The sequence below is a fragment of the Microcoleus sp. S13C4 genome (assembly GCF_036700865.1).
Taxonomy (GTDB): Bacteria; Cyanobacteriota; Cyanobacteriia; order Cyanobacteriales; family Microcoleaceae; genus Microcoleus.
Genome location: NZ_JAUBPS010000015.1, coordinates 57,672 through 104,191, shown reverse-complemented (window position 1 = coordinate 104,191; position 46,520 = coordinate 57,672). Strand labels below are relative to the sequence as shown.

Sequence of the window (46,520 nt, the reverse complement as noted above, 5' to 3'; positions counted from 1 at the left end):
GATCGCTGGCATTTATAATTATGAACTTTCTTTAAAGACTAAATTAGAGATCGCCTGAGACTTTCGCAAGAGGTCTAGTATGACAGTGCGAGCACTCTGTCGGAATTGGGCTTCTCGGATTTCAACCGCGCTTTGATAAAAATATCATTTATCAGGCTTGTTAGGCTGTATTTCACAAGCCTGATAAATGGTATAGCAAAACCATTTGATTTGTAAACAAGCGATTCAATCATCACAAGCGTTTCAGGTTGTTCTACATTCATGACTCAAATAGACTTGCTATAGCAATGAACCGATCGATAAATATAAAATTTACTCTCAAAAATTTGGTAAAAACGCAAAAACTGGCAAAAGCAGTTGAGCTTGGTCTGCGGGACAATACGCTCAGAGTTTCTCTAGAAATTAAAGCAAAAATCTGCCATCTTTTCTTTACTACTAAACCCACAGCAAAAGCAGTCGGTTTTGGGTGATCTCTCACTCGCGATATTATTGTCGAACAACACGGTGGCACTTTAAAGGTAGAAAGTGAAATGGGAGTTTATACGGAATTTGTCATTACTTTGCCCAAACTTTAATCCTCGTGAGCGGCCTTTGTATTGATCGAGCTTGAAATACCTTTACTTTAGCCAAAAATGTGATACCCTAAATATTTATCTCATCTAAAATTTTTACAGTTGTCAAAAATCGGGCAAAAAGTCTCCGCGCGTGCGGAAGCTATCCCGAACGCGCGTGCGAACCCATTGCGGTAGGGAATAGCCCTTGAGTTGAGCCAATTTAACCATAGCCTGCAACTACCTCAACTGTTTGACCTAAAACTAACCTTTGATGCGGTGAATTTTAATCAGTTAAAAAAATCCAATCCCTCGCAGGAAGTAACGAGAATGCAAGGACAAATTTCTCAAGTTTTGGCGGGTACAAAACCCTGTATACAATATAATTTAGGACAGATAAATCGAGAATAACGAAAACTCTACAAAAGGCGCTCATCTCTATTTAAATTTGTTTAAATATAGGCGAGCGCAACAGGATATGGGATCGCCAAACAAAGGAAACCATTGTTTGAGTTTGCGGTAATAATAAAAAGGTGACAATTGCAACCGAAGGCGAGCCAAAAAAAGGTCAAAATTAGTCAGGGACGCTCCTCTCGAACGCACAATGGAACCGGGTTTCTTGTTTCCACTTTCGGAGTTTGCCTGACTTAATTACGTTGACAAACCGGGTTTATGTGTAAGTTGTGTTACCATAACTATCAATTATTGACAATTTATTAAGTAGCAAATTATGCCACTTTTCCAGTAAATATACGGCAGCTAAGATGGTCGATTGACCTCCAAATAGCGAAAAAATACGGAAATGCAGTGTGAGTAGCTGCTAAGTGCTAGCAGAAGGAGGAAAATATGTTGTTTGCCTTTTTGAGTTACCAGGCTCAACTTGCAGATCACTATTGAGATGTCATCAACCTTGATAACAAACCCCAAAATAACTAAATAAAAAGCATTATGTTTCATGAATATCTGTATCACGAAGTAATCAACCTGCGCGACAAACTCGCTCACCTAGAAAGAGAAACGCAGTCTCAAACCTGGTTCAAAAAGCTGCAAGCGCTCATGGGAGTTATTAGCAAAATTCGTGAATCCCTAGACTTAGAAACAATATTCAAAATCACAGCCACCGAAGTTCGGCAACTCCTCAATGCCGATCGAGTCGTCGTCTACCGTTTCCTCCCCGAATCGGAATGGAACGAAGGCGAAGTAGTCTCCGAAGACGTACTTCCCCAATACAGCCCATCCTTGGGCGCAAAAGTCCACGATCGCTGCTTCGGCGAACAATTTGCAGCAAAGTACCAAAAAGGGTACGTTCAAGCTGTCAGCGACATCTATAAAGCCCGGTTGAGTCCTTGTCACCTCAACATCCTCAAGCGATTTCAAATCCGAGCCAACATAGTGGTACCGCTGCTGCAAGGGCAACATTTGTGGGGATTGCTGTGCGTTCACTCCTGCGGCCAACCCCGCGAGTGGCAGCAAGACGAAATCGAATTTGCCAGACAAGTAGGTGACCATTTAGCAATCGCAATTTATCAGGCCGAACTGCACTTGCAAACCCAGAGGCAGTTAGCAGAAATCGAATCCGCGCAGCAGAAACTCCGCGACAGCGAGCAAAAATATCACCAAATTCTCGATTCGATCGCCGATCTAGTATTAGTCAAAGGCCCTCAATCAAAAATCGTCTGGGCTAATAAAGCATTCCGCGATTATTACGGCATGACTCAAGAGGAACTTCAAGGAATCGTAGATGCACCTTTCTCCGCTCCCGACCATACTCTCCAGTACATTAAAGATGACGCCTTTGTATTTGAAACCGGACAGACTCTAGAAATTTCCGAAGAACCGATCACGCGGCACGATCGAGAAGTGCGGCTGTTCAGCACCGTCAAAACACCCATCCGCAACGAAGACGGCCAAATCGTCATGACAATCGCCGTCTCCCGCGACATGACCGAACGCAAAAAAACAGAAGAAGCCGTCAAAGCCAGTGAAACCAAATACCGCAGCCTGGTAGAAACATCCCAAGACATGATTTGGTCGGTGGATGCGATCGGGCGCTACACCTTCGTCAACCCAGCAGTTAAGTACATCTATGGTTACGAACCAGAAGAAATGCTCGGTCGGCCGTTCTCCGACTTTGCGACCCCAGAACAAAGCCAGAAAGATTTAGAAGTTTTCGCCCGCCTGTTTGCCGGAGAATCAGTTTTCCAGTACGAATGCACCCACATCGCCAAAGACGGCAGCATGAAACATTTGATGTTTAACGCGATCGCCGTGTTCGACGAAACTGGCAACTTCCTCGGCACCACCGGTACAGCCACCGACATTACCGATCGCAAGCGCGCAGAAGCAGCCTTACAACACGCCAACGCAGAACTAGAGCGCAGAGTAGAAGCACGCACGGCCGAACTGCGCCAGACTTTTGCCGCCCTCAGTGCCAGCGAAGCCAGGTTCCGGACGATCGCGGCCACCATCCCCGGAGCTCTGTTCCAATTTTGCAGCAGCCAGGGAGTGTGGAGAGTTGACTACATGAGCGATCGCATCTTCGATATTACCGGCGTCACAGCAGCAGAAATGATGCGAGACATTAGCTGCTTCATTTCCCGTATCCACCCCGAAGACTTGGAAAGCCACCTCGCTTCCGTCAACGAAGCCGTAGAAAATCTCTCTCCCTGGCACTACGAAGGGCGGTTAGTCAAGCCCGACGGTGAGATTCGCTGGTGGCAGGGCGACTCCATGCCCACCCGCAACGAGAGCGGCGAAATAATATTTTGCGGCGTTCTGCTCGACATTACCGATCGCAAAGTTGCCGAAACCGCCATCCGCAAAAGCCAGCGGCAGCTCAAAGAAGCCCAGAGACTCGCCCACGTCGGCAATTGGGAACTCGACGCAGCAACCGAAACCCTCACTTGGTCGGAAGAACTTTTCCGCATCTTCGGGCTCGAACCGGCAGCCTTTGCGCCCAACTTAGCCGAACAGGTCGCTCAGATTCATCCAGAAGATTTGGAATTGTGGCAAACTCAAGTGCAACAGGGACTCGCAACAGGCATCCCTTTTGATTTTGACTTTCGCCTGTACCGTCCCGACGGCACGCTGCGATACCTGAACGCCGTAGGCCGCGCTGAAACCGATGCCAGTGGCAAAGTGCTAAAATTGTTCGGTACGGCGATCGACATTACCGATCGCAAAGCCGCCGAAGCAGCACTACGGCAAGCAGCAGTCGAGTTAGAAGACAGAGTGAGCGATCGCACGGCCGAACTTTCCCAAGCAGTCGCCCAGTTAGAACAAGAAATTGGCGATCGGAAAGAAGCAGAAGCAGCGCTACAAGTTTCCGAACAAAACCTGCGAACCATATTTAACAATGTCTACGATGCTATCTTCATTCACGATGTAGAAGGCAACATTCTCGATGTCAATAATCGAATGTTAGAAATGTATGAAGTGAGCCAGGAACAAGCAACAAAATTATCAATTAAAAACGACTATTCAAGCGCCGACAATCCCCTGGAACAAACGGGAGAACTTTGGGAAAGAGTATTAGCCGGCGAAACACCCCGTGTGGAATGGAAAGCGAGGCGTCCCAACGACGGTTCAACCTTTGATGTAGAAATTGCCCTGTCCAGAATTCATCTCAACGGCAATCTCAGCATCATTGCCAACATCCGAGATATTAGCGATCGCAAACAGGCAGAAGCAGAACTGCAACAGGCTCAACATTTTATGGAATCAGTTCTCAAAACCATACCCGTCGCAGTAGTGGCCAAGGAGGCCCAAGAACTGCGGTTTGTACTGTGGAACCCGGCCGCCGAAGAGTTGCTTGGTTTCAGTGCAGCAGAAGTTATGGGCAAAAATGATTACGACTGTTTCCCAACAGAACAAGCTGATGTTTTCACCGCCAAAGACCGGGAAGTGCTCAACTGCGGGCAAATTGTAGACATCGCCGAAGAAGATATTGAAACTGGCCAAGGAGAATCGCGGATATTTCACACCAAGAAAACAGCAATACTCGATGCTGATGGCAAACCGCAATATCTATTAGCTGTCACCGAAGACATTACCGATCGCAAGCGGGGAGAAATTGCCTTGAGGCGATCGTCAGCGCAACTCAAGCAGCAGGCCGAGCGAGAAAAATTGCTCAACAACCTCACGGCTCAAATCCGCAATTCCCTCGACTTCGACAGCATCGTTACAGTCGCAGTTAAGGAAATTCGCGCTTTCCTGCAGATCGATCGTTGCAATTTTGCCTGGTATCGCGACGACGGAGAGGAGCCTTTCTGGGAAATTATTAAAGAATCTCGCCTTCGGGAACTTCCCGATTTAACAGGTAGCTATCAAGCTTCCGACTTCGGTCCTGTGGGAGAAAAAGTATTGCAGATGGAAATGCTGCGGGTGGATGATGTCGAAACAGTCGCAGATCCTGTTTGGAAACAAATCGTTCGATCGATGGGCTACCAATCTGTATTAATCATTCCCATGCAGGCACTTTCTGGAGTAATAAGTGCAGTTAGCTGCTCCTCCTGCTCTTCTGTACGACCCTGGAGCGACAGCGAAGTAGAATTGTTGCAAGCGATTACAGTTCAATTGGCGATCGCCCTCAACCAAGCCGATCTTTACGCCCAAACTCGCAATAAAGCTCTCGAATTAGAGCAAACGTTGCAGCAATTAACCAGCGCTCAATCGCAGTTAATTCAAAACGAAAAAATGTCATCTCTCGGTCAACTTGTAGCAGGAGTCGCCCACGAAATCAACAACCCAGTTAACTTTATTTACGGCAATCTCACCCACGCCAACGACTATACTCAAGACTTGCTGCACCTGATCGAACTTTACCAAAACCACTATCCCGATCCAGTCCTGGAAATTCAAGAGGAAGTAGAAGCTATTGAACTCGACTTTCTGATGGAGGACTTGCCGAAACTGCTTTCCTCAATGAAAGTCGGTGCAGACAGAATTCAGCAAATCGTGGCATCTCTCCGCACATTCTCCCGAATGGACGAAGCCGAAATGAAAGAAGTCAACATTCATGACGGCATAGATAGCACCCTGATGATTTTGCAGCACCGGATCAAAGCCAAACACAATCATCCAGAAATTGAGGTGATTAAAGAATACGGCAATTTGCCGTTAGTAGAATGTTATGCCGGACAGTTAAATCAAGTATTTATGAATATCTTGAGCAATGCTTTAGATGCTTTGGAAGAAAGAGACTCGCGGCTTTCTGCCGCTCAAATCTGCAAAAATCCTAGTATTATTTCCATCAAAACTGAAATGCTGGCTCCCGATCGAGTGAGCATTCGGATTGCTGACAACGGCCCGGGAATGACAAAGACTGTCTGCCATCGACTTTTTGACCCATTTTTTACCACTAAACCTGTGGGAAAAGGCACGGGGATGGGCTTGTCGATTAGCTATCAAATTGTTACAGACAGACACAAAGGTTCGCTGAAATGTACTTCTTCCCCGGGACAAGGTACAGAATTGGCGATCGAGATTCCGCTCAAAGCTAATTGAAAAGTTGTAATTTGTAATTGGTAATTTGTAATGGGCAATTGGAAATTGGGAAAGCGTTATGGTGCGTGAGTTGGGCAATTATCAATCATATCAAATCCGCGCTTCATCGTCATGATAAAATATAGTCAATAGTCAACAATCACGGAAGGTGCAACCGGAATTGCTCTAATTCATCGGCGTGAATCTGTGTTTATCTGCCCTCATCGGCGGTTTTAAAAACAGAGTTTCTTCACCCCAGATACCAATGGATTAACGCGGATTAACGCAGATGAAGAACATAGATATATGAATAATTCCGATCTAACAGATTTGATATCATCACCGAAAATCTAATTTTGATGTACCATTTATTCCCTGGTGCATCAGTTTTGAAATTGTGAGTTTGTAGCAAAAATGTCTTCACCGGGTGAGGCACCATTTACCAATCTATACCTCACTCAGTCCATAATTGCTCTATTACCGAGATTTATCAGCATTTCTGTCACTGCGGAACTGTCCAAAGGTTTAGAAAACCAATATCCCTGAGCTAATTCGCAATCTAGTTCTCGAAGCTGTGCTAACTGTTCGCCTGTCTCCACACCTTCGGCGATCGCATTCAATCCCAAATTGTGAGCCAAAGTTACGATCGCGCGCACAATCTGCAAAGGCTGACCCCCGTCGTCACCATTTTCGACAGCCCCCAACCGGCTCACAAAAGATCGATCAATCTTCAGTGTATCCAGCGGAAAACGGTGCAAGTAACTCAAAGACGAATAGCCAGTACCGAAATCGTCGATCGACAATCGAATATTTCTACTTTTTAATTGGGCTAGCACAATATTGGCTTTCTTCACATTTTCCACGAGCGCGCTTTCAGTAATCTCCAATTTTAAACAGCTTGGAGCGCAGCCTGTTTCTGCTAAAATGTCATCGATTTCCTCGATTAGATTCGGCATACCTAACTGTTTAGGAGAGAGATTGACGCTCATTGTTAATTGCGAAGGAGCAATAATTGGTAATTTAAAATTCGGAATTGGTACCTGGGAACTTGTACTGAACGTAGCCGAAGTATTGGTAATCGGGAATTGGGAATTGGTAATAGCGGAGTGGAAATCGGTAATCGGGAATTGGTAACTGGGAATTGGTAATTTTTGAGCGATTCTTTCTTCCCTGTGACCAATACTGGAGCTACGCTCAGTAAAAGTTCCGTGTTCCTCATTCCCTGTATCTGTTACATCAGTTAAATCCCCTACATTGCCCGTTGCCCTCTTCCCTGTTGTTACCCTGAGCGAAGTCGAAGCGCCTTCTTCCTTTTTGTTACCTTGAGCGACTTGCCCAGACTGAAGCCGAAGGGAGTCGAAGTGCCTTGTTCCGACTTCCATTGGACTTCTTCCATGTTCCTCGGTTAACATTTCTTGCCAAATCCGCAATTGCTGACAAGCTTCCCGCAGCACCCAGGCTCCCAGAGGCACGATCAAACCTGTTTCTTCAGCTACAGGAATAAAAGTAGACGGCGGAACTAGACCCCGAAGCGGGTGGTACCAGCGCACCAAAGCCTCAAAACCTTCGATCGCACCGCTGGCGATCGAAACAATCGGTTGGTAGTGCAACATAAAGTGCGAACATTGATCCTTGCTCTCTCCTAATTCCTCCTTGCCCAAAATAGCCAACCGCAGATCAGTTTCTAACTGCAACAGCGACATAGTGTGGTCGTGCATCGCCAAATTAAACACTTCGTGCCGGGCCTTACCCAAAGCTTTAGCGCGGTACATAGCAATGTCAGCATCGCGTAGGAATTCTTCCGGGTGAGTGTACGAATTCGAGTGGCCACTGTCGGCTCCTTCGCCTCTACTGAAAACAATGCCAATGCTAGCGGTGGTAAATACTTCGTGCGCTTCGATATGAAACGGCTTAGTCAGTTCTTTTTGTATTTTTTTAGCTGCTAGGATAGCGTCGCTGAGGCTGGGAATGTGGTCTAGCAGAATGGTGAATTCGTCTCCCCCCAGCCGGGCGACGGTATCAGAAACCCGGACGCAGGTTTGCAGTCGCTCCGCGAGGGCGATTAGCAGTTTGTCGCCTAAAACGTGTCCTAAAGAATCATTAACTACTTTGAAGCGGTCTAAATCTAGGAAAAGTAAACCAAATTTGTAATCGGGGGACTGATTGGCTCGGCGGATGGCTTGTCCTAGCCTGTCGATGAACAAAACGCGGTTGGGCAAACCCGTCAGCGCATCGTGAAAAGCCCCGTGCAGCAGTTGCTGTTCTACTCGCTTGCGCTCGGTGACATCTCGGATGATAATCTGGGCAGCCGTTGAGCCTTGATAAGTAGCCGGGATGCCGGCAACTTCAACGTCTATTATTTGTCCGTCGAGCCGCATCAGTTTTTGTTCGGCAAGGTCGAGCGGCTGATTTTCTTGCTCGACTAGCCGAATGCGCTCTCTGGCTGTTTCCACATAGTTTGGATGGACGAAATGCAATACCGGAAAGCCGATGAGCGCCTCGGGAGAGTTCGCACCGAGGAGTTTAGCGCCTGCAGCATTGATGTAGGCGATTTTCCCTTGACTGTGAACGGCGATTGCTTCGGGAGATAGTTCTACTAAACGGCGATAGCGTTCTTCACTTTCTTTGAGAGATACTATCAACTCGCATCGCTCTTTTTCAGCCTGCTGGCGTTCGACTTCCATTTTGTGAACCGCCAGAATTTTGCCAATGCTTTGAGCCATTAATTCTATAATTTCTATTTCCTCATACTTGAACTTTCTTTTTTTTATTTCTGGCGAACTAAAACTTAAAGTTCCGTAGGTTTTATTGTTAACAAATATCGGCGTTCCGATGTAAGATTCTGATTTGCAGCTTTGATAAGCTGGATGTTCGCGCATCTCTATGTCTGCTCCTATATGAGAATACGCAACTGTTTTGTTGAGCTTAATGACTGCGGCGCAGTAAGTATCGCTGAGGTTCAATTCTAAGCCTCGCACGAAGTATCCTAAATCTGTTTTCGCTGCTTGGACAATAAAAGTTTCGCTCTCAACTTCAGCCAAGATCCCTATAGAAAGTCCAAACATCAAACAGCCTGCTGTTAGATAATCGTCAACCAGTTCTTCAAAGTTTTGATAATGATAAGTTGTAATCCGGTGCAAATGTTTGAGATTAGCGCTAAAAGCTGCTAAAGCTTGAGAATTTAAAAATAATTCTTCTTCCGATCGCTGGCGGTCGGTAATGTCTGTTTGTACTCCAATAAAGTGGGTTAAGTGTCGCCGCGAGTTGTAAATCGGAGCGATCGATAGTTCGTGCCAAAAAGGCGTGCCGTCTTTCCGAAAGTTACGCAAGATAACTTGAGCTTCTCTGCCTTCTTCAATCGCAATTCGCAATTGTTTGGCAGCGGGAGTGTCAGTGTCTGTCCCCTGCAAAAATCGGCAATTTTTCCCCATTAACTCGTCTCTGCCATAACCAGTAATCCGCTCAAAACTGGGATTGACATAAATAATCGGATTATCTGCAACGGTCGCGTCGGTGATTGCAATGCCGTTGCTGCAACTTTCGATCGCCCGTTCCATCATTTGTAAGCGCTCTTGCGATATAATTCGCTCGATCGCCGCAGCTAACACGTTGGCGATCGCTTCTACAAAATAAACGTCATCTTGACTGAAAACCCGCCTTTGGCTGGTATGAACCCCCAAAATGCCCCAGGCCTGCGAGGAGGAACTGTTCGTTGGTTCTGCTTGTCCCCAGTTGCTCCCCAGTCCTCGATTGGCGGGAATGATCACAGTAACGCCGCTGACAGCCCGGTGGTTGTGCAGCAGTGGCAACTCGCTAAAGCGCGTTTCCACCCGCAAATCTTCGACGATCGTCGGTTCACCCACTAGCAATGTGTAACCGGCTTGCGATCGGGCAGAAGCGGCAACAGTAGCGCTGCCGACAAGGCCCGGCTGCCAGCCAACCCCCGCTCGCAGCATAAAAGCATGACCAGAGGGCAACAGTTCTAACAACTGACAATAATCAACGTCCAGGGTTTGAGCAATTAAAACCGCAGCTTTGTCCATCAGTGCAGATAAATCGGTTTCGGCCAGAGCCTGCTGCCCCAAGTAAGCGACGGCCGCTTGCTGGCGGGCCCGCAAGTGGATTGACGTGAGCAATTCCTGCTCCTTCGCGGCCGCTCGCTTGCGATCGGTAATATCGCTGAACACCGACAGAACAGCTTTTCCTGAAACCAATGTCAGATACTGCATCGATACACTTGCCCAAAACAGCGTACCGTCAGCTTTTTTAAGCCGGACTTCTGTCTCGCGGACGTGTTCGTTGCGGGCGAGCCGCACCAGCAGTTCCTGGCGCTCTGCGGGGTTGTGGTAGAGCATTTCGGCTTTTTGGCGCTCGATCGACTTGAATGCTGTGAACCCGAAAGCCTGACGGCATAAATCGTTGCTATAAAGAATTGTGCTGTCCGCCAGACTGCTGACGATCAGGGGCATCGGCATCGAGTGGGCGATCGTCAGCAGTAATTCTTTGGTTCCTTGCGACTCTTTGTACAAGTCTGGCTTGGAGGCCCAGCCGTGACAGTCTTCAGAGTTTTTAGGGATAAAATTTTCCATTATTTAATCGATCCATTAGCAGGACAACTTTTTTAAACTTGTGGTAAATGACGATTTCAGGTGCAGAGGACGATCGACGGTAGCCCACAACACATTAATCTTAACCAGAACAATGCAACCGAACGGCCCTAAACTGCTCGCTGAAGTTCGATCTGGAGCTCTCCGAGTCGAGAGCACATCTGTCTTTGGTATGACAATCTACTGTTTTTAAAGTTGCGTTAAGTTTTTATAAGAGCGAGGTACGTTGCCAAATGTGCAGCGGAAACTCCTAATCTAAAAAGTAAAGTCACCTGCAAACAACCACCGAATACTATCCGAGGAGAGAGGAGAAATGCTTGAATTTTACCGCCGTACCGCTGCCGAACGGGCCACTTTGGGAATTCCCCCGCTGCCACTAGACGCCCAGCAAACCTCGGAACTGTGTGAACTGCTGAAAAATCCGCCGGCTGGGGAAGAAGAAACCTTAATAGAATTATTGCGCGATCGTGTCCCGCCCGGAGTAGACAGCGCCGCCTACGTCAAAGCTGGTTTTTTAACCGGCATTGCTAAAGGCGAAATCCACAGCCCCCTAATTGCTCCTAAATGGGCAGTTTACCTGCTGGGGACAATGATGGGCGGTTACAACGTCCAATCTTTAATCGATTTGCTCAATCCCACTGCCGAAACCGCCATTCCCGCCACAGCAGCCCGGGCCTTGAGCAAAACGCTGTTAGTATTCGACGCCTTCCACGACATTCTGACTTTATCCGATACCAATCCCTACGCCAAGCAGGTCGTCGATTCTTGGGCGGATGCCGAGTGGTTCACCACCCGCCCCCAACTGCCGGAAGTCATTACCGTTACAGTCTTCAAAGTTCCTGGAGAAACCAATACTGACGACTTGTCGCCAGCACCTCATGCTACTACGCGGCCGGATATTCCCCTGCACGCTTTGGCGATGCTCGAAAGTAAGATGCCTGGGGCTTTGCAAACCATTGCACAATTGAAGCAAAAAGGTCATCCCGTCGCCTATGTTGGTGATGTTGTCGGTACCGGTTCGTCACGGAAATCGGCGATTAATTCTGTGCTGTGGCACATTGGCAATGATATTCCGTTTGTGCCGAACAAGCGCAGTGGCGGTTATATTTTAGGAAGTGCGATCGCCCCGATATTCTTTAATACCGCTGAAGATTCCGGCGCTTTGCCGATCGAATGCGATGTCTCCCAAATGGAAACAGGAATGGTAATTACCATTCATCCCTACAAAGGCGAAATCACCAATGAAGCCGGAGAAATCATCTCCACATTCACCCTCAAACCCGACACAATTCTAGACGAAGTTCGCGCTGGTGGCCGAATTCCACTATTAATTGGACGAACTTTAACCGACAAAACCCGCGCAGCTTTAGGACTAGCACCTAGCACTATTTTTACCCGTCCTACAATCCCAGTAGATACGGGCAAAGGCTTCACTTTAGCACAAAAAATGGTAGGCAAAGCTTGCGGTTTGTCCGGCGTTCGTCCCGGTACATCTTGCGAACCAGTCATGACAACAGTCGGCTCGCAAGATACTACCGGGCCGATGACTCGGGACGAATTAAAAGAACTTGCTTGTTTGGGATTTAGCGCCGATTTGGTAATTCAAAGTTTCTGCCACACCGCCGCTTATCCAAAACCAGTTGATGTCAAAACTCACCATGAATTACCCGATTTCATGTCACAGCGCGCCGGCATAGCTTTGCGTCCCGGAGACGGCATTATTCACTCTTGGCTGAACCGAATGTTATTGCCGGATACAGTGGGAACTGGTGGCGACTCACACACTCGTTTTCCTTTGGGAATTTCCTTTCCTGCGGGTTCGGGGTTGGTGGCATTTGCTGCAGCCTTGGGTGTCATGCCTTTGGATATGCCGGAATCAGTTTTAGTGCGGTTTAAAGGTGAATTGCAGCCCGGAGTAACGCTGCGGGATGTTGTGAATGCAATTCCCTATGTGGCGATTCAAAAAGGTTTGCTGACAGTCTCGAAACAGAATAAGAAAAATGTCTTTTCGGGGCGGATAATGGAGATTGAAGGTTTGCCCGATTTGAAGGTGGAGCAGGCTTTTGAATTGACCGATGCCTCCGCCGAGCGTTCTTGCGCGGGATGCACGATTAAATTGAGCGTGGAGACTGTTTCCGAGTACATTCGTTCCAATGTCGCGCTGCTGAAAAACATGGTGGCGCGAGGCTATCAAGATGCGCGGACGATGATGCGCCGGGTGGCGAAGATGGAGGAATGGCTGGCAAATCCGGTGCTGATGGAGGCGGATGCTGATGCGGAATATGTGGAGATAATTGAGATCGATCTGAACGAGATTACAGAGCCCATTGTGGCTGCTCCCAATGACCCGGATAATGTTAAGTTGTTGAGTGAGGTTGCGGGTGATCGCGTTGACGAAGTATTTGTCGGTTCTTGCATGACAAATATCGGTCACTACCGCGCCACTGCCAAGGTGTTGGAAGGTGCAGGGGAAGTGAAAACTCGCCTGTGGATTTGTCCGCCAACTCGCATGGACGAACAGCAACTCAAAGAAGAAGGTTATTACAGCATTTTTGGAGCTGCTGGAGCGCGTACAGAAATGCCCGGATGCAGTCTTTGTATGGGCAACCAAGCGCGGGTTAAAGATGCGACAACCGTGTTTTCAACTTCTACTCGCAACTTTAACAATCGAATGGGCAAAGATGCACAAGTTTATCTCGGTTCGGCGGAATTGGCGGCTGTTTGTTCGCTTTTAGGTCGCATTCCTACAGTCCAAGAATACAATGACATTGTGTCGAAGAGAATCGATCCTTTTGCTGGTGATTTGTATCGCTATTTGAATTTCGATCAAATTGCTGGTTTTGAGGATGAAGGACGAGTGATAGCTTTGGAAGATATGCCTCGCATTGAGGATCTTTTGGGAATTCCCGATGGTGTATTGAGCAAGTAAAAAGGGGGGCGGGCGATAGCCCGCCCTTTGTTTATAATATGAGTAAATGAGAGAAGGGAAAAAAGTAATTATGTCCGAACAAGTTTTAAGCAGCGAAAGCCAAGGGACAGTAAAATCCGCGCCCGAAATTCCTACGGTTGCAGACAAAGAAAGCGATCGCCCCTTAAGCCAGCCCATCGCGGAATTTCTCCGCGTAATTCAGCAAACTCCCAGAGAATATTGGCCGAATTTACTTCAGATGATGCGCTTATTTATGGAAACGGTGACAGTAAAGCCAGTCTTGTCCGAGCCTCCCCAGACACCTGAGAAAATAGACATTACTAAGCTGTCGCTGGAGGAACGGATACAAAGAAATAAAGGTGCAATTGATTTAATCAATTCATGGATAGAGGAGGGAGATGAACAAGAACAAACAGAAACCGCTGAATATCTCCGTAAAGCTTTAGATGAAGACCGCCTTTCTAATCGGCCATTATTCCCATGAGTAGAGTAATAATTCTCGACTCTGGCCCATTAGGAATGGTGACAAACCCTAAAGCATCCTCTGCTGAAATTCAAGAGTGCAAAGTTTGGCTAAACTCTTTAATGCGGAAAGGCGAAATAATAATTCTGCCTGAAATTGCTGACTACGAAGTGCGACGCGAATTGATCCGCGCAGGTAAATTAGCAGGTATTCAACGGCTTGATGAACTGAAATTACAACTTACATACCGTCCTTTGACTACAGAAGTAATGCTTTTGGCCGCTCAGTTGTGGGCGCAAGCAAGAATGAGAGGAAGACCAACAGCAGAAGCCAATGCACTTGACGGGGATGTGATTTTGGCGGCTCAAGCAATATTGGAGGCAAGTGAAGGCAATGAGGTGGTGATTGCGACAACAAATGTGGGGCATTTGTCGCAATTTGTTGATGCTCGCGAGTGGCGACTAATTGAGTAATGTTTAAATCGATCGCACTTACCCTATCCCTGCTATACTTTGAACTACAGATATTTTTACAGACACCGTTAGCGAGATAAACAGCATGGTGGAAACAGTGGACACAATCGAAAAAATTGACGATCGCACACAAACCCGTTTTTGGGGCCAAGTTACAGTCATAGACGCGGGCGATCGTTATAAGATCAATCGCATTGAAGTCAAGCCGGGGCATCACATCAGCACCCAAATGCACTATCACCGCAGCGAGCACTGGGTTGTCGTCTCGGGTACGGCTAAAGTTATCTGCGACGACAAAGAGACGATTCTCATGCAGAAACAATCAACCTACGTTCCCATGAATACTGCTCACCGCGTAGAAAATCCAGGCGTTATTCCCCTGGTGATGATTGAAATCCAAAATGGCGAATACCTCGGCGATGATGACATTATCCGCTTTGCCAAAGATGCTCACGAGGAAGATTGATCTGACATCAAAATATGAAGCAATCGCAGATGGCAGGGGAAAGCGTCGCACACCGGACAATTACCCACGCAGCTACCGCAAACAAGATAAATCCTACAATTAAAAATGTAGGGGCAATTTTAGAATTGCCCCTACATTTTTATATTAAGTTTTTTAAGCACCAGAATTTGATATAGCAATTGGCGATCGTCCTACGGCAAAGAAGCGTTTTTCAAATCTACATTTGCCATATTGGCATCCTTTAAATTAGCACCTGTCAAGTCCGAACCGTTCAAATTTGCACCGTTCAAATTTGCATTCGTCAAATTTGCATCCCGCAAGTTGACTCCCTGTACGTCTATTCCCGACAAGCTGCCACCTCTGAGGCTGACATTCGCTAAATTTGCTAGAGACTGGCGAGCATTTCTCAGATTCGCACCTGCCAAATTGGCACTTTCTAAATTTGCACCGATTAAATTAGCGCTGGTGAGGTTGGTATTTTTCAAAGTGGCAATCACTAAACCCGCCAGACTCAGATTAGCGTGGCTCAAATCAGCACCCTCCAAATTAGCCCCGTGCATTTTAGCCCCAATTAAACTCGCACCTTGCAATTTAGCTTGTTTCAGATTTGCTTCATTCAGTTTGGCTTCGTTCAAATTTGCACCGTTCAAATTTGCACCGTTCAAATTTGCACCGCTCAAATCTGCACCGCTCAGGTTCTTACCAGCAAGCTGCGCTCCTGTCAAGTCACATTGGCTACATTGTTTAGTTTCTAATAATTGCTTGACTTGTGATACGTTTTCTGCCTTTACTCCCGAGGCACAACCCATCACAATTAGCAGCCCTGTTGTTAAAATCCCAAGTTTCATATACCCACCCTCAGCAATATCTCTCTTTTAATAATATCCCCGATTATTAAAGAGGTTAGGGTGATCAGTCTCTTTGATAAACTGTGACAATCATCACCCTATTGTGTACAAACTATGCAATAATTATTGACGTTTCAACTCCTGGAAATTCTTGTAAAGAATTATTGCTTTTTCAGGAACCAAAAAGGAAAAGATTGCGTCGGTTCAAGACGGACGCCGGAGATGCTGTTCTGAGCAAATGTATAGTCCTTATCTTGCCACAGAGGGATGAAAGGTACATCTTTACCCAGTATGTCTTGAATTTCGGCAAACAGGGCTTTGCGGGTTTCAGGGTTTGGTTCTTTTCGTTGCTTGTCGATCAGTTGATTTACCCGATCGCTATAATAAAACGAACCCTGACCTTGACTTTGACCCTTGGAGCAGCCCCCAGCCTCGGAACCCGTGGCACAATCTAAAAACGGCTGGATGTAATTGTCAGCGTCAAAAAAGTCGGCCGACCAATCCACTAAAACCGCAGGATAAATTCCCTTCTCTATGTTTTGAAATAAAGTCGGAGATTCAACGCTGTTAATTTCTACCTGCATTATCCCGTCCATTTTGAGTTTAGCTTGCGCCTCCATCATACTCACCACTAAAGCTCGTTTTGTGGAAGATGAAGCATACCAAATTGGCAGAACGAAAGGATTTGTGGCTGAGTATCCCGCTTTCGTTAAAAGTTCCTTAGCCTTTGTCGTGTTGGCATCGCCGTACAGTTCTTTAAAAACAGGTTTTTGAACGTCAAAGGTTGTGGGAATCAGACTGTAAAGAGGTTGTGCTTGTCCCCGCAGTACGCGCTCATTAATCAGGGGGCGATCCATGACTGCTGCGATTGCCTGTCTGACTTCTAACTTGTCCAGCGGTTTAGACTTGGTATTCAGCGTTATGTAATTAACCGTACTGCTTTCCCCTGCGATTTCCTGCCATTTCCCTTTTTTTGCTCCCTCGTCCAAGCTTTGAACTTGGTCTGCATCCAGAGACAAATAAGCCACATCAACGGCACCAGTCTGAAAAGTATTGAACAAATTTGACGAACTAGAAAGCAGCAAAATGTCAATTCCTTGATTAACCGGCTTTTCCCCCCAATACTTGTCAAACACGTCAAACTTAAGAGAATCGCTGCCGTACTTCGCCAGCTTGTAACGTCCAGTTCCCACAAACGTATCGGGTTTAAATTTACCCTGTCCAATCTCGTAAGCTTTCGGAGAAACCGCACACATACCGGAAAATGTCAACAGGGAAGGAAAAGCAGAAAAAGGCTTTTTGAGTTTAAAAGTTAATTCGTATTCGCCCGTGGCTTTCACCGATTCTACTGCATCGCTCAACAACATAGCCGGACTGCCGCCATTTTTGATAAACCGTTGCAAGGAAAATTCCATTGCTGCGGCGTTAAACGGTGTGTCGTCGTGAAAAACAACGCCTTGACGCAAGGGGATTGTATATGTCAATCCGTCTTGGCTAACTTTTGGCATTGCTGTCGCTAAGTGGGGGATTAACTTAGTAGTTCCAGACTCGTAGGCGTAGAGAGTGTCGCCCAAATTTCGCAGCAATTGTCCTGATAAGGTTTCGTAACCGTCCGCAGGGTCGATCGTCCGCAATTTCAAGGTTGTGCCAATAGTAATGCGGTTATTAGCATTTTCGCCGCTCGCAGTGACCGATCGACGTGATCCCTGTCCGCAACTTGCAGTTAACAAGCAGCACAGAAAGAACAGAGCTATAGCTTTAATCACTGAAGGTTTTATAAATATTTTAGGCTGCTGCTTGTTAATTCTCATCGTCTTTTTTTGACACTCCAATTTATTGATTATATTATCAGGACTTACGCACTGTTAGACTAGAAACCGGATTTATTGATGGATTCTCCTGTAATACAAATATCGCTGCCTAACCACAGCAACTTAAAAGCTTGGTGATGTTCGATCGGTTTGAGTTCCTTCGGCTCAATTTTTATAGCTTGCGGGGTCATGAGTGTTCTTGCTAAGAAGTGCGGCGATCGTCTTAATTAATTTATCCGGTTCGATCGGCTTTGCCAGATGTCGCTGAAATCCAGCTTGCAAAGCTTGCTGTTGGTTAAACTCCCCCGCATAGGCAGTCAGGGCGATCGCGGGAATCAGCCCACCCCGTTCTGGCGGCAGGGCTCGCACTTGCCGCAACAGCATATAGCCATCCATCCCCGGCATTCCAATGTCGCTCAACAGGACATCTGGCTGGAAATTAGCCAACGCTGTGAGGGCTTCTTGAGGGACAGCAAAACTAACTACCTCTGCACCTGCATCTTCTAGCAAAAAGGAAATCAACTCTCGCATATCCGGCTCATCATCTACCACAAGTATCCGCATCCCGGATAACGGTTCATCCGCAGTCGATCGTTCCGAAAGTCCTGCAAGAGAGTTTTCTTGTCTTACCTTCCCTGATAGGGGCAGTCTTACGGTAAAGGTAGCTCCTAACCCTTCACCCTGGCTCTCTGCCCCAACGGTGCCACCGTGCAGTTCGACTAGATGCCGCACGATCGCCAGCCCCAATCCCAAGCCACCAAACTTGCGGGTTGTAGCGCCATCTTTTTGCCTGAAGTAGTCAAACACGTAGGGTAAAAACTCCCGTGCGATGCCAATCCCTGTATCAGCCACCGTAATTTGAGCCTGATTGCCAACACGAGTCAAATTCACCTCAACGCGCCCCCCGGCTGAGGTGAATTTGACCGCATTAGAAACAAGATTCCAGACAATCTGCTGCAAACGACCCGAATCCCCCAAAATCTGTCCGATCTGAGGCTCTAACACAGTCCGAATATCAATGGATTTGGCAACAGCAGCCAAATTGACGGTTTCGATCGCCGATTCTACAGTTAAAGCTAAATCGACTGGACGAATATTAAGACTGAGCTTGCCTTGGAGAATTTTCGACACATCAAGCAAATCTTCAATCAATTCTGTTTGCAGCTTGGCATTGCGTTCGATCGTCGCTAGCGCCTGTGCAGTTTTGGCCTCATCCAGCTTGCCAGTTTGCAGCAGCTTTGTCCAGCCCAGGATGGGATTGAGGGGCGATCGCAATTCATGGGACAGTACCGCTAAAAACTCATCCTTGATGCGATTTGCCTGTCTTAGCTGTTCCGCTTGCTCCTGGAGTGAAGCATTCAGGTTTGTCCGTTCCAGAGCGATCGCGATCTGGTCACACGTCGATCGCAGCAGCTCGATTTCTGCAGGCGTGAAGTGCGTCCGAGTCCGACTGGCAAATGAGAGCGTTCCTAATAACCGCCCCTGAGCGATTAACGGTTGACCCGCGTAAGCCGTGATGCCCATGTCACAGACGGCTTTAGCATTTGGATGAGTGGAAATTTGGGCTTGATTCAAGACAATTTGCTGCTGCGTTTGGGCAACCAGTCCACAGAGATATTCCCCTAATTCGATCCATGCGATCGCCTGCGCCCTTTCTTCAGAGAGGCCATCGTAGTTTCTCAAATGCAGCATCAAGCGGTTGTCTTTTTCTTCCACCATGAAGTTGTAGTAAGAGTGCAGATCGAGTTGCACAGCAAGTTTGCGGAATAGCGTGTCCATCAACGCCAGAGGCTGTTCTATCTGCATCAGATCGCGGGTAGTTTCATAGAGCAATTGCAGTCGCTCACTTGCTTGCCGTTGTGCGGTCTTGTCCTGTATGATTTTGACAAGTCCCTGCGGACAATCCGCATCATTAAGCAGGGGCATCATCAATCCACTTGCCCAAAAGCGATTCCCATCTTTACAAATATGCCAGCGTTCGTTTTCAGCTCGTCCTTGCATTAGAGCCGTTTGCATTTCGTGTTCGGCTTGTCCTTGTTCGTTATCTTCGGCTGTGAACATCATCCGACTCGGGCAACCAATTGCTTCTGTCTCGGTATAGCCCAACAGGCGTTCTGCCCCTGAGTTCCAACTGGCAATGAGGCCGTTAAGGTCGAGGGTGAAGATCGCATAATCTTTGGCGCTTTCAAAGATCAGACGGAGGCGGGATTCACTCTGGCGCAGGGCTTCCTCAGCTTGTTTGTGGTCTTCAATATCAACACAGGAGCCGATGTAGCCCAAGAACTCACCTTCCAATCCGTACCGAGGAACAGCTTCATACATAATCCAACGGTATATGCCATCAAAGCGTTTCAAGCGATATTCCATCTTGAACGGTTGACGGGCATCAAAGGCAGTCACATAGGTGTGTAAACATCGATCGAGGTCGTGGAGGTAGACTCCTTCTGTCCAACCATTGCCCCTTTCTTGCTCGATCGTCCGTCCCGTAAAGTTTAGCCACGGGAGGTTGAAGTAATTACAGAGTTTATCGGTGCCAGCCATCCAAATCAGCACAGGGGCGGCATCTGCCATCAGCCGGAACCGTGCCTCACTCTCCCGTAGTGTGGCTTCGGCTTGTTTGCGATCGGTGATATCGTTTACCAGTGCTACAAACCCTTCAACTTTTCCCTGGCTATTGAAGCGGGGAACATAGGTTGCATTGACATAACGGGTTACACCATCTTTGTAGGGAATTTGGCTTTCAAAGGTCACTTCCTCTCCTGCCAAAACTTGCTCAACATAAGGACGAATCGCTTCATACCCCGTTTCGCCTAAAACCTCTGGGAGATGCTTGCCGTAGATTTCTTTTGCCTGAGATCCAAACCATTCTTCATATGCTCGATTGGTGAAGCGATAGCGCTGGTCTGAGTCTACAAAGGAAATCAAGGCCGGCACGGCATTGGTGACTAAACGAAGTTCTGCTTCTCGTTGTTGCAATACCTCCTCGGCAAGTTTTCGATCGGTAATATTTCGGAAATAAATGGTAATCCCGTTCGCGGCGGGGTAGGTGTGAACGTCATACCACCGATCGTGATCGGGATAAAACGCCGTCAGTGACAAAGCCACGCGCTCGTTTGCCACGCGGCGATGAACCCGCTCAAACTCGCTGCCCTCGAGTCCTGGGAATTCTTCCCAAAAATTCTTACCAATCAGATTGCCCGGAGTGCAATCTAGCAGAATTTCCGCTGATTGATTCACGTAAGTGAAACGCCAATTCTCATCAAGGGCAAAGAATCCATCATCAATGCTCTCGATAATGTTCCGACTCTGCTCTTCGCTTTGACGCAAAGCTTCTTCGGCTTGTTTACGATCGCTGATGTCAATGAATACGCCCCGCGTCGAAATTAGGATGCCATCAGCGTTGTAGGCGCAATCGCCCTTTGCCAAAATCCAACGAACGGTGCCATCTGCCCATAGCGTCCGATACTCTATTTCAGTATGCGGTTTATTCGCTTTTAGCTCACTGAGGACGGTGTGAACGAACGGGCGATCGTCGTGATGCACGGCTTCTAAAAACACCTGCACCGACATTGCTGTATTGACGGGTAAACCAAACATCGCTTTGGCTTTATCCGTAAAACTCAGCGTGTCAGTTTCTATATCCCAATACCACAAACCAAAATTGCCGCCTTCGGAAGCCAGTCGGAGTTGTTCTTCGCTCTCACGCAACGCCTGGAACGATTGATCGCGCTCGAAGGCGATGCTGGCAACTTGGGTGCCGAACTCGGCGAGTTTATGTTCCCAATCCGTCGGCATCCGCGCCTCGCTAAAGCACAGCATCAGCGACCCCAGAGGTAGATTGTCCTGCCTGAACACGGGCTGAGAATGACACGCTAGAATGCCATGAGCCACACATAAATTTCGCCATGCTTGCGACCAGCGATCGTCGTTGGCAATGTCGGCGCAGGTCACGGACTGACCGCTATACACTGCTTCGCCACACGTTCCAATGCACAAATCGTTAATGGGAGCATCTTGGAGTCCTTCAGCAAAAGACGGTGGAAAGTCTGGAGTAATGGATCGGTTAAAAGTTAACCGCTGAGCATCGGCTAGCAGGAAGCAGGCGCGGGTACCCGGATTGAGCCTGGATACTGAGTCACACACGGCTGCCAGACAGTCGTCTAGCGGCTGCCCGAATGCGATGGACTCTAGCAGTCGTTTCTGCTCGACCAGGAGGAGCTCGGCCTGCTTGCGATGGGTAATGTCAGCAAGCAAAACGGTCAGTCCACTCGACGAAGGGTAAATTCGATGGTCATGCCAACCATTCCAAGGTGAGTAGAGATAATCAAACTGGAGCGGCGTTTGTTCGCGCATTGCCCGATGAAACTGCACGTAAGCATCCGTGTCAACTGCCGCCGGAAATAGCTCCCAAACATTCTGACCCAGAATCGCTGACCGCTGCATTCCAACCATTTCACAGTAGCGATCGTTGGCATAGGTGTAGCGCCAATCGCGATCGAGGATGTAAAATCCATCGTTGATGCTAGAAAGTACCGTTTCTAGCTGTTCTTTTGCCTCAGTTGCCGCAGTTTGTGCTGCTTCGCTCCGAGCCTGCGCCTTGTGTTCTAGCGACCTTGCCTCCTGTAAAGTTTGCAAGGCTGCTGTGGCGTTTTTTTGAGCAGTGCGCCGGGATAAACTGAGTGAAGCGATCCATCCTGCGGCGATCGAAAATATACCCAGCCGAACAATTGTCTCTACATTAACTATCTGTAACGAATACAACGGCTCAATAAAAAAATAGTTGATGGCCAGCGTGGATAAAATTGTTGCCAGTAACCCAGCCCCAAAACTGCCATACCAGGCACTCACTATCACTGCGAGGAAAAACAGGGGCGTAGTGGTTGGGTAGATCCACGGTAAAAGCGATCGCGTTAGCCCCAGTGCCAGAGCCACGGAGAGGGTCGCCACACCATAGGGAAGTAGTCGAACTCTGAAAATGCTGTTGATTCCCTCAAAACTCACCCTTTGTACTCCTTATCCGAAAAATATCTTGCTCGCAGTGCCTGAGTGCATTCGCGAAGCGCTGCATCTGGCAAATTACCTAACTCATCCAGCAATATCTAACTTTGCTTGAGTGCCCAGCGAGAATGCGTAGCCTGTCCATTTTCCCCACCATTAATCGGGGAAAGGTCATCCCTAATTCATCCGCCAACTTTTTTTGAGACAGGTTCAGCGCTGACCACCGTTCTGGCACCAAATTACCGATCGCTGGTTTTTGAGCCCTAAGCCGTTCAATTTTGAGAAACCTCAGAAGTAACAGCTATAAAGCTGTTTATATTTTACACCTTTGACAGATCCCAGAGGTCAGTCATCTCTCTCAAGATATAGAGCAATCCTTACAGGAGTCGTAAATTTTTTACCCCATCCCAACCCTTCCCGAACCTGCTCGGAGAAAGTAAGAAATTCACAAGTAATGGGAGGATTGCTATATGGAGTCAATCTAAAATCTCAAATAGAGTAACTTGCTTTAAATTCCTTTGAGGAGCGATCGCCAATCCCGACAGCGTTTCAGGTAAATGCGAGCTACATGATCGCTGGGATTTGTTCGCAAACACTCTTCAAATAATTTTCCAGCTTCTCGGAACTCCTTGCGCTCGCACAGTAACATAGCTTCATTATATACAGACAAATTTGCTCGCTTCGCTGACAGAATTTCCGGCGGATCTGCATCAAATACCTCATAAACTACCACATATTGAGATTTTCCTTTTACCTGTACTTTATCCACAATCCTAATAGCATAATCCTTCGGATTTCGCAACCGTTCCAAAGTCTGCTGAGAAATTAACAGAGGTACGCCGTAATCTTTAGTCAATCCTTCAATGCGAGATGCTAAATTAACAGCATCGCTAATCACAGTGCTGTCCATTCGGCTTTTACCCCCGACTGTCCCCAGCATCAAAGAACCCGAATTGATGCCAATTCCAATTTGAATCGGGACGTAGCCGACACCTTTACGGTGTTCGTTGTAACCAGTTAGAATATTTAGCATCGCAATACCCGCTTTCACTGCATCATCTGCACAGTCGCTAAACAAAGCCATAATTGCATCGCCGATGTATTTATCAATAAAGCCGTTATTGCTAGTAATAGCAGGCTCCATCCGCGAAAGGTAAGCATTAATAAAATTAAAATTTTCTTGCGGCGTCATAGTTTCCGAAAGCGCCGTGAAGTCGCGGATATCAGCAAACAGCACCGACATTTCCTGCTGCACTTGGTCGCCTAAATTGACATCTATAATACTTTCATATCCCAACAGATTGAGAAATTGATGTGGCACAAATCTACCGTAAGCATCCGTTAATTCTGATTCGGCATCCAGAAATTTTTCCAAGTTTAGATTGAGTTCAAATAGTTTTTTAATAGATTTATGGCGATCTGCTTCAGCTTGTTTGCGTTCCGTGACATCTTGAAAAACTGCGATCGCAAAAGCAACTTTGCCACCCTCCTCAAAAATTGGCGTTCCCCAAATTTCAAGAGGAATTTTCTTGTCTGGTTGATGAATTTCCATATCATCAGCCGTCGCGCTTTCGCCCCTCAAAGCTCGGACTATCGGCAAATTCTCGGAAGGGTAAATAGTATCAGTTCCCGCGATATAAATTTGATAACTTTCTGAAAAATCATTAACGTTATTTAACGGCAAAACCCCTTGACGGAATAACTGCTGTCCGGCGTGATTGACGTAGTAAGGTCTGCCTTGAGAATCGAGCACGGCCACGCCTATTGGAATCGCTTCCAAAAATTGAGCCAGCTTGTTTTCGCCTTCGCGCACCGCCTCGAATGCGCGAGATCGTAACTCAGTTTCAACCGTATCGGAATGTTGAGCAGTAGTTTCCAGCAAGATTTCCAGATCCGCTTTTTCCTCCTTCAAGTCTTCCACTTGCTGGCGCAATCTTTCTATCTCTAAAAGTAGCTGTTCTCTAGATGGTTGTTCTTCCAGCATAACTCGAGAATTGGCGCCTCGACTAACAAAAAATCGCTTAACAGCTCGCACCCTAAAAGTAATTGTGTTTCTAGAGAAATTCCAACTGCAAACCAGGCATCAGGCGCTGGAAATTCCTCAAAGATTTACCGTGCCAAGCTATACTTTGAGAGCCTTCCACCGCCATTTGCACCCTGGCTGTTTTGCGGATCTCGATAATAAACTTCGATAGCATATTTATGCCAGAACTATTCAAAAATTCTAACTGCTGCAAATTGAGGGTAATTTTCGTCGGTTCCAAGTCGGCAACCTTCGTCAGCAACTGCGCTATCGGCGCGTACTCCGCAGGCCCGCTCAGCCTTAGAGATCCAATAAAACTCACGGTTTCCGTTGCTGGATCGTAACAGATCCGGTAATCTTCTGTATTAATTTCCATAGCCACAAAAAAAAGTTCCTTAGATATTATCGATCGCCAGCGTTGCTTATACTGTTAATTGCACCATAGTTGTTACCGCAATTACTTCCGGGTCTTTGTGTACGGTCTGGAATTTCCAGCCAAGTTTGGCGGTATAATCGGTGAGCATGGTCAACAAACCCAATCCAGAATTGGTACAGCTTTCGTCAGCAGCATTTTTTTCCAACCGCTGAATGTAAAGTTCGCTGGGCTCGCAGGTCAGCAACTGCTGAATATAAGCCTGAAACTTGTCCACAGCTTGCGGAGAGATGCTGTTAGCAACTGAGAAAATCACTCCGTCGCTCTCTAATTGCAGTTTAATAGCGATCGGGTACTCCGAGGTTTCATCATTAAACTTCATGGCATTTTCCAATAACTCGTTTGCAATGTAGCTAACAGCGCTTTTTATTTCCGCTTGTCTTTCAATTGTCGAAGGCTCGTCTTGGTTGCCGGGAAAAAAAGTCGTCAGGTAGTCAGCCAGAAAATCCGCTGACAAACCGTTGTTCCGCCACCGCTGCTTGAGAGGAACCGAACTCGGAGAAAATCCAATTATTAAGTATTCTTGGCTAGCGAACTGCTCGATGAAATCGCCGAAGATTTGAGTCATACCCATGTGAGAGCTAAAGTTTGAGAGGAGGGGGATCACTGAATATATTTTAAACTTTAGAAGCGATCTCCAAGTATTTATTTTTGTTTTCGTACCAACAATGTGATGTCATCAAAAACTTTTTGTTCGCCGATGTGCGATCGCACGTCCTTAATTACAGCGTGCCTAGTTTCGGCAGCCGAACGCTGCCAATTAATCTCTATTACCTTAATTAACCTATCTAAACCATAAAGCAGTTTCTCCATATTTTCAGCTTCCGTAATCCCGTCAGTGTACAGCACAACCACATCTCCTGAACGCAAATACACAATTTTCTCAGCAACAAATTCAGCAATATCTACATCCAGCCCGATCGGGAAACCCAAATGGATCGTATCAAACCTCTCTGCACAACCGTTACACCGTACAACAATCATTTCTTCGTGCTGGCCGCTCAACTTCAGCATCCCCTCCTCATAGTCTAGCAAGGCAAGGCTAGCGTTTTTGTCGCATTTCATCCGCTGCACATTATTGTAAATTACACTGTTAATAGCACTTAAAAACCTTACTGGGTCGGGTTCATTGTAGGCGATCAAAGTTCGCACTGCCGTTGGAACCATAATCATTAAAACACCGCTCTCCAATCCGTGTCACGTCACATCGCCAATGCCAATTTTTACTCTCCCTTTGTGTTGGAGTACGTCGTAATAGTCGCCGCCTACTTCCTCAGCCACCTCCATAAATCCCGCAATATCTAAGTCGATAACTTCCTTGAGTTCTCGGTCTTTCGGCAGCATCTGCTGAATCTTGCGAGTAACGTCTAGTTCGGCGATCATTCGCATATTTTCAGCTTTTAGGCGCTCGTTGAGAACAGTAATTTCTTGATTTGCACCAACTAAAGCATCGGTAATCCTGTTAAACGCACCCACAACTTGCCCGAGTTCATATCGGTTATCCAAAATAATTTTGTGGTCTAGATTGCCGTTTGCCATTTTTTTTGAGGCTTCGTCTAGCACAAATACAGTTTGCATAACTGCCCTGTAGAAAGACACAAATAAATAAATAACAATTTCTAAAGTTGCTAACATACAAATCCAAATTATGCGTTTTCTTGCAACAAAAATATCACTAGGTTTTTGCAGGAGAAAGTCTAATTGATTGACTGTTTCGTCCCACAGTTCAAAACTCGAAGTCAGAACTCGATCGCTCCCATCAAGATAGGCATAATATTCCACTACCGCTGTGGGATTAATCAGTTTATCTATGTACCCAGTTAGCTGCTCTACTACCGAGTTAAAATTTGTCAATTCTCGCTTAATTTAGGTCGCAAATTCCCGCGAGGATTGCTAACTCCTACCTCCATATTAAGTGATAAATCCTGATTGAGTTCTCTCACTTTGCCCACCAAAGTAATCAATTTCGCTCTTTCTTCAGGTGTGGCATCGGAACGCGAGCTACTTTTTTGACAAATTAGCCTAATCTCTGACAATATTTTTTGCATTGCTGGAAGCTTCAGCAAAGTAGCATCCATCAAATAATAGGTATCTGGATCGGGGTCTAATATTAGATTGGAAGTATCACCGACGCGAGCGCTTAATTTATTATTAATATCTGCTCTTAACTCTTGATATAAAAAATCGTAATTTTATCAACTCCACTGGCGGCGACGAAGTTTAAAATTTTGCCAATTTTGATAAATTTTATTAAATTTATCGCCCGCCACTAAAATTTTTCCTAACTGGCGGGTATTTGCCAGGGATTGAAAGTTCGCGTCAATCTTAGCTTCTAAATTAACCGGTGACTCTGGATTGCTTAAATTGGCATTTAAACCCTGATAATTTAACCGTTGAAGTTTCGGTATGTGTTCCCGCAACTGGCGAAGTGGGCGCAGGTATTGATTACCGTAGATTTCTTTTTGGGCCAAATCAACCCTGCTGTTAATTTCGGAAATCCGCAGGTACATGACCAAGGTTAACGGTATTGCCAATAGAAAACCGATTAAGGTAAATTTTTGAGGATAGCTCAGCCGGTTCATTAAATGGATTCCTAGGGATTTTCTGTTCATAATCGATACATTTCAACAATCTTCTACTAAACAAGTAACCTTTGCTACTAAAGTAGTTTCGGGTACGCTCGCTCAAGAAAACCACAATACTAATACAATTAATCAGCAATAGCTGATTTTATTTCTAATGCGTTTTCGTCCTGTTGCAACAAACTTTGTGGCATCCCTGTGATATCCTTGGCTCAGCTCGCCTCCCACAGTCTAAAACACGTTTAGCAGTTTTGGAACGAAGAATAGTAATTTGTACTGAGATTGGGGGGCAGGATTAGAGGCTTTTAAGAATATTTACTTAAGCATAAATTTTTCTTAATACCCTGAGACAAAAAGTAAAAATTAAGTAATAACTGGGTAGTGCAAGTTTCCAGAAACACAACTGCAGGCAGCGAGTAGGAAATACTTGCGTTGCACCAGCAACCCGCAGTCAAGTCGGTTCTGCACAAAGGAACCAATAGCACCAGCAAGAGTGTCTAAATAAGTATCTGCAGTTGAGTGTTCAGGAGCGATCGCGCATTGTGTAAAGTGAGGCAGAGGGCGTATGATAGAAAGAATCTCCAAAAATAAAATTCAAAAAAATAAAAACCGAGACCAAAAGCAGCCCAATCCTGTAATCTTGGCTTTGGTGCTGACAGGAATTCTAGTATGGGAAATGTATCCGGCGCTAAGAAACACCGCAGCAGCTAAGGCGGGCGCCCTCAAAGATTCCCTTGCCCAGTTGGAAAGTCAACAGCAGCAAACCGCGCAGCAATTTTCCTCAGCCGCGGTGCGCCCAAAAATCAGCTATTCGGTATTGGCACTTAATACTCTAATTTCCGAACCGGGCAATTTGGCCGAGGCTACGCGCCAAAATCCCCCGAACAAATTGCCCGCAACTGTGGCAGCAGCCGTTCGCCAAGAGTTGTCGGACTCCACTGGCATTGCTGCTGAGAAGTTGAAAGTAACTGAATCCAGCGGACAAAGTTGGCCGAATACTTGTTTAGGACTCGCGAAAGCAGATGAAATTTGCGGTCAAATGATTGTCGAAGGTTGGCGGGTTGTGGTTTCTGATGGTAGGCAAACTTGGGTTTACCGTACTAATGCTAGGGGAAATATCTTGCGTTTGGAAAAAAAGTTACCTCGGTAAATTTGAGGCTGTGAAATCAAAAATAAACTTCCTTTTGGAACAGGCAAGATGCCTGTTCCACAAAGAGTGAGTTTTTTTGTGGGTGGGGATCACAACAGGCAAGATGCCTGTTCCACAAAGAGTGAGTTTTTTTGTGGGTGGGGATCACGCAAGATGCCTGTTCCACAAAGAGTGAGTTTTTTGTGTGGGTGGTTTCTTGTGGGGAGTAGGGGTTGGGCTTCTAGCCCGCCCCTTGCTTTAATTTGGGAGTTGGTTTCTTTCGATGATGCCACCGCCCAACAGCACGTCTCCATCATACCAAACAGCCGCTTGTCCGGGGGTAATGCTCAACTGCGGTTCATCAAAAATTAACTTAACTCTTGTACGGTAGGCGTTTTCTTCTCCCGCAGTTTCCAGGGGAGTTACAGTGGCGGGGACGGGGTGCGATCGATACCGAATCTGTACCTGAGCCCGAATCGGAGCCGTCGGTGCAGCTACAGAAACCCAATTCACTTTATCGACAGTACACTCAGATTCTACTGCCAACTGTCGATCGCCCACAATTACCCGATTGCCAGCAGCATCAAGTTCAATCACGTACAGCGGTTCCGGTGCAGCAATTCCGAGTCCCTTCCGCTGACCGATGGTGTAGTGGTGAACGCCGTCGTGCTGTCCGAGCACCCGCCCTGACTTGTCCACAATGTCACCCTTTTGCGGCGCAATGTACTTGTCCAGAAAAGCCCGCATCGAACCGTTACTTTCCACCAAGCACAAATCCTGACTTTCCGGCTTATCAGCAGTTGTCAAGCCAAATTCCGCCGCAATTCTGCGAGTTTCAGTCTTGGTAATTTCCCCTAAAGGAAATTCCGTACCCGCCAACAAATCCTGTGTTAGATCGTACAGGAAATAAGACTGATCTTTCGCAGGGTCGATCGCCCGCAGCAACTGATAGCGACCTGTAGCAGCATCGTAAGCAATCCGAGCGTAGTGCCCTGTAGCGATTTTTTCAATTCCGAGTTCTTCGCGAGCATACTTAAGCATTGGCCCGAACTTCACAGTTTTATTGCACTGCGAACAAGGCAAAGGCGTAACTCCTGCACTGTAACCCTCCACCAAATAATCGACAATACTTGCCTGAAAGACCTCGCGGCTGTCAACAATATGATGGGGAACGCCCAAATCTTCGCAAATTTTAGCGGCATCGACCATTCCCTCAGAGCAACACTGACCTTTGCCCTTCATCAACCACAGCGTTAAACCCACCACTTCATATCCCTGATGGTGTAAAATTGCGGCTGCTGCGGAACTATCGACCCCGCCGGAGAGGCCTACAACAATCTTGTTCATGGTTGGAGAGAAATTGCTATTTTACTGTTACTTCGTTCGATCGAGCTAATTTATTATAACACAAGCATACTACAACCTGCCACGGCTGCTGTTAGCTGAAATTTTAGCACTAATATGACTATTCAAAAATTTGTTGTCACCGCCGACCAAATGCGGCAAATAGAAACGAGAATCTTTGCTGCTGGAATGCCAGTAGCAGCTTTAATGGAAAAAGTCGCGGGACTGATTGCTAGACGCATTCAGGAGCTTTTGAAAGCGGAAGGAAGTTGGGCAACGAGCAGTGTACGGGATTTAACGGATAGAAGGAAAAGGCAAGAAGGAAAAAATCTTGTTAATTCTCAATTGCCACTTATCGGCGTATTGGTTGGGCCCGGACACAACGGTGGCGATGCTTTGGTTGTTGCCCGCGAATTACACTTTCAAGGATTCCAAGTAGTTATTTACTGCCCGTTTTCTAAGCTAAAAGAACTAACAAAAAATCACGCTGATTATGCGCGTTCTTTAAATATTCCATTTGTTGATAAAATTGAAAATCTGAAAAACTGCACTTTGCTCGTAGATGGTTTATTTGGATTTGGGTTAGAACGAGAAATTATTAACGTCACTGCGGCAGCTATTGACGAAATAAATAATTTAAATATACCCGTTTTAAGTATAGACATTCCATCGGGAATTCATACAGATACCGGAGAAGTTTTGGGGACGGCAATCAGGGCAAAACATACATTATGTTTGGGTTTGTGGAAAATGGCATTTCTGCAAGATCGAGCGTTAGAATATATCGGCAGTTCAGAATTAATTGATTTTGATATTCCTGCAGCAGATATTGCAGCAATATTGGGTGAAATGCCAGCAATACAACGCATTACTAAAGCCTCGGCAACTCAGCATTTACCATTACCCCGATCACCAATTTCGCACAAATACACCAACGGTCACTTACTAATTATTGCAGGTTCCCGCCGCTACAGCGGAGCAGCAATTTTGGCAGCATTGGGAGCAAGAGCTAGCGGTGTCGGAATGCTGTCAATTGCTGTTCCCGAGTCAATTAAACCGATGTTGAGCAGTCAGTTGCCAGAGGCGTTAGTTATAGGATGTCCCGAAACCCAGAACGGTGCAATTAGCCAGTTGCCAGTAGCCATTGATTTGAGCATCTATGATGCGATCGCCGCAGGGCCAGGTCTGACATTGGAAGCGGCAATAGCTGTAGAATCTGTACTGGAGAGCGATCGACCTCTGGTTTTAGATGCTGACGGTTTAAATATCCTCGCTCAACTTGGCACAGTCCCGATTTTGTCGGAACGTTCAGCACTGACAATTATCACGCCTCACCCGGGGGAATTCAAGCGTTTATTTCCCGAATTAGCCGACGAAACCGGTGATGATCGAATTGCCGCCACTCAAGCAGCAGCTCAGCTTTGCGGTGCAGCGGTATTGCTCAAAGGAGCCAGAGTGTGCATAAGTTGGAAGGATGAAGGCGATTCCCTACGGGATAGCTACGCTTCACGTACCATCACCTACCTCAATCCCGAAAGCACCCCAGCCCTCGCCAGAGGCGGCAGTGGCGACGTTCTCACCGGCTTGTTAGGGGGACTATTAGCAACAGCGATCGCCCGCAAATCCCCCCCCCAATCAGTTGCTGCAACAGCAGCTTGGTGGCACGCTCAAGCCGGAATAATGGCTGCCAAAGAACGGACGGAATTAGGAGTAGATGCCTTTACTTTGACACAGTATTTAATTCCAACATTGCGAGAATTGGCTGAGTAAACAATCAACAGTAATGGGTAGGCCGCGTACCCCGCATCTTTGTATTTTGTAGGAGTATTTTGTAGGGTGCGTACAGCGCACCTTACCGGTTGATTTGTAGTGACGACAAGTCCTCATGAAAATCTTAGGACTTGGATTCCTTACTAAAAACCAACGGGTAACTCAAACGAGTGTCACTCATTTGAGGGTCACTCGAAAAAGGGACTGTGCATTCACAAATCCCACCAGTTATACCTGAAATATCAAAAACCAAAACTTAAATGTTGATAGGAACCACATTATGTTCACCGAAGAAAGAAGTCTGAACAATGAAACTATGGCTCTCGTGGCCGATACTACTGCTCAATCAACTCTTGCATTTGCTGAAACCACTGCAGTAAACAAACCCACTTTACAAATCGGTTCAACAGGTCAAGCTGTCAAGGAACTACAACAGCTTCTATATCATTGGGCATATTATTTCGGCCCGATTGACGGTATCTTCGGCGTCCAAGTTCAAAGCGCGGTCAAAGGCTATCAACACCGCGTCTTTTTAAAAGAAGATGGGATTGTGGGCCCTATCACTTGGGAAGCACTATACTCTGGTGCACCTGTGAATATGCCGATCGTCATGAAGGGCAGTTCTGGTAATGCTGTTAAAATTGTTCAGAATGTCTTGAAAATCAATGGATACTATTTCGGCTCCATTGACGGATTCTTCGCGGCGATGACAGATGTAGCAGTGCGACAATTGCAACTGAGCAAGGCTTTACCGCAAGATGGAATTGTCGGCTACAGAACTTGGCACGCCCTCAGCAAGTTACCCCACTAATGACTGCTTAGATTCCTAGGAATTACGCTCTAACTATAAATGTAGGGTGCGCACCGCGCACCTTACTTACCCGATCGTAGGGCGCGCACGGAGTATTTAAGCGCTTAACAGTTATTCCACATTGAGCACTCTAACAAACCAACTGCATCAAAACTCAATTCTATTTATTTAGCCAAGGCATTTGTCCTATGACAACCACACCTCTATATGTTCCACAGCCCAACGGAGATTTGTGTCAAAGCGCTTGTATTGCTATGGCTTTAGGTACAAGCGATGTTTGGGGAATTCGCTCTGACTTAGAAGCGATTGTTGCGAGTCAAGGAGCTGAGCAGACTGGTGATCCTTATGTAATGGGTGAGTACCTTACATCTCGGGTTTCATCTTATAAGTTTCTTGTTGATGGCTCCTTAAATGATGCCAAAGAAGCCCTCAACAATGGCTGCATTGTGATTACTCACGGATGGTTCACTCGTCTCGGTCACATCATTCTACTGTTTGGATCTGAGCCTGATATGCGCACGATGTCCTACCGTTTTATGCTTCACGATCCGAATGGAGAGTACGATTTTCCCAGTGGTGTACATGACACATCTACATCGGGCGCAAATATGCGTTATTCAAGCTACGGTGTATATGCTACCTGTGTCGCGTCACTGGACTACGACCATGCTCGTGCTATATACAGCGAAAAGAGGTTAGATTCAAATCTTCAGAACGCTTGGTTGCATATTATTAAAAACTAAATAACTTTTAGTTTGTAGGGTGCGCACCGCGCACCTTTGTGTTTCGTTTGTAGTGAGGACTGAAGTCTTCATAAAAATCATTTGAGATTTTAGATTTTAGATAGCATCCCCCTGGCGAGGGTCGCGCTGCCGCTGGACTCAGAAAATTATTATTCCGATACTTACCTAAAAAGACTTACGCATCGGGGGCTTCTTCCCGGTTTCTACGAAAGATTCCAGGTTTAGTAACGATAAATCTAGAAATCAACCGGGTTTTTAAGCCAAGCGAGCGCAAGCCCCGAACTAGCCTTTGATGAACTTTTCTAATTTGTGAGCCATCTTCTCGACAATTCCCTCTGAAGTATCTGCAGCCGATGATTCAGCTTCAATACGCTTGACCACATCCTCTGAAAGATTCAGCAACTGCACTAATTTTTGATAAGCTGCGGCTTCTTCAGCGTTAATTTTTGGTTCATCTGGAGTACGAGAACTAGAGGAAATCACTTCATAGCCGAGTTGCAGGACCAATTCCTTTTCATCTTGAGTTTCTAGTTGACCGATCAACTCATCAAGGGGAATATTTTGCATGATGTAATCCCGCAGTTCTTGTTGCATTTGTTGTCCGTCGGTATCTGGGGCAAACAAACGACAAAAGCGATCGAGCATTAAATTAACTTCTTCGGTGGCGAGTTGGCCGTCAGCCCAGGCCATAGAAGCAACAATTCTCAGCAGATTCATCTGGCGGGGCGTAATTGATGGAGGAGGTGGGGTTTGCATAATCAAAATTGGTTATTGGGAATTGGGAATTGGGAATTGGGAATTGGGAATTGGGAATTGGGGATTGAGGCTGATTCCTTCTTGTCTTTTATTTCCCTTTCCCCTTCATTTATGTCACAATTTCGATAAAGGAACTCCCAGCCATCCAGTAAAGTTTTGTTTCTGAATAGCCGTGGGCTGTTCCACCGGCACGATCGAGTAACGCGTCGGTCGCGGCGGGGCGAGAGTAACACGACGAGTCCGCAGTTCATCTTGGTGAAAAACTGTCACCTCTATTGTGTCCCCCGGCTGATAATCTTTTAGTCTCTCGCCCGCTTGTTCTGAATTTACCCGAAAACCTTCGATCGCTAGCAACTCGTCCCCAGCGTCAATTCCCGCCAATTGTGCCGGAGAGCCTATTTCGACAAATTTAACCATTTCCCGCCCGTTTTCCGTTCCCAACGTCCAACCAGTGCGAGGCGTTTGGTCACTTTTATCTACCCAAATTTGCAGCCCGAAAGGTTCCAGATATTGGTTGTAAGGCAGCTCTTCTGTGCCGTCTATATAGCGCGCAAAAAAGTCGCTCAAATCGATGCCGGCGACTGACTCGATCGCACTTTGCAACTCTTCGGGAGTAAAGCCTATTTCTGCCGGCAGCGAAGGAGAATTTAACTGTCCGTTTGATGTCAAATGCGCCGACTTGGCCTCTGTTTCCCGCTTCAGTTCAAAATCGTCGTTTTTACTGGAATTAGCATTGCCAAACTGCTGCCACATCAAACGCATCACATCGTCGAGCGATCGCTCGTTGCCGTGTCGGGCTCGAATCAACAAATCGAGCAAAAACGAAACAACTTCCCCTTTCAAATAATAGGAAACCTGCGAGTTGTCGCTGTTAGCATCCCTGCGATAAAGTTTAATCCAAGCATCCCAGCTCGACTCACTGACAGGCTGCACACTCCGCCCCGGAGTCGTCTGCAAGCGAGTGATCTCCTTAGCTAGATTTTGAAATAAACCCTTCACGCCGTAGATACCAGCTCGAAAAGGAATCACCAAATCGTAATAACTGGTAGTGCCTTCGGAGAACCACAATGAAGGAGTATAATTTTCTTGTTCGTAGTCAAATACTTCGATAGCTTTCGGTCGAATGCGCTTGACATTCCAGAGGTGAAAAAACTCGTGAGCCACCAACTGAATAAAGCGTTCATACTTGTCTTTAGCCCGAAAATTAAAACGCGGATAGTTGAGAGTGCAGCACTCCTTGTGTTCCAAACCGCCAAAACCTGAGCCGGACAAATGCAGCAAAAACACATAGCGTTCGTAAGGCAAACCGCCAAAGATTTTGGCCTCAACCTCAATGACTTTTTGGATGTCTCGAATCGCCCCCTCGGGTTCTAAATTGCCTTTTCCCCAAACAACTAGCTGGTGGGGTTTTCCCATCACTTCAAACTCGTACACTTCGTGATAGCCAATCTCAAAAGGACTGTCTACGAGAGTGTCAAAATCCGCTGCAGCAAAAGTAAGATTTTGCCCGGAAACAGGTGGCAAAGCAGTAACTGTGCGCCATTGGGGCTGCGGTGGCACAACTGTCACGGTGTAACAGTTGCGCTCAAAACCGGGCAAGAAAAAGCATAAAGCCGCCGGATTGAAATAACCGTGAGTCGAGTCTAAATGATTGGTTCGCACTGTCAGTTCGTTGGCCAAAATGCGGTAAAAAACCGTGACATCTGACACCGAATTTGTCTCGATTTGCCAGTGATTTTTGCTGAGCTTGCGCCAAGGTAAAGCTCGATCGCCCGCCTGCGAGCTAAAATCTTGCAGGTGGCGGGCGTACTCTCGAACCAAGTAAGAACCAGGAGTCCAGACAGGCATTTTTAAATCCAGAATCGGCTTCGACCAACCTTGCACGCGCAAAGTCACTTCAAACAGGTGGGATTCTGGATTCGGCATCGCCACCGAATATTGAATTGTCGGTGCTGTTAGTTGCCCCTGACGGTTGTCGGCAGCCGACGAGGTATCCAAAGAAGTAACATCAGTCATTGACTTGCCAAATTAATCAAGTGCTTGAGGTTGATCAAATGGATAGTTTGGCGGTCTGGATCGATTTTGATCCAACCTTTACTATCGAGTTTTTCCATAATTTTGCTGGTTTCATCTAGGGTGATATCTGTGACATCAGCTAAGTCTTCATAAGGAATATTGAAGATATCTTTGCCCTCAGCAGTTTTCTGACCGTAGTTTTCTGCCAGCTCGACTAAAGTATTTGCTAGTTTAACCGCTGGCTGGCGGTTGCGGAGTTGATAGCGGAGATTGGTTTGGCGCAGCCGCCGTACCATCAGTTGCAGCATCCGGTGGTGCAATTGCGGATCTTTAAACAGGGTTTGGATAAATCGCTGAGCTGTGACGCTGAGAAGTCGCACGGGGGATAGAGCAAGTACGTCATTTGATCGGGGAGATTCGTCCAGAATGGCCATTTCACCGAAGAACGCACCCCGTCCTAAAATAGCCATTGATACAGCTCGATCGTTTGACAAGCGCCGGACTTTTACCCAGCCAGACACGACAAAGTAAATCGCGTTGCCCCAAGAATCCTCCATCACCACAGCTCGGCCCGGGGGATACTCATGCTTGACGGCATTTGATAGCAGCCCTCCCAAGGTTTCTGGGTTAGCACCCTTAAATAGAGGGAATAGCTCACTGAAAGCTTCTGTCTTCATGCAAACTCGCGGAGGTGGGAAATATGATTAGGCGACACCCAACAGCTAGGGAACGATCGATGTTTGGGAACACAAACAATCCGTTGCTCCTTTAATTGATGATAAGGGTGCAGAGGCGCGCTTCACGTAAAATTGGTAGATTCTTTAATCTTAAACGGGTTTACAAGCCTGCCACGGCCTGTTGAACTTTGCCCAACAGAGGTTCTATGTATTCCGGCCAGCCGATCGCCATTGACTGCGTGTGGGCCAGAGTCTCCGGCTCGATCACATCTGCCGTCCACCTCAGCGGTTGACCTTGCAAGTCGCAACAAACCAATCCGGCTGCTTTTGCTAGAGCCAGAGGGCCGGCGGTATCCCACACTTTAACTCGGCCGTTGAGATACAGGTACAAACCGGCTCGACCGAAGATAACTTCCATCACTTTTAAGCCAAAGCTGCCCAGCGAGTAAAATTCGGCTCCGGGGATGCTGTGGGCGATCGCCCGGGCGTAGTTTTTCTGGTCTTTGTCTCCGAGAATAATTTTACAATTTTCCGCTGTCGGGGCCGGGGGTTTGCACAGGGCGATCGGCTGCGGCGTTTGGGTTCCGACTGTTTGGAACAATCCCCAATCTTTGCCACCAAAATACATTTGGTCAAAAGCCGGGGCGTAGATCCAACCGGCCACCGGTTCCCCCTCAAGCAGCAGCCCCACCATCGAAGCGTAGTGCAGTTTTCCCCGAATAAATTCTTCAGTCCCATCGAGGGGATCGATGCACCAGAGGCGCTGGTAATTAGCCCCGTAAGCTGCTCTGGAGGCGCTGTTTTCCTCGGTGATCCTGCCATCTTCAGGAAACAAAGCGCTAAATGCTGCCGATAGTTGTCGGTCTAGGTATTGATCGATACTCGTCACGTAGTCGTTGGGCCCTTTCTCGGAAACTTCAAAAGGTTCGGCTGCTAGCTTGTAAGCTTCTTGACCGCACTCGCGCAGGGTGTAGCGAATTTTTTGGTCTTGCTCTGGAGAAATATACATGAGGTTAAACATAAATGCTTTAGCTAACTTCAGCATAAAAGCTTAAGTCCTTGGAATCGATCGGCGCGTGTCACTGTTTTTGACTCGTACAGGATTTGCGCCCGGGTGTCCATAAAGCCAGTTTCGTAACCATGAGGACCGTTGCTATACAAGCCCCAGACAGGGTTGGTGGAAGTCACAAAAATTTAGACAGGAGGGAGAACCCCCCAGATTCATCTGTAGAGTCAAATCTCAAATCTCAAATCTCAAATCGACACCATCAGCGCCGTTGCGATAGAAGCGCCAGAGAGGATTGGTGGAACTCACAAAAATTTAGACATTAGGTAGAACCCCCCAGATTCATCTGTAGAGTCAAATCTCAAATCTCAAATCGACTGACCGATCACACTAGCACTTTCAACAGCAGAGGATAGAATCTTCTGAGGTTAGATAATTTGTCCCAGCACCAACATGATTATAAGGAGAATACTTTGAAGTACCATTTGGCATTAGGTCGTAAAATAGACCTAGATGGAATTGACCGCGATGCAAAACTCGGCAAATGCCCTCGCCACGTCCTGCGAGCCCTCAGAGACCGCTTAAATGCCACTGTCCACGCCCCTGATGGCGAAGCGATATCGTTGAGCGACAAGCTGCGATCGCAAATTTCTTCTAAACCCGAACATTGGGCCGCCGCCCGCAAGTTGTCCGAGCAAGTCAGCAGCGACGACGTGATATTTTGTACCGGCGAGGACATTGGCATTCCAGTGGCGGCGGTGTGCGGTGAATCGTCCGTGAAGCGTAGCTATCCCGTAGGGCATCGCCCGAAAATTGTTGTATATTTCCATAATATCGATCGGCTGCGCGGCCGCGTCGCCCTGAAACTATTCGGTTTGGCTGACAAAATTGACGTGTTCATGGCCTGCGCCAGCCCTCAAACAAACTTCCTCCGTAGCTATTTAGGTATACCTGAATCGCGCATCTTAGTGCTTCTAGAGCAGACAGACACCCAGTTTTTCACACCGGGTCCAGTTTCGGGGGAAAAAAAGCGGCAAACAGTTGTTAGCGTCGGATTAGAAAAGCGCGACTACCGAGTTTTAGCAGCAGCAACTGCTGACTTAGATGTTGACGTAAAAATTAGCGGCTTTTCTAAAGATGCCAAAGCTTTATCGCAAGCTTTCCCCGATACTATGCCAGAAAATATGTCCCGCAAATTCTACGAATGGCCGGATTTAGTGCAGCTTTACCGCGATGCAGACGTAGTTGCAGTTTGTTTGGCAGACAATAAATATGCTGCTGGAGTGCAGGGTTTAGTCGAAGCAATGGCCTGCAAGCGACCGGTCGTCATTACTCGGACTCAAGGTATCGTCGATTATTTAACGGGCCCGGATATTGCCAAAGTGGTAGATGTGGGAGATGCACCAGGTTTGCGCGAGGCGATCGTCCATTTGCTAAAAAATCCTCAAGAAGCTGAATCTCAAGCGCAGCGGGGCTACGAAATGGTTGTGAACCAGCACAGCAGCGAACGTTATATCGATGTTTTAGTCGAGAAATTGCGATCGCTTTAATAAAACTATAGGGTGTGCATTGCCCACCATAAATCATGTCCAAAGGATGCACAATGCACATCTTACTGCTTGACATAAAATGTCAAAGTATTTGTTATCTAAGCCCCCTTTAAAAAAGTAATAATTTATGAAGTTTAGTTACGAATTAAATCTCCCAGGAATTACGGCACAAATACTAGAAAAAATTGCATTTCCTAGCTCGCCTATCCTCAAATTATCTGCGTTTATCTGTGTGTAGCTGTCTTACATCTGCGGTTTCTGGATCGAAGACTTGTGCAAGAGGTCTAGTAAACAAACCGGATTTTAAAACATAATCGAAAGCCTTAAGGAAGTATTTTCGTCCATCAAATCCGGCTTATGCGTCCAGGAATGTCTCACTCAAAACTTAAAACTATTAAGACTCCCGTCCACTCGCCCACTTATCTCGCCATTTCACAGTTCCTTCCGAAACTAAAACCCAGCGGCGACAAACCAGATTTTCTCGCAGCGGCGACATTCCTTCCCGTAGCAGCGCATACTTATAAGAAATCAACTTCCCCGCACTTTCATTAAAAGGAATTTCCCCAAACCAAGTATTAGTATTTATATACTCCAACGGGTAACCCTTACTAATATCCCAATTCCCCAATTCAGGACAATCTCCAATCACCACAATTCTTTCACCAGGCTGAGTTCTAACGCTGTTAAGCTGCGCCCGCACAATAGTTTTCGCCTTAACTCGCTCTCCGACGCGACTAAAAATCATTACTTCCCGCACACCCAACTCTAAGTTGTACAGCATTCCATCTTTAACTTCCAACTTACGGCGCGATAAAACCTCCGTATGCTCTCCATCAGGCAGCTCAGTATCCACCTCTTTAATTGTAACATAATTGCCACGATTCATCGCTACAAACACCACGGAATCGCGATAGCGGCGCACGTAACAATAAACATCAGCAGTTAGATATTTTGACCACTGACTCCCCATCGAAATAGCTGGATTCAGTCGCCTCAATCCAGACAGCAACCGTACATCTCGGTAAATCGGGGAATCAGTATCCCACTTTTCCATCATGGGGCGGTTGTAAGGGTCATTTCCCCCTTCAGTATCATCGTGCAGATACTGTTCGGTGCCGTAATAAATGCAAGGAATGCCGCGAGTCGTCATCATTAAACATATCGCCAACCTGAGCATTTTTGGATCGGGATTCAACGACTGAAACCTGGGCATATCGTGGTTGTCAATAAAAGTAATCAACTCCGTCGCCCCGTAGTAGCGGTGATCCAAATTCAGTACATCTTGGACTAACTGAAATCCCGCGCCAGCGCCCTTCCCCAATACTTCTCGAATTGCCACGCACAAACCAAAATCTAAAATAGTCATCCCCGACTCGTTGACAAATTCCACAGAACGATCGTTTCGAGGATCGCTGTAAATCCATTCGCCAAAAATGAAAACATCAGGTCTGTGTGTTAAAATGTCAGCATTAAATTCCTGCCAAAACCAAATAGGCATATGCTTAACTGTATCCACCCGCAAAGCATCAACGCCTCTGTCGAGCCATTGTTTAATTGCTGACTTAATGTAATTGCGGTAGGCAATATTGTTTTCGTTAAAAGTTGCTAAACCCGAGAGTTCGCAATTTTGGACTTGCCATTCATCTTCCCAGTTTGTGACTTCGCCGTAGTGGTGATACCAGTTATCTTCATCGTCGTTAAAGTCAGCTATTTTTACGCCGTCATCGTAGAGTTCCCCTTTTTTTCCGCTAAAATCTGGGTTGCTGTGATTGCAGACAATATCGAGTACGATTTTCATGTTTCGCTGGTGCAACTCGTGTACTAATTTGTCAAATACGGTATCTTTAGTTTCTTGTGTTTGGTTGATAGAAGGATTATCGTTTTTGGCAATAAAGCGGGGATTGAGTCGCTTGAAATCTTTAGTCCAGTAGCCGTGAATCGCCGCTTGTTCGACAAATAATGCTTCTACTTGCTCGAACAGTGGCGTCAGCCAAACTGCGGTAACACCCATATCTTTTAAGTAGTCGAGTTTGTCAATAACTCCTTGCAAGTCGCCGCCCCAATATCTGCCCCAATCTTTGCCTTCTGGATCGTAAAGTTCTGGGTTTGGGCCTTCGTTATTTGTGGGGTCGCCGTCGCAAAAGCGATCGACTACAATGAAATAAATTGTTTCTTGTCGGAATTCAATGTCTCGGGTGTAGAGGAATTCTAAATCTAGTTCGCTTTCTGGCTTAACTTCTTGTACCAGAGACTCAATTTTTTCTTCTTGTTCGCTAACTTCGTATTGAGAGGAAGTTTGATTGGGAGTGACTGATGTCATGAGATGTATTTTTTTATATTGTAAGATTGGTCAGTTATTCGGAGCTAGAGTCGGAGATAGCTTTCCCCTCTGACTGACTTTTACAGCATCATACGGAATTTACTGGTTTAATGAAATCTTCCTTTAGACGGAGGGCAGACTCATCCTTGAGCATTAAGTTGATGAGTGTTAATATTTAGGATAATTCTCAATCAAAGAGGCAGAGCATCAAAAACCTACCCTACCAGGCTGAGGCTCGTAACGATAAAAGGTAGAGTAATTGTGCGATCGCACTTTTTCCCTTCCTTTCATTCCTCCCGCAAGTTTTGGATATCTTCAACGCTCAAACCCGTAGTTTGACTGATGGTTTGAGTGTCAAGAACATTGAGAAGTTACCTAGCGATTTCTACAGCTTTTTCTCTCATTCCTAGGGCGAGTCCTTCTTCTCTGCCTTCTTCTCGCCCTTGTGCGAGTCCTTCTTCAATTCCCTTTCGCAAGATTCCCTGCTGATCCAGAATATACCTTTCGCGTGCTTCTAAATCTGCCAACTCTTCTGCATTCAAGTTAGTTTCATTAGCAATCGCAAAGGCTTTCCGAGACTGTTTCCATTGTTTGCGGTATCACTTCCAAACTGGGAGCATTTTTCATAAAATAAACCCACTTGTCAGTCAAAGTTTCTAATTCATCCAATTGTTTATTGAATTTGGGCAACTCGATAAAGATGAGTTCTATCTCTGGATCGACATAATCAAATAAACGCTTTTTTTCCTTAAACACAAAGTGAGAAATGACTTCTCGGCCATTGAGAAAAAGTAGCTTGTTAAATTTTTTTTTTATAGTTATTGTTTTGGCTGCTACCGTTTGATGTTATTTTTGACTTAAGCGCCACGATGGATACCCGCCCCTATTTACAGGCATCGACTGGTATTATGAACGATTATGGCTTTAATTAGCGATCGAACAACTAGCAGGTTCGCGCACCCGGTACACAATTCACATCAACGCGCGATCGAGATATGACACCCCTCAATCAGCAGTACGGCGTTACATCTTCCCCCTATACGTCAGTCAAATACGAGAGCAATCGAAAACGCAACCCCACTAATTCCTCATACACAGGATTAAGGTTGCATATAGGCGGTATGTGGAAAAGATGGTGTCCCCATAGCTGGATATCTCTCTCACAAGAACCCCGTAGGGGTATAAGTTGGCACAACCACCGAGGTACTTGCGGCTCTCCCACGGCAATGTTATCAAGCCACTGTCGCACGGGTTCGACGAGGCGATCGCGAAAAGTTAAGTCTTGGTACTGATTTTCTGGGAAAATACTTGTAGTCAAGTTCATGATTGATCTCAGTAATCATTACTAACAAAAACTTATGAATCACCCGACTTAATCCTCAACGAAACCTGCTGTCGCTCCGGTGACGTGAATAAGTTTTATCCGTGACACTCGCCGCCCCCAAATGTGATGGGAAGAGCTAGCATTTGTGATTTAAAATTCGCAAAACCGTGAGGCAGATCACCGCCGCTGTTCCCTACAGAATCTATACTTAGATAGATGGCAATAAAATAAGACAGAATAACTTGCACCCCTCCCTCGCAGCTCCCCTCTCCCATCATTGGCGATATACGACTCTGTATACTTACTAATATAAGGTTTCAGGCAATGATTAAACAAAAACATAAATATGCCGACCTTGCTCAACTCCCCCACACAGATACCGTGCTCCAAAAACTCCCTGTAGAAGTTAAAGATTGGGCTCAAAGCTTGCCTTGGAACCAACGGCGCTATGTCTTGTCCCTCTGCTACATATTGTGTGCATCTACTCCCGACTTGCAAGCCGAATTTTTAGATAATTATACAGCCGACGGTTTAGTCTCAAAAATGTTTGAAGATGTAGATACTCTACACCGAGTCAAAGAGTATTTAATCAGATTCCGAGTCAAAAAACAATTAAACGAATCAGATTTAAGAAGCTACATCAAACAATTTTATATCCACTCAGCTCAACAATCGCGCCGAGAAACAGACCAATATTTAGAATCTGCACTCCGCTTCGTCTTGAGTACAGAAGAGCGCAATAATGTTTTCAACTACATTTTGGGCTTTGAATTTATTAAAATTGTGTTTCAAATGAGCTGGTTGCAACACGAAAGATTAGCGAGACTGCAAAAAAATCAGTCCCAGTTTATTGAAACCTATATCAAGCCGATTCAACACGCACACAGAATTAATGGCATAATTCTACCGAAAGATGAGAGGATATTTTTTGCCAGACGCACCTATTACGTTCAACTACCTAACATTCCCTACAGAAGGCTCATTGAGTTAGTCATGGCAACTTTTACTACAGAAATGGTGAGTAATTGCGGATTTTCTATCAGCCGCCACTCTCAAGCTCTGCGTTTTGACTGTGATTACATTTATGATCCAGAACCAGAAGAAGAAAGATTTCCTACTGATTTGCAATTTATTCATTAACTTTAGGTAGTAATTTGTACCATAGGTTGCTTTTTTCTCTTTACTTTTAGTTGCGCGTTGGGTACAGGAGAGTTTTTGAAACATGGGACTTGTAGTCGGTAAGTTGAAACCGAATTTTTCAGCCGGATTTGATATAAAATAGGAGGGCTGTATCAATTAACCTTCCGCTTGCATTTCTTCAATGTCAAACCAGCTCACTATCACTCCCGCTAGCGGAATCGCCAGAAATATACCTAAAAGTCCTGCCGCTCTAGCCCCGACTAACAATGCAAAAAATACGACCACCGGATTGAGGTTAAGCGAATTTTGCATGAGTCTCGGATGAATAAAGTTGTCTTGAATTTGCTGCAAAACAATGCAAGTTGCCAATACTTTTAAAGTTAGCCACACACTTTGAGACAATACAATAAAACAAACTAAGCTAATTCCCAGGGTCGCTCCAATCCCCGGAACTAAATCAAACAATCCTATAATAAAGGCTAAAATCAAGGGAAATTTCACATTTAACAGCAAAAAAATTAAAAAAGTTGCTGTTGTCAAAAATAACATTAACAGGATTTGTGCCTGAAAAAATCCTAAAAAGTTTTTCTCTATTGTTACACTTAAACGCCTGTGCAGGTGTAGAGGTATAAATTTGAGAACCAACAGCCACAGCCTCTCTCCATCAAGTAACATGAAAGAAGCCACTACCATAATTAATATTAAATTCAATAAATTGGTTAAAAATACTTGTAAAAAAGCAATACTCGAAACAACTCCAGCTAAAACTTGATTTCGCAGTTGTTCCTCAATAACTCGGAGGTTAACTAGCAGGTTTCTCGCCCGCAGGAATGCTTCGAGGCGCTCGGACAGAGGCGCCAGAGCATTCACAAATTCAGTCATGCTGTCAATTAATTGCTGTCCTTGAGATAAAAGAGTGACGCCTACGGTGACGGTGAGACCGCCCAAAACTAAAAGGGTGAGCAAGACAACAAACGCGACAGCTAAACTTCGCGGTAAAAATCTCTGGAGAGTTCGCACCGGATAGTTGAGCAAAAAAGCTACGAGTGCAGCAATGGTGAAAACCGCGACTGCTGTTTCAAAGTAAGCTAAAAGTTGCAGTCCAGCCCAACCAGAAGCAAATAAAAGCAAAAATCGGACTAAGGCTAAATTGCTTAGCATATTCCAAAAATTGGGAGGGGTTCTTTCTTGCTCTTTCACAGGGATTTTTAGGGGTTAATAATAGCTCAAAAATATTGCAGAGTCCTCTTTTAGAATCGCACCCAAGATATATCTGCGGCTATCCCCCTCAAGGCAGAAAACAGATGTCGAACTGAGGCAGGAGTGGGTTCTATTCACCATAAGTTCGATCGTCACGAATGCCCAATGAAACACGCCCGCGATCGAACAAACAACATTTGTGGGGCTAAAACCGCCTCGGAAACTATTTGCGAGGGAAGTATCTGTCGTGGCAGGCACTCAACTAACACACAAACGCTCAAACTTGCTGGCGCCGAAAAACCCGGTTTCAGTGCCAGTCGCGAAAAATTTCAACTCTGCCTCTTGGAAGATAGTATGAACAGGTCAATTTTTGGGATACTAGAAACTAGCACTCAACTTAGCTGAGGAACAAACGTGCTGCTATCAAAAGGCTTTGAAGTAGAAATGTATACCGGCACTCCCGAAGGTGAGGTTGTCGGTCTCTCCGATCGCATAGTTGCCGATCTAGAGGGATTTGTGCGGGAGCCTGATAGCCGCAATGTGGAGTACACGACCGCCCCGCTGTGCAGCTACGATCGCCTGCTGTGCGCCTTAGTCAAGCCGCGAGTCCGGCTGCGGGAGTATCTCAAAGAATTGGGCGACTATACCTTGCTGCCGGGAAGTACCCTGTCTCTCGGAGGGAGCGATCGATTTTACAGATCCGATCCCAACAACCCCTACCACACCTACATCGAGCAAACCTACGGCACCAAAGTCGTCACCGCCAGCATTCACATCAACATCGGCATCTCCCAGCCAGAAATGCTGATGCGCGCCATCCGCCTCGCCCGCGTCGAAGCACCGCTATACCTTGCCTTGAGCGCCTCTTCCCCCTTCCTCGACGGCGAAGTCACGGGCTATCATTCCACTCGGTGGGGTTTGTTTCCCAAAACTCCCGCCATCGTCCCTCTGTTTGAAAGTCACAGGCATTACATTCAGTGGACTGAAGAACAGCTAGAACTCGGTACTATGCAAAACGTCCGTCATTTGTGGTCGGCAGTGCGACCCAATGGCGATCGCCGCCCAT

General features: G+C 46.3%; 33 protein-coding genes (1 of these 33 only partly in view). 12 read left to right on the top strand and 21 right to left on the bottom strand.

The genetic code is table 11. The annotated features are described in order from the left end of the window. Positions 1 to 1,499 precede the first annotated feature (1,499 nt). Positions 1,500 to 6,056, top strand: a complete 4,557-nt coding sequence (locus QT996_RS09175) for a PAS domain S-box protein (RefSeq protein WP_333046019.1) — start codon at positions 1,500 to 1,502, stop codon at positions 6,054 to 6,056. Positions 6,057 to 6,493: 437 nt separating this feature from the next. Here the strand turns inward: QT996_RS09175 and QT996_RS09170 are convergent, their stop codons facing one another. Then, entirely contained in the window at positions 6,494 to 10,624 is a 4,131-nt protein-coding gene (locus tag QT996_RS09170; RefSeq protein WP_333046018.1) for an EAL domain-containing protein, read from the bottom strand. A 331-nt stretch (positions 10,625 to 10,955) separates the two neighbouring features. Between QT996_RS09170 and acnB the strand changes: the two genes are divergently transcribed. From acnB to QT996_RS09150, 4 genes are all read left to right on the top strand, one after another. Next, complete coding sequence (gene acnB, locus QT996_RS09165) at positions 10,956 to 13,571, top strand: bifunctional aconitate hydratase 2/2-methylisocitrate dehydratase (protein WP_333046016.1); 2,616 nt, start codon at positions 10,956 to 10,958, stop codon at positions 13,569 to 13,571. A gap of 70 nt (positions 13,572 to 13,641) precedes the next feature. After that, positions 13,642 to 14,055 (top strand): hypothetical protein, encoded by a 414-nt coding sequence (locus QT996_RS09160; RefSeq protein ID WP_333046014.1) that lies wholly within the window; start codon positions 13,642 to 13,644, stop codon positions 14,053 to 14,055. Beyond that, a complete protein-coding gene (locus QT996_RS09155; RefSeq protein ID WP_333046013.1) occupies positions 14,052 to 14,507 on the top strand; it encodes a nucleic acid-binding protein in 456 nt (151 codons plus the stop codon). The genes QT996_RS09160 and QT996_RS09155 overlap by 4 nt, the downstream gene beginning before the upstream one ends. Positions 14,508 to 14,592: 85 nt before the next feature. Continuing rightward, positions 14,593 to 14,973 (top strand): cupin domain-containing protein, encoded by a 381-nt coding sequence (locus QT996_RS09150; protein ID WP_445304556.1) that lies wholly within the window; start codon positions 14,593 to 14,595, stop codon positions 14,971 to 14,973. Positions 14,974 to 15,164: 191 nt separating this feature from the next. Here QT996_RS09150 and QT996_RS09145 read toward each other — a convergent pair whose 3' ends face one another. The 10 genes from QT996_RS09145 to QT996_RS09100 all read right to left on the bottom strand — a co-directional run bounded on the left by QT996_RS09145 (position 15,165) and on the right by QT996_RS09100 (position 27,668). Beyond that, positions 15,165 to 15,821 (bottom strand): pentapeptide repeat-containing protein, encoded by a 657-nt coding sequence (locus tag QT996_RS09145; protein WP_333046012.1) that lies wholly within the window; start codon positions 15,819 to 15,821, stop codon positions 15,165 to 15,167. Positions 15,822 to 15,982: 161 nt separating this feature from the next. Next, entirely contained in the window at positions 15,983 to 17,632 is a 1,650-nt protein-coding gene (locus QT996_RS09140; RefSeq protein ID WP_333046010.1) for an ABC transporter substrate-binding protein, read from the bottom strand. 59 nt (positions 17,633 to 17,691) lie between these two features. Further along, entirely contained in the window at positions 17,692 to 17,823 is a 132-nt protein-coding gene (locus QT996_RS09135) for a hypothetical protein (protein WP_333046009.1), read from the bottom strand. Then, complete coding sequence (locus QT996_RS09130) at positions 17,798 to 22,633, bottom strand: PAS domain S-box protein (RefSeq protein WP_333046008.1); 4,836 nt, start codon at positions 22,631 to 22,633, stop codon at positions 17,798 to 17,800. The genes QT996_RS09135 and QT996_RS09130 overlap by 26 nt, the downstream gene beginning before the upstream one ends. Positions 22,634 to 23,138: 505 nt before the next feature. Continuing rightward, a complete protein-coding gene (locus QT996_RS09125) occupies positions 23,139 to 24,614 on the bottom strand; it encodes an adenylate/guanylate cyclase domain-containing protein (protein ID WP_333046007.1) in 1,476 nt (491 codons plus the stop codon). Between the two features lie 70 nt (positions 24,615 to 24,684). Then, entirely contained in the window at positions 24,685 to 25,029 is a 345-nt protein-coding gene (locus tag QT996_RS09120; RefSeq protein WP_333046006.1) for a slr1659 superfamily regulator, read from the bottom strand. A gap of 46 nt (positions 25,030 to 25,075) precedes the next feature. Further along, positions 25,076 to 25,654, bottom strand: coding sequence for a DUF6272 family protein (locus QT996_RS09115; RefSeq protein WP_333046004.1), 579 nt, complete (start codon positions 25,652 to 25,654; stop codon positions 25,076 to 25,078). 77 nt (positions 25,655 to 25,731) lie between these two features. Continuing rightward, a complete protein-coding gene (locus QT996_RS09110; RefSeq protein WP_445304555.1) occupies positions 25,732 to 26,277 on the bottom strand; it encodes a PP2C family protein-serine/threonine phosphatase in 546 nt (181 codons plus the stop codon). 6 nt (positions 26,278 to 26,283) lie between these two features. Next, positions 26,284 to 26,940 (bottom strand): HAMP domain-containing protein, encoded by a 657-nt coding sequence (locus tag QT996_RS28615; RefSeq protein ID WP_445304554.1) that lies wholly within the window; start codon positions 26,938 to 26,940, stop codon positions 26,284 to 26,286. Positions 26,941 to 27,281: 341 nt separating this feature from the next. Further along, the gene (locus QT996_RS09100; RefSeq protein WP_333046002.1) at positions 27,282 to 27,668 is read right to left on the bottom strand and encodes a hypothetical protein; all 387 of its coding nucleotides are present in this window, start codon (positions 27,666 to 27,668) and stop codon (positions 27,282 to 27,284) included. A gap of 565 nt (positions 27,669 to 28,233) precedes the next feature. On the opposite strand from QT996_RS09100, the gene QT996_RS09095 reads away from it, so the two are divergent. Next, positions 28,234 to 28,818 (top strand): hypothetical protein, encoded by a 585-nt coding sequence (locus QT996_RS09095; protein ID WP_333046001.1) that lies wholly within the window; start codon positions 28,234 to 28,236, stop codon positions 28,816 to 28,818. A gap of 237 nt (positions 28,819 to 29,055) precedes the next feature. On the opposite strand, the gene mnmA is transcribed toward QT996_RS09095, so the two are convergent. After that, the gene (gene mnmA / locus QT996_RS09090; RefSeq protein ID WP_333046000.1) at positions 29,056 to 30,144 is read right to left on the bottom strand and encodes a tRNA 2-thiouridine(34) synthase MnmA; all 1,089 of its coding nucleotides are present in this window, start codon (positions 30,142 to 30,144) and stop codon (positions 29,056 to 29,058) included. 114 nt (positions 30,145 to 30,258) lie between these two features. Between mnmA and QT996_RS09085 the strand changes: the two genes are divergently transcribed. The 3 genes from QT996_RS09085 to QT996_RS09075 all read left to right on the top strand — a co-directional run bounded on the left by QT996_RS09085 (position 30,259) and on the right by QT996_RS09075 (position 33,465). Further along, positions 30,259 to 31,911: an NAD(P)H-hydrate dehydratase gene (locus tag QT996_RS09085; protein WP_333045999.1), complete on the top strand. Its 1,653-nt coding sequence runs from the start codon at positions 30,259 to 30,261 to the stop codon at positions 31,909 to 31,911. Positions 31,912 to 32,191: 280 nt separating this feature from the next. Further along, positions 32,192 to 32,722, top strand: coding sequence for a peptidoglycan-binding protein (locus QT996_RS09080; RefSeq protein WP_333045998.1), 531 nt, complete (start codon positions 32,192 to 32,194; stop codon positions 32,720 to 32,722). A 188-nt stretch (positions 32,723 to 32,910) separates the two neighbouring features. Continuing rightward, entirely contained in the window at positions 32,911 to 33,465 is a 555-nt protein-coding gene (locus QT996_RS09075) for a hypothetical protein (RefSeq protein WP_333045997.1), read from the top strand. Positions 33,466 to 33,747: 282 nt separating this feature from the next. Here the strand turns inward: QT996_RS09075 and QT996_RS09070 are convergent, their stop codons facing one another. The 4 genes from QT996_RS09070 to QT996_RS09055 all read right to left on the bottom strand — a co-directional run bounded on the left by QT996_RS09070 (position 33,748) and on the right by QT996_RS09055 (position 37,959). Further along, the gene (locus tag QT996_RS09070; RefSeq protein WP_333045995.1) at positions 33,748 to 34,221 is read right to left on the bottom strand and encodes a TerB family tellurite resistance protein; all 474 of its coding nucleotides are present in this window, start codon (positions 34,219 to 34,221) and stop codon (positions 33,748 to 33,750) included. A gap of 114 nt (positions 34,222 to 34,335) precedes the next feature. Next, positions 34,336 to 36,237, bottom strand: coding sequence for a M61 family metallopeptidase (locus tag QT996_RS09065; protein WP_333045994.1), 1,902 nt, complete (start codon positions 36,235 to 36,237; stop codon positions 34,336 to 34,338). Next, positions 36,234 to 36,914, bottom strand: coding sequence for a Crp/Fnr family transcriptional regulator (locus QT996_RS09060; RefSeq protein WP_333045993.1), 681 nt, complete (start codon positions 36,912 to 36,914; stop codon positions 36,234 to 36,236). Before QT996_RS09060 ends, QT996_RS09065 begins: the two co-directional genes overlap by 4 nt. A gap of 160 nt (positions 36,915 to 37,074) precedes the next feature. Continuing rightward, positions 37,075 to 37,959: an inositol monophosphatase family protein gene (locus tag QT996_RS09055; protein ID WP_333045991.1), complete on the bottom strand. Its 885-nt coding sequence runs from the start codon at positions 37,957 to 37,959 to the stop codon at positions 37,075 to 37,077. Positions 37,960 to 38,393: 434 nt separating this feature from the next. On the opposite strand from QT996_RS09055, the gene QT996_RS09050 reads away from it, so the two are divergent. Then, positions 38,394 to 39,470: a glycosyltransferase family 4 protein gene (locus QT996_RS09050; protein WP_333045988.1), complete on the top strand. Its 1,077-nt coding sequence runs from the start codon at positions 38,394 to 38,396 to the stop codon at positions 39,468 to 39,470. Positions 39,471 to 39,864: 394 nt separating this feature from the next. Here QT996_RS09050 and QT996_RS09045 read toward each other — a convergent pair whose 3' ends face one another. The 4 genes from QT996_RS09045 to QT996_RS09030 all read right to left on the bottom strand — a co-directional run bounded on the left by QT996_RS09045 (position 39,865) and on the right by QT996_RS09030 (position 43,114). Further along, positions 39,865 to 41,790, bottom strand: a complete 1,926-nt coding sequence (locus QT996_RS09045) for an alpha-amylase family glycosyl hydrolase (RefSeq protein WP_333045987.1) — start codon at positions 41,788 to 41,790, stop codon at positions 39,865 to 39,867. A gap of 371 nt (positions 41,791 to 42,161) precedes the next feature. Continuing rightward, positions 42,162 to 42,332: a hypothetical protein gene (locus tag QT996_RS09040; RefSeq protein WP_333045985.1), complete on the bottom strand. Its 171-nt coding sequence runs from the start codon at positions 42,330 to 42,332 to the stop codon at positions 42,162 to 42,164. Between the two features lie 10 nt (positions 42,333 to 42,342). Further along, positions 42,343 to 42,546, bottom strand: a complete 204-nt coding sequence (locus QT996_RS09035; RefSeq protein ID WP_333045983.1) for a PD-(D/E)XK nuclease family transposase — start codon at positions 42,544 to 42,546, stop codon at positions 42,343 to 42,345. Between the two features lie 280 nt (positions 42,547 to 42,826). Further along, complete coding sequence (locus QT996_RS09030; protein ID WP_333045981.1) at positions 42,827 to 43,114, bottom strand: Mo-dependent nitrogenase C-terminal domain-containing protein; 288 nt, start codon at positions 43,112 to 43,114, stop codon at positions 42,827 to 42,829. A gap of 324 nt (positions 43,115 to 43,438) precedes the next feature. Between QT996_RS09030 and QT996_RS09025 the strand changes: the two genes are divergently transcribed. Beyond that, complete coding sequence (locus QT996_RS09025) at positions 43,439 to 44,254, top strand: cobyrinic acid a,c-diamide synthase (RefSeq protein ID WP_333045978.1); 816 nt, start codon at positions 43,439 to 43,441, stop codon at positions 44,252 to 44,254. A gap of 156 nt (positions 44,255 to 44,410) precedes the next feature. Here QT996_RS09025 and QT996_RS09020 read toward each other — a convergent pair whose 3' ends face one another. Next, the gene (locus QT996_RS09020; protein WP_333045975.1) at positions 44,411 to 45,454 is read right to left on the bottom strand and encodes an AI-2E family transporter; all 1,044 of its coding nucleotides are present in this window, start codon (positions 45,452 to 45,454) and stop codon (positions 44,411 to 44,413) included. A gap of 414 nt (positions 45,455 to 45,868) precedes the next feature. On the opposite strand from QT996_RS09020, the gene gshA reads away from it, so the two are divergent. Next, positions 45,869 to 46,520, top strand: partial view of a glutamate--cysteine ligase gene (gene gshA / locus QT996_RS09015; RefSeq protein ID WP_333045973.1) — the 5' portion only. The gene runs 500 nt beyond the window's last position; the window shows 652 of its 1,152 coding nt (coding positions 1-652); its start codon is at positions 45,869 to 45,871; the stop codon falls past the right edge of the window.

Coding starts and splice junctions, on each gene's coding strand:
- QT996_RS09100 (WP_333046002.1), bottom strand. CDS start 27,668: ATGAACCGGCTGAGCTATCCTCAAAAATTTACCTTAATCGGTTTTCTA.
- QT996_RS09155 (WP_333046013.1), top strand. CDS start 14,052: ATGAGTAGAGTAATAATTCTCGACTCTGGCCCATTAGGAATGGTGACA.
- QT996_RS09055 (WP_333045991.1), bottom strand. CDS start 37,959: ATGCTGAAGTTAGCTAAAGCATTTATGTTTAACCTCATGTATATTTCT.
- QT996_RS09150 (WP_445304556.1), top strand. CDS start 14,593: ATGGTGGAAACAGTGGACACAATCGAAAAAATTGACGATCGCACACAA.
- QT996_RS09135 (WP_333046009.1), bottom strand. CDS start 17,823: ATGACCCCGCAAGCTATAAAAATTGAGCCGAAGGAACTCAAACCGATC.
- QT996_RS09145 (WP_333046012.1), bottom strand. CDS start 15,821: ATGAAACTTGGGATTTTAACAACAGGGCTGCTAATTGTGATGGGTTGT.
- QT996_RS09080 (WP_333045998.1), top strand. CDS start 32,192: ATGTTCACCGAAGAAAGAAGTCTGAACAATGAAACTATGGCTCTCGTG.
- acnB (WP_333046016.1), top strand. CDS start 10,956: ATGCTTGAATTTTACCGCCGTACCGCTGCCGAACGGGCCACTTTGGGA.
- QT996_RS09060 (WP_333045993.1), bottom strand. CDS start 36,914: ATGAAGACAGAAGCTTTCAGTGAGCTATTCCCTCTATTTAAGGGTGCT.
- QT996_RS09065 (WP_333045994.1), bottom strand. CDS start 36,237: ATGACTGATGTTACTTCTTTGGATACCTCGTCGGCTGCCGACAACCGT.
- QT996_RS09075 (WP_333045997.1), top strand. CDS start 32,911: ATGACAACCACACCTCTATATGTTCCACAGCCCAACGGAGATTTGTGT.
- QT996_RS09070 (WP_333045995.1), bottom strand. CDS start 34,221: ATGCAAACCCCACCTCCTCCATCAATTACGCCCCGCCAGATGAATCTG.
- QT996_RS09125 (WP_333046007.1), bottom strand. CDS start 24,614: ATGCTGGAAGAACAACCATCTAGAGAACAGCTACTTTTAGAGATAGAA.
- QT996_RS09160 (WP_333046014.1), top strand. CDS start 13,642: ATGTCCGAACAAGTTTTAAGCAGCGAAAGCCAAGGGACAGTAAAATCC.
- QT996_RS09025 (WP_333045978.1), top strand. CDS start 43,439: ATGATTAAACAAAAACATAAATATGCCGACCTTGCTCAACTCCCCCAC.
- QT996_RS09045 (WP_333045987.1), bottom strand. CDS start 41,790: ATGACATCAGTCACTCCCAATCAAACTTCCTCTCAATACGAAGTTAGC.
- QT996_RS09175 (WP_333046019.1), top strand. CDS start 1,500: ATGTTTCATGAATATCTGTATCACGAAGTAATCAACCTGCGCGACAAA.
- QT996_RS09095 (WP_333046001.1), top strand. CDS start 28,234: ATGATAGAAAGAATCTCCAAAAATAAAATTCAAAAAAATAAAAACCGA.
- QT996_RS09030 (WP_333045981.1), bottom strand. CDS start 43,114: ATGAACTTGACTACAAGTATTTTCCCAGAAAATCAGTACCAAGACTTA.
- QT996_RS09115 (WP_333046004.1), bottom strand. CDS start 25,654: ATGACTCAAATCTTCGGCGATTTCATCGAGCAGTTCGCTAGCCAAGAA.
- QT996_RS09085 (WP_333045999.1), top strand. CDS start 30,259: ATGACTATTCAAAAATTTGTTGTCACCGCCGACCAAATGCGGCAAATA.
- QT996_RS09170 (WP_333046018.1), bottom strand. CDS start 10,624: ATGGAAAATTTTATCCCTAAAAACTCTGAAGACTGTCACGGCTGGGCC.
- QT996_RS09120 (WP_333046006.1), bottom strand. CDS start 25,029: ATGGAAATTAATACAGAAGATTACCGGATCTGTTACGATCCAGCAACG.
- QT996_RS09140 (WP_333046010.1), bottom strand. CDS start 17,632: ATGAGAATTAACAAGCAGCAGCCTAAAATATTTATAAAACCTTCAGTG.
- mnmA (WP_333046000.1), bottom strand. CDS start 30,144: ATGAACAAGATTGTTGTAGGCCTCTCCGGCGGGGTCGATAGTTCCGCA.